The sequence below is a fragment of the Bacillus sp. M6-12 genome (assembly GCF_002860285.1).
In the GTDB taxonomy this organism is placed as follows: domain Bacteria; phylum Bacillota; class Bacilli; order Bacillales; family DSM-1321; genus Peribacillus.
The window spans coordinates 1-57,671 of the sequence record NZ_PGVF01000023.1 but is presented as its reverse complement, the minus strand read 5'-3'; the positions used below and the strand labels follow the sequence as shown (position 1 = coordinate 57,671).

Here is a 57,671-nt window from a genome sequence, read left to right as displayed (position 1 = left end):
TTCATACAGTATGGAAAATGACAGTGGAACAATTTAATAAACGGATGCAGTTCAACCGGTACGTCGAACGATTGATTATGAGTGGGTACTTAAATCCCCAGTGAAAATTGGTCGACCGGAAATGAAGCTTTTCAAAACTAAGTAGTACCGTGAGATTAAAACTTTTTCCGTGAAATTCAAGTGTATACTGTGGCAACAGAGCTTATTTCCGTGAAAAATCTATTGGTTGCAACTGCCGGTATCTGACAGTTTAAAACCCTGCTTATCCTAGAAAGCTATACTTGAGCATCTATATGCTTAGAAGGTATTTCTAGGGGGAGATCAGTTGATAAAAGGGATGCTTTTACTGCCGGCGTTCGCCATTTTACTTGCTGGATTCACTGGCTGCTCTTCAGGCTTTTATTCTTCCGATCAGGATGGAAGCACTCCTGAAACAGGTGTTACAAGTGTTGAGAATAAATTGTCACAAAACGGCAAAGCCGGACCGGGAATGCATTCTTTTCGAGAGAGTGCCTTGTTTCCCTTGCCTCAGGCAGATGTTTATGCCGATGATCATACAGATAGCAGTAATGTGATAAATTCTCGTATTTCTGATAAATAAGTTCTTTAGTCAGTGGTTTTGGCTAATCGTAATACACACACACCATTCGCACAGGGTGTGTGTTTTTTTATAGAAAACTATTTAAGCCTCCATTTTAACAACTGTATCCCCGAGCTCCGGTGTCCGATCTGTTTCCTGTTATGAACCTCGAAAGTAATTTCTGAGCCTGCGTAAAAAATATGGTTAAATTTCCTAAAGTAGGTGAAGCTATTAAAAACAAGATTCCACTTCCTTGCTGAGGTGATAAACATGAAAAGACGTTTTAGCGTGTATGTAACATTGCTTGCCATAATGATATCTTTAAGTCTTCTTGCTGTTAGACTGGATGAAGGCGCGGCACGTGATAACAATGGTATGGCCCTGTCCGAATCGAAGACAGCAAATGATAAAGTGCCATCCATTTCAGGACCTCTTGAAAGAAAGGTAGTTCTGCAGCGAATGTATTTGGATGGTGAAATAAGTGAGGAAACCATAATAGTGAAGATATGGGCCATGGAGGATTTTTGGGCAGAATACAAAGACTGGCAGCTGGTTGACCAGAGTGAGGAACGGATTATTTTCCAAAGGAAGGAAAATGATATTTCACCATTGTTAAAGGCGAATGGCTATTTCGGGCTGTCAAGTGACGGAACGCTTTCGATTTTTAATGGCAGGCCTGATCAGTCCAAAATCATTCAGTCATTTTTTCAAATAGATGTCGGTAAATTGGAAAGCTTTAAGCGCCAGGAACTGCTAGAGGGAATTCGCATTGAAAATAAAAATAAGTATGAACAGGTTATTGAATCCTTTAAACATTATTCCGCATCAGGCAAAACCCAGTCCCAATAAAATATCTTTCTCAACACCCCGGGAGGTTTTTGTACCGGCTTATGAAACCTGTTCATGTATTTTGCATGGCAGGTTTTTTCATTATAATAAAGTACGTATTGACAGCTGATCAGCGGGGCTGTGTGGGGATCAGCACATAGCAACAGAGAAGGAAGAAAAAATTTTTAACTTTAAATGTCAAGCTGCGCCGGGGTACTTGCACTTTTTGTATTTGTAAACCTTTTTCTCAACTTGCGCGGTTTTATATGGTAAAATGGTGTACAGCATATCTCAGGGAGCGAACCTAATTGTACGATTTTATTAAAGGTATTATAGATTATGCAGGTCCAGAATATATAGTAGTCGAAAATGTCGGGATCGGGTATCAGATAATGACGCCTAATCCTTTTATTTTTTCACAGGGCAGTGAGGTAAAGGTTTTTATTTATCATTATGTGCGTGAAGATACAGCTGCCTTTTACGGGTTTGAATCAAGGGAAGAAAAAGCCTTGTTTACCAAGCTGCTGAATGTAACAGGGATTGGCCCTAAGGGCGCCCTTGCCATTTTAGCTTCGGGCCAGGTTGGCCAGGTTGTACAGGCGATTGAAAATGAAGATGAAAAATTCCTTGTTAAGTTTCCGGGTGTAGGTAAAAAAACGGCCAGGCAGATGATACTGGATTTAAAAGGGAAGCTGGAAAATGTTGTGCCAGATTATTTCCCTAATTTGTTTAATGACGGCGTTCAGCCGGCCAGCTCTGGCTCGCATTCTGCAGAGCTGGATGAGGCAATTCTTGCGCTTGGGGCATTGGGCTATTCGGATAAGGAGCTGCAGAAGGTTGCCAGTAAGCTTGATTCCGATCAGCTGACAACTGAACAGTACATCAAGAAAGCACTGCAAATGATGCTGAGATAGGAGTGGCACAATGGAGGAGAGAATTGTCAACCAGGACGCAGACCTGAGTGAACTGTCCTTTGAACAGAGCCTCAGGCCGCAGAAACTGGAGCAATATATTGGCCAGGAAAAGGTCAAGGATAATCTGAAGGTGTTCATTACCGCGGCTAAGCTCAGGGAAGAAACCCTTGACCATGTGCTTTTATACGGGCCGCCCGGGCTGGGGAAAACTACCCTTGCCGCTATAATTGCAAATGAAATGGGTGTGAATATCCGGACAACATCAGGCCCGGCAATTGAACGTCCCGGTGATCTCGCAGCCATCCTTAGCGGATTAGAGCCGGGAGATGTGCTGTTTATTGATGAAATACACCGTCTTCCGCGCGCTGTTGAAGAGGTTCTTTATCCTGCGATGGAGGATTTCTGCCTGGATATCGTAATAGGAAAGGGTCCCTCGGCAAAGTCGCTTCGAATCGACCTGCCTCCGTTCACTTTGGTAGGTGCAACTACCCGTGCTGGATCCCTCACAGCTCCGCTTAGGGACAGGTTTGGGGTTCTTAGCAGGCTTGAATATTATAACGAGGAACAGCTGAAGCAGATTGTCATCCGTACCGCGGAAATCCTGGATACAGAGATGGTTGGCAGTGCGGCTGCCGAAATTGCGAGAAGGTCCAGGGGGACACCGCGGATAGCGAACCGGCTGCTGCGCAGGGTCAGGGATTTTGCCCAGGTGAAAGGGGACGGCCGGATCACGATGGAACTCGCAGACTATGCGCTTGAATTGATGCAGGTCGACCGTTTAGGATTGGACCATATTGACCATAAATTACTTAAGGGGATTATCGAAAAGTTTCGCGGGGGGCCAGTCGGTCTCGATACGATTGCAGCGACGATTGGCGAAGAATCTCATACGATTGAGGATGTTTATGAGCCATACTTGCTCCAGATTGGATTTCTGCAGAGAACTCCAAGGGGGAGAATTGCCACAGAATTGGTATACAAGCATTTTCAAATGCAAATGCCCTCAAAATAAGGTTTAATAAATCATGGGAAAATAAAGGCACAATGAATAATGCAGGACAGGAAGTGAGCCGTTTGAAGGTGGATATGTTTGATTTCCATTTGCCTGAGGAGCTGATAGCGCAGACTCCTCTAGCAGAGCGGGAACAAAGCAGGCTGATGGTGCTTGATAAACAAGCAGGAACCATTCAGCACGAGATTTTTAAAAACATTACAGAATACATAAAGCCGGGTGATTGCCTGGTTTTAAATGATACCAAGGTCCTTCCGGCCAGGTTATTTGGAAGCAAGGAAGATTCTGGCGCTAAGATTGAGGTTTTGCTTTTAAAGCAAGAAGAAGAGGATACATGGGAGACTCTTGTTAAACCAGCCAAGCGGATTAAAAAGGGATCCAGGATTGTTTTCGGTGATGGCAAGATGGCTGCAACATGTATGGAAGAACAGGAACATGGCGGCCGGATTCTTCATTTTGATTATGATGGCATTTTTTATGAGGTGCTGGATGAGCTTGGGCAAATGCCGCTCCCTCCTTATATTAAAGAGCAGCTTGAGGACCGCGACCGCTATCAGACTGTTTACGCCAGGGAAAGGGGTTCGGCAGCGGCTCCGACAGCGGGGCTCCATTTTACTGAGGAGCTTTTAGACGAGATCCGCGAAAAAGGAGTCCATATCGCTTTTATTACACTTCATGTTGGCCTTGGAACCTTCCGGCCGGTAAGTGTGGATGAGATTGATGAGCACGAAATGCATGCTGAATTTTACCAGATGACTGAAGGTACGGCAAAATTGCTTAATGAGGTAAAAGAACAGGGAGGAAGGATTATCACTGTTGGAACCACCTCAACGAGGACGCTGGAAACCATTGCTGCAGCAAATGATGGGATTTTTAAAGAAGCGAATGGCTGGACGAATATTTTTATTTATCCTGGCTATGAGTTTAAGGGGATTGACGGCATGATAACCAATTTTCATTTGCCGAAATCTACTTTAATTATGCTGATCAGTGCTCTTGCTGGCAGGGAACATGTTCTCGCAGCATATGAAGAAGCTGTAAAAGAAAGATACCGTTTTTTCAGCTTTGGCGATGCAATGCTGATTATTTAATAAAGAACAGGTGAGTTTCATCACCAAAAAGATTTGAAAGCTATGATCCCGTTCATTCGAGGGGTTGTGGAAGAAGGGAGTTATAACGTGACTGCTATCCGTTATGAACTGATTAAAACTTGTAAACAAACAGGAGCACGGCTAGGGAGGGTGCATACACCCCATGGGTCTTTTGAGACACCTGTGTTCATGCCAGTAGGAACGCTCGCCACTGTTAAAACCATGTCTCCGGAAGAATTGGTGTCAATTGGAGCAGGGATTATTCTGAGCAATACGTACCACCTATGGCTGAGACCGGGCCATGAAATCATTAAAGAAGCGGGCGGACTCCATAAATTTATGAATTGGAACGGATCTATTTTAACTGATTCAGGCGGTTTCCAGGTTTTCTCTTTGAGTGAATTCCGGAAAATTGAAGAGGAAGGTGTCCATTTCAGAAATCACCTGAATGGGGATAAATTGTTTTTATCTCCTGAAAAAGCAATGGAAATTCAAAATGCGCTTGGATCTGACATTATGATGGCCTTCGATGAATGCCCTCCATTTCCTGCAACCCATGAGTATATGAAAAAGTCGGTTGAGCGGACGTCAAGATGGGCTGAACGGTGCCTTGAAGGACATAAGCGTCCAAGTGACCAGGGGTTGTTTGGAATCGTTCAGGGAGGAGAATATGAAGATCTTCGCAAGCAAAGTGCGAGCGATTTAGTTTCACTTGATTTTCCTGGCTATGCTGTCGGAGGTTTGTCTGTGGGCGAACCAAAGGATGTCATGAATAGAGTCCTTGAATTTACGACACCATTGCTGCCGGCAAATAAGCCGCGCTATTTAATGGGTGTTGGTTCACCGGATTCGCTGATTGATGGAGCGATGCGCGGAATTGATATGTTTGACTGTGTGCTTCCTACAAGGATTGCTAGGAACGGGACACTGATGACCAGCAATGGAAGATTGGTAGTAAAGAATGCAAAATACGCAAGAGATTTTGGGCCGCTTGATGAAAATTGCAGCTGCCACGTCTGCAAAAATTATAGCCGAGCCTATATCCGCCACTTAATTCGCGCAGAAGAAACACTGGGAATTCGTCTTACCACTTACCATAACCTTCATTTTTTGGTAAACTTAATGGAACAGGTCAGACAGGCTATCAGAGAAGACCGGCTTGGAGACTTTAGAGAAGAGTTTTTTGAACAGTATGGTTTCAATAAACCGGATGCAAAGAACTTTTAATTAATTAGAAAGGAGTGAATGTAAATGGGTAATTTAGCATCAATAGCACCATTAGTAATCATGTTCGTCCTGTTTTACTTTTTATTGATCCGTCCAAACCAAAAGCGTCAGCGCGCGGTTCAGACAATGCAAACCGGATTAAAAAAAGGCGATAAGATCGTTACAATCGGCGGGCTTCACGGGTTTATCGATTCTGTAGATGATAACAAGATTGTTATCAAATGTGGAGATGGAAGCCGCCTTACATATGACAGAGCAGCGGTCCGCGAAGTATTGGAGAGCGCACCTGAGAAGACTGTATAAAAAAAAAGACGGCTCATCAGCATTTTCTGGATGGCCGTCTTTTTTATCTTTTATATGATATCACTTTTTAACAAGGACAGCTGTCTTCCCCAGCACCCAGCCACACGATTCGTGTGACCCTGGAGCCGTCACAACCTTTATTTGAGGTAATAACTTAGCTTGTACGCGATCCCGATTTCAGGTTTACCCCGAGGATGCCGCCCATCATCGACGTTAAGATTAAGCAGATGGACGAAATCCATTGTTTCATTGTGAAAAGAGAATCATGGCCAAGATAGTGGAAAAGTAAAATAATTAAAGTATACAGGAGCCCAGTTCCGCCTCCAACAACCCAGCCCTGTTTTTTTCCTTTTCCCCCCGAGATAAATCCTCCAATAAACAGTGAGATAAATGAGGCAGCCATGATTACATACGTTAACGACGATTCATCCATGGATGAGAATCGAAGGAAAAGTGAAAAAATCAAACTAGCTGCTGCTCCAATAATAAAAATCGATAAGACTCCATAAGCTACAGCGATTCCCAACTTCTTTGTTTCGATTGTCATTCTCCCCCTTCTGACTATAGGTATTAGCATTTGTACAAGCATATTCAAGAGTGCGAGGATTTAGAATACAGACCAAACTTTTTTCAACTTGCAAAAAGCATATTCCAGCAAATATTTTCATGGATCATAGGCTAAGATAACCATATACGTGCTTGAAAAGGGGGGTTTTATATGGAAGACTATATAATGATTGTTCTTAGGACGATTCTAATGTATTTAGTTATTTTGGTTATTTTCAGGCTTATGGGCAAACGGGAAATAGGCGAAATTAGCATTCTGGACCTTGTCGTTTTTATCATGCTCGCAGAAATTGCCGTTGTCGCGATTGAGGATCACAGCGCCAATCTTGGCTTTTCAATAGTCCCGATGTTTGTACTGCTGATCATTCAAGTTGGGATGGCAATAGTTTCAATAAAAAGCCAGAAATTCAGGGAAATGGTTGATGGGAAACCAACGCTTATTATCAATCATGGAAAAATCGATGAAAAAGCGATGATGAAGCAGCGCTATAATTTTAATGACTTGCTTGTGCAGCTGCGTGAAAAAGGAATTATCCATCTTTCAGATGTTGAATTTGCTATCCTGGAGCCATCAGGCAAGCTGTCAGTAATTGAAAAGGATAAAGGCGAAAAAAATATAGCTATGCCGCTGATTTTGGACGGACAGCTGCAAAAACAAAACCTCGCCGACCTTGGCAGGGATACTGATTGGCTCATGGGCGAGTTAAAAATGCGAGGCTTCAGCGAAATCGATTCGATTTCATTTTGCAGTATGGAGAATGGCAAGTTATACATTGACGCCCAAGACTAAAAGCAGGTTCAGTTAACGAAGAGCGAGCATGGATAAAAAGCGGCCGATGTAAGGAATTCTTCGCAGTTCTTCCCGGCGGACAATCCCAATAAATGTAAGCAAGAAGAAAAAACAGAATCCCATAGATAAAATAGCCAGCAAGACACTTATTAGTTCTGACTGCATTTCTGCCATTTTTGTAAATAGGAGTTTTCCTATCCATGCAGCCGAGCCCGCACACAAAAGTGTGTAAAGATAATGACGGATGTGCAGGGTGAATGGAAGTATTTTCATGATTGAAAAAAAGTGCAAAAAGGTAACTAGTACAATCCCGATTGCTGTACCCAGTGCGGCCCCCATAATGCCAAAGCTTGGTTTGGAGCATAGCACGAACATGAAAAAAAGCTTGATGACATTACCTACAAGACTATTAATCATCGCTGCATTGGCTTTATTCAGTGCCTGGAGGACGGATTGCAAAGGGAACTGATAATAATAAAACAAGAAGAATGGCGCCAGCACTTTAATAAAAACCGCTGCATGCGACGAGCCGTATAAAACCTGCATAATAGGCTCTGCAAAAACATACAGGGTCACAACCGCAAAACATCCTGTAATAAATGTTATTTTCAAAGACTGCTGCAGCCTGAACTCCATTAACTTGAAATTCCCGGTAGAATTTGCTTCGCTGATAGCCGGTATCAGGGAGGTGGATAATGAAAATGTTACAAACGATGGAATCAGCAATAATGGTATTGCATATCCTGTCAATTCTCCGTATTGCTTTGTAATCATCGTGGCAGAAACCCCCGCAATTAAAAGGCCTTGAGAAATAACAATAGGTTCAAAAAACCAGGCTACATTTCCGATCATTCTGTTTCCGGTGGTCGGGAGCGCTACGCTCATTAACTCCTTCAAAGTACCCCTTCCAGCCTTTACTCCACTGACGAATCCCTTTCTCATTCTAAAATGCTTTTTTAGCTTGAAGGTTGTTAACAAATAAATAAGCGACGCCAGTTCTCCAATTACGGAAGCAGCCATTGCAGCGGCTGCTGCATACTCAATTCCATATGGCAGAAATGTACCTGTCATAACCGCAATAAGCGTTATCCGGACTCCCTGCTCTATAATTTGGGAAATGGCAGATGGCTTCATGTTCTGCCTTCCCTGGAAATAGCCCCTCAATACGGAAGAAACTGCAACAATCGGAATAATCGGTGCAATCGCCATCAGCGGCCAGACTGTCCTCGAATCAGTAAATAGTGTTTCTGAAAGTATCGGGGCTAGAACGATCAATGCAGGAGTAAAAATCAAAGATAAAATAATCGTACAGCTTAAAGATACAACCAGTATTTTTTTTATTTTCTTAACATCGCCTTTTGCATCCGCTTCCGCTACAAATTTCGAAATGGCAACAGGGAGCCCCATTTGCGTAATTGCTACTACCAGGAACAGTGTCGGCAAAACCATCATATATAATCCAACGCCCTCTTCCCCGATAAAGCGGGCGATTACGATACGGTTGATAAAACCGAGCACGCGCGTTATCAGGCTTGCGGCCAAAAGGATAATCGTTCCTTTAACGAACTTTGACATTAGGAATTCCCGCCTTCTCAAAAAAGCTATAATGCTATACAATTATCTATATGCGCCAAAGTGGACAAAGCATGACAAGGTATCTTGAAAATAATACGGAATGCGGGGAATTAACCCATGATCAAATACCATCCTTATGACGAATACCTGGCTTTGGTCAAGCCTGCCTTAAAAAGCAAGCGTGAGGAATTCGCCTTATTGGGTCTTCACACAGTGACAGAGGAAGACATCTGGAAATTTTTAGTTAAAAAGAAGTGGAAAACACCGCAAGAAGATATTCATTTGCACACCATTGTCAGCAGCATCATGTCCATACAGGCGGGAGAATATATGAATTTTGCGACCGTGGAGGCCTTTAAGTCTCCCAGTTTATTTGCTGAGCTTTCAGAAGAAGAGCTGAAAGATTTATTGTCTAATTAAATTGAAACCCTACTTTTCCTTTTGTATAATAATTAGGTTAAGGAGTGAAGGCATGTTACATTCGAGAACGCGCTGGGTTGCGAAGTCAGCTGATAATCAAGCAGTCAATAGGCTGACTCAGGAATTAAACATAACTCCGCTCGTGGCTAAATTATTAGTACACCGCGGAATACATACCCGTGAAGAGGCACGGTCTTTTTTGTTTGTAAGAGAGCAGGAATTCCATGATCCTTTTTTGCTTCATGGAATGGATACTGCTGTTGACAGAATAAAAGAAGCAATTGAAAAACGTGAAAACATTCTTATTTTTGGAGACTATGATGCTGATGGTGTCAGCAGTACGGCTGTAATGATGCTGACTCTCAAAAAGCTTGGAGCCATAGTCGATTACTATATACCAAACAGGTTTACAGAAGGATACGGGCCAAATGAAAAGGCATTCAGGATGGCTTCTGAGTCAGGGGTAAACCTTTTAATTACAGTTGATACCGGCATTTCCGCTGTTCATGAGGCCCAAGTTGCAAAAGAATTAGGCATGGATTACATCATTACGGATCACCATGAGCCGGGCCCTGTTTTACCAGATGCATTGGCTATCATCCATCCTAAGCTAGAAACAGGGATTTACCCATGCAAAGAATTGGCTGGTGTGGGTGTTGCTTTTAAATTAGCCCATGGGTTACTGGGGGAATTCCCAGCTGATTTACTTGAAATAGCGGCGATTGGTACAATTGCTGACCTTGTTCCATTAAAAGGGGAAAACAGGCTGATTGCTGCGCTAGGGATTGAAGGCCTCCAGCGTACAAACCGGCCGGGTTTAACGGCTTTGATGAAGGTAGCCGGCATTCAGCAGGAAACCTTAAGTGAAGAATCGGTCGGCTTTGGAATGGCACCGAGAATCAATGCGGCTGGCCGGCTCGGTTCAGCAGATCCTGCCATTGAGCTATTGCTTGCCGAAAGCAGGGAAGATGCTGAAAATATTGCAGCAGAAATTGATGCGATGAACAAGGAACGTCAGGCATTAGTCGCCGAGATTGCACGCGAAGCCATTAAGGAAGTGGAAGAAAATTATCCTCCTGATGATAACAGTGTCCTGATCGTTGGAAAGGAAGGCTGGAATTCTGGCATTGTAGGCATTGTCGCGTCCAAATTAGTGGAGCGGTTTTACCGTCCGGCCATAGTCCTAAGCTATGATAGTGAAAAAGGGCTGGCAAAGGGATCCGCAAGAAGCATTGAGGGGTTTGATCTGTTTAAAAACCTTTCAGCATGCAGGGATATACTGCCCCATTTCGGCGGACATACGATGGCGGCAGGAATGACTTTGAAAATCGAGGATGTAGAAGTGCTTCGGTCTCGGTTGAATAAGCTGGCAGAAGAGGTGCTCACCGAGGAGGATTTTATTCCTGTAACTAAGGTTGACGGACAAGCGGCTCTGAGTGATATATCACTTCAGACTATAGAGGAAATGGGGATGCTTGCCCCATTTGGTATGGGGAATCCAAAACCGAGAATACTAATAGAATCATCTGGGATTTCTAGTATCCGGAAGATTGGTTCTGACCAGAGCCATATGAAGCTCCTATTGGAGGCAGACGGTAATACTCTTGATGGTATTGGTTTTGGACTTGGAAGGTATGCTGATGAAATATCTCCGCTTTCAGAGATTTCGGTTATAGGAGAATTAGCGGTGAATGAATGGAATAATATGCGGAAACCGCAAATATTCCTTTATGATCTGGCTGTATCCCATTGGCAATTATTTGATTACAGGGGTATAAAGCAGGCAAAAAAATCGCTATCATCCATTCCAGAAGCAAAAAGGAGGATGATTGCTTTCAATCCTGCGACAATTGTAACACTAGGATTGGACGACATGGATGTTACCCTAGTTATGGATGAAAGAAGTGCAGCCGAAGCAAGCCTTTCAGGCGTTTATCTCGTTTTGCTGGATATGCCGCCGACAACGGCCATTCTTGAAAGTCTGCTGGCAGGCAAGAAGCCTGAACGGATTTATGCCTGCTTCCATCACCAGCAGGAGCACTTTTTCAGCACGATGCCGACACGAGATCATTTCAAATGGTATTATGGGTTTCTTTCAAAAAAGGGTCCGTTTAACCTGGAGAGATACCGTGAAGATATTGCAAAATACCGCGGATGGTCAAAGGATACAGTCGACTTTATGTCTCAGGTGTTTTTCGAGCTGGAGTTTGTTACAATAGAAAATGGACTGATTTCACTCTCTAAACAAGCAAGCAAACGTGATTTGAACGAATCCATTTCATATAAGAGAAAGAAAGAACAGTTTGAGCTGGAGCAGGAGCTTTTATATTCTTCTTATAAGCAATTATTTCAGAGGTTTGATATTTTAATAAGAGAAGCAGCAGATACTGAGGAGGAAATAATTCAATGGACTTAAAGCAATATGTGACAATCGTCGAGGACTGGCCGAAGCCCGGCATACGATTCAAAGACATTACAACTCTAATGGATAACGGAGCCGCGTACAAATATGCGACAGACCAGATTGTCAGCTATGCCCGGGATAAGCAGATTGATATTGTGGTGGGGCCTGAGGCTCGAGGCTTTATTATCGGCTGCCCGGTTGCCTATGCGCTTGAGGTAGGTTTTGCACCAGTACGCAAGGAAGGCAAGCTTCCGCGTGAAACTGTGAAAGTGGAATACGGTCTAGAATACGGCAAGGATGTCCTGACTATCCATAAAGATGCGATTAAACCTGGACAAAGGGTATTAATCACGGACGATCTTCTTGCTACAGGCGGAACGATTGAGGCAACGATCAAGCTGGTGGAAGAGCTTGGCGGAATCGTAGCAGGGATTGCGTTCTTAATTGAGCTATCTTACCTTGATGGAAAAAGCAAGCTTGATGGCTACGACATTCTTTCGCTGATGACTTTTTAATGTACAAGAGCACTCTATGTAAAGTAGGGTGCTCTTTCACTTAACTTTGAAAGGCATTTGATAGTATCAGTTCTTCAGTGGCAATGGGTGTATATTTTGGCAAGTCGGAAAGTTGCGGTGATAATCCTTTACATTGTCCGCTTTTTTTTCGATAATAGTAACAATAATGACTTTTTCATAGCCATTCGTGGATATGAACGATAAAGGTGATAGCATGGCGAATGATCAAATATTAACAGCAGAGCAGGTCGTCGGGCGGGCGAAGGAATATCTTCCGAAGTCTGATGCCGATTTTATATATAAGGCATTTCAATTTGTCGAGCATGCCCATAAGGAACAATTTCGGAAATCCGGAGAACCTTATATCATTCATCCAATTCAGGTCGCCGGCATACTGGCCGATTTGGAAATGGACCCTTCTACCATTGCTGCAGGCTTTCTACACGATGTAGTGGAAGACACTGAAATAACACTGAAGCAGATTGAAGAAGCATTTAGTGAAGAAGTAGCAATGCTTGTAGACGGTGTGACGAAGCTAGGTAAAATAAAATATAAATCCCAGGAAGAACAGCAGGCAGAAAATCACCGGAAAATGTTTGTCGCAATGGCCCAGGATATCCGTGTAATCTTAATTAAACTGGCAGACAGGCTTCACAATATGAGGACACTTAAACATCTTCCTCAAGAAAAGCAGAGAAGAATATCCAATGAAACATTGGAAATCTTTGCTCCCCTCGCTCATCGTCTGGGTATCAGCAAAATCAAATGGGAACTTGAAGATACAGCTTTACGCTACTTGAACCCGCAGCAATATTACCGAATCGTGAATTTAATGAAGAAGAAGCGCGCCGAACGTGAACAATATCTCGATGAAGTTATTGGAGAGGTACGTTCGCAGGTAAACGAAGTAAATATTAAGGCAGAAATATCAGGCAGGCCGAAGCATATTTACAGCATTTACCGAAAAATGGCATTGCAAAACAAGCAGTTCAGCGAAATATATGATTTGCTTGCTGTCCGGATTGTTGTAAACAACATCAAGGACTGCTATGCGGTTCTCGGGATAATCCATACATGCTGGAAGCCAATGCCTGGCCGCTTTAAAGACTATATTGCCATGCCAAAGCCAAATATGTACCAATCACTGCATACGACAGTAATTGGTCCAAAGGGAGATCCGCTTGAAGTGCAAATCAGGACATTCGAAATGCACCGGATCGCCGAGTTTGGTATCGCAGCTCACTGGGCGTACAAGGAAGGCAAGGACTCGGCCCAGCCGTCCTCACTTGAAGATAAGCTGACATGGTTCAGGGAAATAATAGAATTCCAGGATGATGCAACCAATGCCGAAGAATTCATGGAGTCCTTAAAAATTGACCTGTTTTCTGATATGGTTTTCATTTTTACCCCTAAAGGAGAAGTTATTGAACTTCCCGCCGGCTCTGTACCGATAGATTTTGCCTACCGGATCCATTCGGAAATCGGCAATAAAACCATCGGAGCAAAAGTGAACGGCAAGATGGTTACGCTTGATTACAAGCTCAAAACCGGAGATATCATTGAAATTCTTACATCAAAGCACTCATACGGTCCAAGTCAGGATTGGCTAAAGCTGACCCAAACATCTCAGGCAAAGAATAAAATCCGCCAGTTCTTTAAAAAACAGCGGCGCGAAGAGAATGTGGAAAAAGGGAAAGAGCAGGTTGAAAAAGAGATCAAAAACCTTGATTTTGACCTAAAAGAAGTACTTACCCCTGAAAATCTTAAACGCGTAGCGGAAAAATTCAATTTTGCCAATGAAGAGGATATGTATGCTGCTGTTGGCTATAACGGTATAACAGGACTTCAGGTAGCCAACCGGCTGACCGAAAAGCTTAGAAAGAAAAAGGAGCAGGAACAGGAAACAAACATCAGCGAATCTGTTTCTGAATTAAAATCTTTCCCGAACACCAAGCGGCGGGAATCTGGCGTACGGGTACATGGGATTGATAATCTGCTGATCCGTCTCTCCAGATGCTGCAATCCAGTTCCAGGTGATGAAATTGTCGGATTCATCACCAAAGGCCGAGGTGTTTCTGTCCACCGTTCTGACTGTCCCAATGTCGGCGGAGAGGAATCGGAAAGCCGTTTAATTCCTGTTGAATGGGAAGGCGGTCTGAATGACCGCAAGGAATATAATGTCGAGATTGAGATAAACGGCTATGACCGAAGAGGCCTACTGAATGAAGTATTGCAGGCTGTTAATGAAACAAAAACCAACATTTCAGCTGTTTCAGGCAAATCGGACCGCAATAAGATGGCAACGATCAATATGTCTATCTCAATCCATAATATTAGCCATCTTCACAAGGTAGTGGAAAGAATTAAACAAATAACAGATATCTATTCTGTCAGAAGAATTATGAACTAAGAGGGATTTTAATGCGTTTAGTTGTTCAGCGGTCAAAAAAAGCACAGGTAACGGTTGAAGGGACGGTCACAGGCTCTATTCAGCACGGCCTTGTATTATTGGTAGGAGTCACCCATGGCGATTCAAAGGAAGATGCAGCCTATCTTGCAGACAAAATTGTAAACTTGCGGATATTTGAAGACAGTGAGGGAAAAATGAATCTTTCGCTGCACGATACAGGGGGGTCCATTCTCTCGATATCCCAGTTTACACTTTACGGTGACTGCCGAAAAGGAAGGCGCCCGAATTTCATGGATGCGGCCAGGCCGGAGGAAGCAAACGTCATCTATGAAGCTTTCAATGAAGAACTTCAAAATAGAGGCGTTCAAGTAGAAACCGGTATTTTTGGAGCGATGATGCAGGTGGATCTGGTGAATGACGGACCTGTTACGCTAATTGTGGAAAGTAAAGAGAAAAAATAACAGTAAATGATGAAACCGCATGGGCTTTTCCATGCGGTTTTTTGCAAATCTCTCACCCTGTAGCTGATGCTGAATTTAAGAGCTTTGTTAAGGGGGGATTAATGGAAAGGCTATGTAAAAGTTGATTGTGGATTTTGACTGTGTTGATGTCTGGCTGCAGGCCCAGCCCCTACACCGAGGAGGCTCCCGGCCCCCGCTAGAGCGGAAATCAACAGGCAAGTTTAATAGAGCTAATGGGAAAGGGCAGCTTCAAAGGAGGTCTTTGAGGCTGCCCTTTTTGTTATTTGATTATGAAAAATGCGGTACCTCCCAGGTAACCGGTTTTCACTAATTCTCTTTAAAATGCTTGGCGAGACCTGTAAAAATTGCTCCGGCAACTGTTTCCTGATAATCGCCGCTTGTTATCGTCATTTCCTCTGCCGGGTTGCTTAGATACCCTAATTCCAGCAAAATTGCTTTTCGTTTATTTTCCCGGATTACATGATAATCCCCAAAACGGAACCCTCTGTCCTTAAGATTAATTTGGGCCGCAAGGGATTGATGGATATCAGAAGCGAGATCCTTTTGAAAAGCATGATAATAATAGGTTGTTATGCCTCGGGCGCTATGGTCCTTTGCTCCGTCATAATGGAGGCTGACAAAAGCGTCGGCAGCATGGAAATGTGATGTGGCCACTCTGGATGGAAGCGGGACATACGAATCGCCGTCACGGGTTAATATAACTGCCGCACCAGCCGCGTTCAATTTATCCTGAAGCAAGCGGGCCGTTCTGTAAGTCAGGCTTTTTTCAAGCGTTCCCAGCGTACCTTTTGTGCCATTATCCCTGCCGCCATGGCCCGGATCAATGACAATCACTTTATTTGAAAGGTACTTTTGCATACCTTCCTTCTCAAGCTGAGGGGCATCGCCGCTAACACTAACAATCCAGCCCGCAACGTATGCATGGCTTCCGTTCTTTAGCTTGACTTTATACCACTCTCCTTCAAGGGAAAGAATCGGGAAGGCTTCTCCTGCATTTCCCGAATAGACGATTGGAGAACTTCCATCACCTTTGCTTCGGAAGTTAGTGCCATTATGTATTACATGAACCTTGCTATCTTTTAACTCTAAATTGGAGTGGGAGGGTTTTTTATCTGTTTTCATAAGATACCAATCCGCTGCCCAGCCGGTTTTTCCATCTGCAAACTCTATTTTTACCCAATTGCCCTGCTCTTTAAGAATTGGATATTTTTCTCCTTCGTGGACTTTTCCGACAACTTTGCCTTCGAGTGAAGGTTTATTCCGAACTGATAGGGAGGAGGCAGTCACTGCTGCCTGGGCTTTTGAATCGGGTTTTTGGCCGGCGTCATCTTTTTTCTTTATTTTGATGTATTCCTCGCTTACCCAGCCAGATTCACCTTTAAAATCTATTTCAATCCAGCCTCCTTGTTTGGATTTTATCTGAACATCGGTGTTTATTGCCAGTTTTCCGGCTAAGTTTGAATTCTGATCAGGATTTGTTCTGACATTTAACAGGTCAGCCATGACAATTCCTTTTTTCGATAGTTTTTTATGTGGTTTCTTTTTCTTTTCATCCTTAACCTTTTTAAAGCTTACAAACTCAGTCGATACCCAGCCTTCTTTATCCCCATATTTAATGTTAACCCAGCTTTCATTTTCCTTTATTGCCTGAAAGGCCGCCCCTTTATTAAGGGAATCTGTTATTTGAAAATGTGTTCCAGGGCCTGATCGAATCCGGAGATTATCGGTTTCCACGGTACCTTCTTTACCGCTTATTTCTGAAGGAGTTTTATCTTTTTGAACAAGCCAATCGGCCACCCAGCCGGATTGTCCGGTTCCAAAACGGATTTCAACCCAGTTACCCTCCTGATTGATAACTGAGCAGGAGTCGCCTTTTTCAAGCTGCTGAACGACAGGATAGCTTAAACCTGGCCCCTTTCTGACGTTCAAACTGTCTGTTTTCACAATTATTTCCTCATCCGATTCGGCATGGATTGGTACCGCAGCAGATGATAGTGAAGAAAACAGAAGGAAGGAAACAGCCAGTTTGCATATAGTAATTTTCAAAACTGATGGCTCCTTTATTTAAAATTTTCTGCACATTAATATCTTAACGTGAAGTTATTAGGTAATAGGTGCGGAATGCAACACTCATCACCGCAAATATTACATTCTCTATGAAAAAAAAATTCCCTTTTAAAATCTGAAAAAAAACACAGAATAAGGACAGAATAGGAAGTAAGTAATAGTGATTGAGGGGGAGGGAAAAGAATGCGTTTCAGTGAAAAGGGAAATACAAGCCATAGCGGAAGACATGATCTCTTTGGCGTGGATTTTCACGATTTTATCCAAAAAGAGCAAAGTTCCAACATGGTGGAGCTTGCTTCAGAATTTGGCTTAAACTTAAGGGATGTCAGGAAGTTAAAGCAACGGCTTGAAAGATCGTAACTAGCTTCAATTGCTGAGATCTTTAAAAAAATTATGTGAAAGCTCATTCTGGAATTTGCCGATATGTTGATTGCAGACGAAATCAAAAGCCAAACAAATAAAACAGAACAGATATTCATTGAAAATAAACCGGAGTATAATGCTTCAAAAAATATGAAGCAGCCTGGAGGAATCTTTCCCAACAGTCTTGACATTTTCCGGTTCCATCCGTATGATAAAAAAATACATAAATACATAAATACCTTGATAACCAATGATGGAGAACAGTAATTGGGAAACACATGAAAAGAGAGAAAATGGCAAAGGCTGAAACCATTTTCACATGATGCCCTTAATGAAAGAACACTCCGTAGGCTTCGCTCTGAAAAAGCTAAGAATGGCTTTAGTAGGAGACGGACGTACACAGGCGTTAACTGTTTCGAGCGGAAGCACGTTTCTTTGTGCTTCAACTAGGGTGGCACCACGGGAACAAAACTCTCGTCCCTTGTAATTTATTTTACAAGGGACCGGGAGTTTTTTTATTTAAAAAAGATTGCTTATCCATCTAAACAAGTACAGAACTCCAGCGTCAGGACACTTGCGCTTTTAAAATAAAGGAGGAACACAGATGTCCATTCAAGCTCCGAGAGGCACTCAGGATATCCTTCCTGGCCAATCAGAAATATGGCAGTACATTGAAAACACCGCTAGGGAAATATGCAGAAGATATCAATATCATGAAATTCGAACACCTATATTCGAAAATACAGAACTGTTTTTAAGAGGCGTGGGCGACACAACTGATATCGTCCAAAAGGAAATGTATTCCTTCCAGGACCGCGGCGGCCGCGATATTACACTAAGGCCGGAAGGAACGGCACCGGTTGTACGATCCTTCGTTGAGCACAAAATGTTTGGTCTTCCTTCCCAGCCAGTTAAGCTCTTCTATTTCGGACCGATGTTCCGTTATGAGCGTCCGCAGGCAGGCCGCTTCCGCCAGTTTGTTCAATTTGGCATAGAAGCGCTGGGCAGCTCAGATCCGGCGATCGATGCAGAGGTGTTGGCATTGGCGATGGATTTGTACCAAGGCCTTGGACTGAAAAAGTTAAAGCTGATAATCAATAGCCTTGGAGATAAGGAAAGCCGCACCAGCCACAGAGAGGCTTTGAGAAATCACTTTGAGCCTAGGATAGGGGAATTTTGCAGCGACTGCCAGAACCGCCTTGAAAAAAATCCGCTGCGGATTCTGGACTGTAAAAAAGACCGAGATCATGAATTAATGGCAACGGCTCCTTCAATCCTTGAATATTTAAACGAAGAATCAAAGGTTTATTTTGAAACTGTTCAAAGATATTTAACCTCGCTTGGCATTGAGTTCGAAGTGGATCCGACATTAGTCCGGGGACTTGATTATTATAATCATACTGCCTTTGAAATTATGAGCGACGCAGAAGGCTTTGGAGCAATCACTACCCTATGCGGAGGCGGGCGGTATAATGGCCTGGCCGAAGAAATTGGCGGCCCGGAGACACCCGGAATCGGTATGGCGCTTAGTATTGAGAGATTAATTGCGGCTCTTGGAGCAGAGGGTATAGTGCTTCCTTTGGAACAGTCAATAGATTGTTATTTTGTATCACTTGGAGATGCAGCCAAGGATTATACAGTCAAGCTTGCTTATCAGCTTAGGGGGGCAGGCTTTACTGCAGAAAGAGATTATCTGGATCGGAAGGTCAAAGCACAATTTAAAGCAGCCGACAGGCTGAACGCAAGATTTGTGGCCGTTTTGGGTGACGACGAGCTAACCAATAATAAGATTAACCTTAAAAACATGGAAACAGGCGAACAGGTAGAAATGGGCCTTGAAACCTTTGTCGACGAATTTAAAAAGGTTCAGGGCTAAGAGGAGGAAATAGGATGTTGGGCAGAACATATTTCTGTGGCGAGGTCACAGAAGCACATATAGGTGAAAAAGTTACTTTAAAAGGCTGGGTACAGAAACGACGCGATCTCGGCGGGCTGATTTTCATTGACCTTAGGGACCGTACAGGGCTGGTACAGGTTGTTTTTAACCCTGATTTTTCGAGTGAAGCACTGGCAATAGCTGAAAAAATCCGCAGCGAGTTTGTCCTTGCTATCCAAGGTACAGTTGTCGCACGACAGGAAGGAACGGTAAACCCGAATCTTAAAACCGGTAAAATTGAAATTCATGCAGAGGGAGTAACCATTATTAATGAAGCGAAAACACCGCCTTTTGCAATTGCAGACAAAACGGAGGTTTCAGAAGATATCCGGCTGAAATACCGTTACCTCGATCTGCGACGCCCGGTGATGTTTGAAACATTCCAAATGCGTCATAAAACGACGAAAGCAATCCGTGAATATTTGGACGGAGAAGGATTTCTTGACATTGAAACTCCAATTTTAACGAAAAGCACTCCGGAAGGCGCACGCGATTATCTTGTGCCAAGCCGTGTGCATGATGGAGAATTTTATGCGCTGCCTCAATCGCCGCAGCTTTTCAAGCAAATGCTAATGGTATCAGGTTTTGAACGGTATTATCAGGTTGCCCGCTGCTTCAGGGATGAAGATCTTCGTGCAGACCGGCAGCCAGAGTTCACCCAAATCGATATTGAAACAAGCTTTATGAGCCAGGAAGAAATTATTGACCTAACAGAAAAAATGATGGAAAAGGTCATGAAAGAGGTAAAAGGAATCGAAGTAAAGCTCCCATTCCCGCGTTTAACGTTTGACGAGGCGATGGGCCGCTACGGATCAGATAAACCTGATACAAGATTTGAAATGGAGCTTACCAATGTATCAGAACTTGTTAAAGAAAGCGGATTTAAAGTATTTTCCGGTGCAGTCGAAAGCGGTGGAGAAGTAAAAGCAATCAACGTTAAAGGCGGCGCTGCCGATTATTCCCGCAAAGATATTGATGCTTTAGGCGAATTTGCAGCTGTTTATGGCGCCAAGGGACTTGCGTGGCTCAAGGTTGAAAGTGACGGTTTTAAAGGGCCGATTGCGAAATTCTTTGATGAGCAGGAGCAAAAAGCTGTTATGCAGACTCTTGAGGCTGCTGAAGGGGATTTGCTGTTGTTTGTAGCCGATAAGAAAAGCGTTGTTGCAGATGCACTTGGTGCTCTCCGCATAAAGCTTGGCAAAGAAAGAAACCTGATTGATACAAGCAAATTCAACTTCCTTTGGGTTACAGACTGGCCGCTGCTGGAATACGATGAGGAGGCGCAGCGTTATTTTGCAGCACACCATCCATTCACAATGCCAGTACGAGAGGACCTGGAAAAGCTTGAAAGCGATCCGGCCAATGTACGGGCTCAAGCTTATGATTTAGTGTTAAACGGATATGAGCTTGGTGGGGGATCATTGCGTATTTATGAACGTGATATTCAGGAGCAAATGTTTGCGGTTTTAGGTTTTACACCTGAAGAAGCATACGAGCAATTTGGATTCCTGCTGGAGGCATTTGAATATGGAACACCGCCGCACGGTGGCATTGCCCTCGGACTTGACCGCCTTGTCATGCTGCTTGCAGGACGGACAAATCTGAGAGACACCATTGCATTTCCAAAAACAGCAAGCGCTAGCGACCTGTTAACAGAAGCTCCTGGAGAAGTAAGCCAGGCGCAGCTCGAAGAACTGCATTTAGCCCTAAAGCTAAACGGTAAGTAATAATTTTCCAAATGTTAGTTCTTGAATCCCTCATACAGAATATGCTATTATACTTTTAACAAGTAAGAGTCCTGATGTGTTCGTTCTTTAACCTATAAGTTTTGACCGAACACTTATAGTTACGGGAGCTCTAAGTTTCCGGGCTGCGTAAATGCCTCCCTTCGGCCGAGGACTTACAAATGTCTCGAACAGGGCACCCACCTGCGGAGAGCGGGTTCAAAACGAAGGCATAAACGGCACAATCGGGACTCTTACACCCAATATGAGTATATATTCCTGCATCCAGTATGCAGGTTTTTTTATGCGAACAAATTAGCTTTGTGAAAACGTTAACCATAAGTAATTTATAGACTTCTTCTATTCCATATTGCTTATAGAATTACTTGGTATAAATATTGGTTTATGATATATTCAGGAATGGGAAATGTATTAGTACAAAGATTTTTACTGGAGTTGAAAAAGATGCTTCATCAATTTTCTCGAAACGAACTGGCCATTGGAAAAGAAGGCCTTGATTTACTAAAAAACACTACTGTCGCTATATTAGGAATCGGCGGCGTAGGCTCCTTTGCCGTTGAAGCACTTGCCCGATCAGGTGTCGGAAGACTGATCCTTGTCGATAAAGACGATGTTGATATTACGAATGTAAACCGCCAGCTTCCTGCGCTTTTGTCAACAGTAGGCCAATTTAAGGCAGATTTAATGAAGGAAAGAATTATGGACATTAACCCTGAGTGTGAAGTGATTTCGCTGAAAATGTTTTACACTGAGGAAACGTACGAGGAATTTTTCCGATACGGAATTGACTATGTAGTCGATGCCTCTGACACGATTGTATATAAAATACATCTTATGAAAGAATGCTTGAAGCGTAAAATCCCGATGATTTCCAGCATGGGTGCAGCCAACAAAATGGATCCGACACGTTTCATGATTAAGGATATATCCAAGACTCATACAGATCCAATTGCAAAAGTTATCCGCACCCGATTGAGGAAAGAAGGCATCACAAAGGGTATCCCTGTTATTTTTTCTGACGAGAGCCCAATCGTCATTCGCGAAGAAGTCCGTAAAGAAGTTGGGAACGACGCTGCAAAAATCCGAAAAGCGAAAATGCCGCCATCATCGAATGCATTTGTGCCGTCTGTAGCAGGTCTAATCGCAGCCAGCTGGGTTGTCCGTGAAATACTGAAGGATATCCGCATCACCCGTGTCAATGAAGAAAATAAATAATATCATCGTAAGCCGCTGGAAAGTTTAGCGGTTTTTTTATTGATCCCTTTTTCCATTGAAAGGACTTTATAGAGGCAAACCCAATAAGCTCTTTACCAATAAAAAAAATAATTGCAGTATCCCGCCGTATACTGTTTACGTGAAATAGCATATTAATCCCGTGAAAAGAGAAATAATTACTTGAAAAACGAGGGTTAATTCTGTAATACAGATGTTTACATAAAAATCGATTGGCTTTAGACCGCTGTAAAAAATTGTTTTCCTGCACAAACAAAAAAGGCTTTTCTCCTTTCAGAGAACAGCCTTTTTCTATGCCGCCCTTTTTATAAGAGAAGGCAAATATATCAAAATTGCAATCAGTACCGATATTGCTGCGCTGGCATAAATACTTACGTAACCTAGAGAATGGCCAATTTGCCCAAAAAACATGGCACCAACTCCGACTCCGAGATCAAAGAAGGAAAAAAAGGTAGCATTGGCCATCCCCTTCCTATTTAGAGGTGCATTTTCAATGGCCCACGTTTGCAGGGCAGGCTGAAGTGATCCAAAGCCTAATCCATATAGAACTGCAGCTATATATAGAATAGTACTGTTTGGCAGCCAGGCAAGCAGCAACATGGCAATAAAAATAAGAACTGCGCCAGGTAAAAAGAGGAAACGGTGCCCTTTCAGGTCATACAGCTTCCCGGCAAAGGTCCGGCTCAGCAAAACTGCCATCGCATAAAGGAAAAAGTACCATTGGATGCCGGAAATCCCTTTTTCGTCAGTGTATAAGGGTAAAAATGTTGCAATTCCTCCAAAAGTAACGGTGATGAAAAATAGTAAAATGGATGGCTTTAAAGCGGTTTTTTCGTAAACATCCCATCTTTTGGCTTTCGCCACAGGATTTATGCCTTTGACATAGTTAATGCGGGCCGATAAAAGAAAAGCGATTAAGCCCAGAATAGCGCAAATGCTAAAAAATAAGGTAAATGAAATAGAATCCACTAAAAAAAGTCCAAGGGAAGGGCCAAAGGCCATAGCCAAGCTGCCTGATAAACCGTAATACCCCATTCCTTCGCCGCGCCGTCTTGGAGGTATTAAATCTGTGGCAATTGTTCCGGAAGCAGTTGTGGAAAATCCCCAGCCAACTCCTTGAACCAGCCGCATCCCAAACAAAAAGACCAAACTGGCCACAAATCCGTATGAACCTATTGATATGACAAAGATGCCAAGCCCCAGCAAAAAAACAAAGCCTCTTCCCTTTGTTTCCAGTATACGTCCTGCATAGGGACGTATGAAAAGAGCAGAAAAAGTAAAAACGCCGACAATCATACCAATTAATTGATCATTGCCTCCAAGATGCTCCACAAAAAGAGGCAGCGTTGGCAAAGTCATCTGGAAGCCGAGAAAAATAAAAAAGTTGGCCACACATATCAGGATAAAATCTCTCGTCCAAATTTTATCTGAGGTATTTGGACCTGTTTTTGATATTGAATGATTCATATAGGTCCTCCTCTGGGTTTTATTCATATATTTTACAGGAAATTATTTCGACTTGCTAATTAAATAGTAATAATTTAAAACTTCTTAGCACTTGGGAGGACAATAAATAGTTTCTATCACGTTAAAGTAATCTATACATTTTCTTACCCAGCCTTCCTGGGTCTGAATATAAAATTATTGGATTAAAAAAGAAAATATGGAAAATTATGTTGACGGATTTTATTGTAACATTGTACTATCTAACTAGAACACTAATATAGTCACACGAAAGGGTGGAAAGTATGACAGCATTTATTGGTTTATTAAAAAAAGACTGGCAGCTTGGCAAAAGGAACTTATTTTTTGTGATTCTTTTACAATTGTTTATCGCCGGAGGAGGGTATGCTCTTTCGAGGTACTTTGAAATTGACGAGTTGATGCTGGTTGCAGGCGTGGTGCTCATCTTTTCCCATCTTTTCGGGCTGCCGGCAATATTGCTAACTCTTTTAAATATAGAAGGAAAAACCCAGCTTTGGCTTTATAATCCAAACCCGGCGTCCTTCCTATTAGGTGCAAAAATATTAATCAGTACGGTGATGTACATAATATCTGTTGCTATGGCATGCACATTAGGATACTTGTTAATCACTAACACTTCATTTTTTGAACATGGAAACCTTCCGGCGGATACACCTTATATCATAGATTTATCTTTGATTGCCATTGGACTTACGTATCAGAGTTTATTAATGGCGCTATTCTTATTATTCTTCTGGACTTTTTATCACTCAATGAAATTTATTAAAGCCTTCCGATGGCTGTTGATTATCATTATTTTTTCAGGCTATTCATGGCTTGAGATTTGGATTGGAGAATTAGAAATTATCCAGGAACTGAAGAAAACAGGGCTGGTCAGGCTTAGCATAACGAATTACCTTGAGATGGAATCCAATGGATTAAAAGTTTACACCAAACCAATAGATTTTTCGATATGGACAGTTGGCACCAGTTTATTAATGGTTGCTATAATCTTCCTTATTTCCTGTAAACTGCTGGATCGAAAGGTTGAGGTGTAAGATGGCTGAAGAGTTTAATTCCTCAAAACCCATATACCTGCAAGTAGCAGACAAGATTTACAGCGCAATCGTGCGAGGAGAAATCAAAAGTGGAGAAAAGCTTCCTTCTGTTCGGGACACAGCTGTACAGATGGGGGTTAACCCAAATACAATTCAGCGTACTTATGCGGAAATGGAGAGGGAAGGCGTAGTGGAGACGAAGCGGGGCCAGGGAACATTCGTGAGGGAGAACAGCGATGTTGTGATTGCTTTAAGAAATAGAATAAAGTCAGATATCATTCAAAATTTTGTGCAAAGCATGCAAGAGATCGGACTTTCAAAAGAAGAAATGGTCCAAGGGGTACGCCAGTTTTTAGGAGAAGGGGAGGAACATTATGATGATTAGCTTTGTTACGGTAAATAAGCGTTATGGTAATCAGTCTGCACTTAATGATGTCAGCTTACAGTTCGATTCGGGCCGTATATACGGTTTGCTCGGACCGAATGGCAGCGGAAAGTCTACTATTCTTAAAATGATTGCTGGGCTTGTTAAGCCAGATTCCGGGGTGATAACCCTAAACGGGGAACAAGTGAATCGGCGGATCGCAACAAAAGTTTCCTATCTTACCGAACTGGATTTCTTCTACCATCCTTTCACTGCCCGGCAAATGATTGAATTTCATGCTTCTCAGTTTAAAGATTTTAACAAAGAAAAAGCATCAGAAATGCTTCGCTTCTTGAATTTGAATGATGACAAAACGGTAAAGTCTATGTCAAAAGGAAACAGAGGCCGTCTGAAGCTGGTGCTGGCATTGTCAAGAGAAGCGCCGATCGTATTGCTGGATGAACCATTTTCAGGACTTGATCCTATGGTAAGGGAGTCAATTGTAAAAGGGCTGCTATCCTTCATTGATTTTGAGAAGCAGACTGTAATTCTTTCAACCCATGAAATTGAAGAAATTGAAACTCTTCTTGACGAGGTAATCGTGATTCATTCAGGAACCATTGCAGGGAGAAAGAACGTGGAAATGTTAAGGGAAGAGGACGGCAAATCTGTTCTCGAGTGGCTTAAAGGATTTTTTCAAGAGGAAAAAGGAGCGTAAATAATATGGAAACCGTATTGTCGATTCAAAATGTAACAAAGAAAATTAAAAATAAAACAATTATTGATAATATCAGTTTTGAAGTGTATGCCGGTGAAATATTTGGCTTTTTAGGACCAAATGGAGCAGGTAAAACGACGACGATCCGTATGCTTGTCGGACTTATGAATATATCATCCGGTGACATTCATATCTGCGGAAGCAGCATCAAAACAAATTTTGAAAAAGCTGTTAGGAATGTTGGAGCCATTGTGGAAAATCCGGAGATGTACAAATTTTTATCAGGATATGATAACCTGAAGCAATACGCAAGAATGGTCAGCGGTGTAAACAAGGAAAGAATCGATGAAGTAGTAGAACTTGTCGGACTTACTGACAGGATTAAGGATAAGGTCAAGACCTATTCACTTGGAATGAGACAGCGACTTGGCCTGGCACAGGCTCTACTGCACCGGCCAAGGGTACTGATACTTGATGAACCTACAAATGGTCTTGACCCGGCTGGCATCCGTGAAATCCGCGATTATTTAAAAAAACTGACTAGGGAAGAAAACATGGCTGTTATCGTTTCAAGCCATCTGCTTTCAGAAATGGAAATGATGTGCGACCGGATTGGCATTATTCAGAATGGTAAAATGATCGGCGTCCAAAATGTCAGGGAATTGATGCACGAGCAGAAAATGCAATCTTTCATCATTTCCACTGATCAGATTCAAAGGGCTTTTGAAATCGTTAAAAGTGCAATTCCAAATGGAAAGGTGAGGATAATGAAGCAGGAGATCCATTTTGAAGCCTCCAAAAAATCCATCCCTTCCATTGTAAAGCAGCTTGTAGAAAATGATTGTGAAATCTATGAAGTATCCAAGATAAATAAAACACTGGAAGATAAATTCCTTGAAATTACAGGAGAAAGAGGAGGGGTAGTATAATGGGACTCATTACGAATGAATTGATAAAAATTTTCAAAAGAAAAACAACGGCTTTCATGTATTTAATTCTCACGGTCATTTTGCTTGTTGCTGCTGCTGTAATATTATTCGCAATGGATGATAAAGGATCAGATAAGAATTGGAAGCCTGTTCTGCAGGCAGAAAACAACTCTCTTGAAGAGCAATTAAAAACTGTTCCTGGAGAGCAAAACAAGTATTTTATAGAAAAACAAATTGCAGAGAATGAATATCGGATTGAAAAGAACATTGCTCCGGAGGATGACTATAATGTATTTGGTTTTATGACCGATATGATGGATATGATCGTGTTTGTAGCTATTTTTACCATTACCATTGCTGCAGGCATGATTGCGAACGAATTTAGCTGGGGAACGGTAAAGCTGCTATTAATCAGGCCAATCAGCAGGGTTAAAATATTATTAAGCAAATATATAGCGGTTTTGCTGTTTTCGTTATCCATGATTGCGGTTCTGTTAGTATTTAGCTTTCTTATTGGAGCCATTTTCTTTGGCATGGGAGATGGATCCCCGTATCTGGCTTATATAGAAGGAGAAATAATAGAGAAGAACCATATCCTTCACCTTGTTGTCAATTATTTGCTGACTTCAATAGGCTTGTTTATGCTAACAACCCTTGCATTCATGATTTCAGCAGCTTTTAGAAACAGTTCCCTTGCAATAGGGCTTTCCCTTTTCCTGCTGCTTATGGGAACAACTCTTACCAACCTGCTTTCAGTAAAATTTGAATGGCCTAAATATATTCTGTTCGCTAACACTGATTTAATCCAATATTTCGATGGCGTACCTTTAATTGAAGGGATGACGTTATCATTCTCCATTACGATGCTTGCCATTTACTTTATCGTTTTCCATACGATAGCTTTCCTCGCGTTTGTAAAACGGGATGTTGCTGCGTAAATAACATATACAAAGCTCACACGAAATGGTGTGAGCTTTTATATATATGCTTAAACTAAACGTACGACCGAAACAGCGATATCTCTGCTCCAAGCAAATTTTATCGGGCTATTTCTTCTTTTTAAACTCCTCCAGCTTCTGATAAATAGCTGCCAGGCGTTTTTCCTCTCCGGCCTCAAGGGGACGATAATATTTTGTGCCCTTTAATTTGTCCGGCAAGTAATCCTGCTTAACCCAGCCGCCAAACGTGCCAATCGGATAATCATGCGGATATTTGTAGCCGACATGTCCCAGCGCCTTTGAACCTGCATAATGTCCATCCCGCAGGTGTTTTGGAATATCGCCGACATGTCCTGTCCGTATATCGTTAATGGCCATATCCAATGCTTTATATGCTGAATTAGATTTTGAAGAAAGGCACATTTCAACTACTGCTACAGAGAGCGGGATTCTGGCTTCCGGCAAGCCGAGGCGCTCACTGGAAGTTACAGCGGCAAGCACATTATTGCCTACAGCGGTATTGGCCAGCCCGATGTCTTCATAGGAAATGACCAGCAATCTGCGGTTAACTGCTGTTAAATCACCGGTTTCAAGTAAGTGGGCGAGGTAGTATAGCGCAGCATCGACATCGCTTCCCCGTATACTTTTCTGAAGGCTTGAAAGCAGATTGTAAAAATTTGAGCCTTTTTTATCCCCATAAACACCGACATTGCCAATCATGTCGTTAACTGTATCATCTTCCACTATGAACATATTGCCTTCCTTTGAAGAAGCGTAGACGATTGATTCCAGAAGGGTTAAAGATTTTCGGGCATCTCCATTTGAACCGAAAGCTATTTTGGTTATCTGCTCGTCCGAGATTTGTACAGATTCTTTGCCGAGGCCCTTTTTTTCATCATGAAGTGCTCGTGTAAGCAGTTCTTTTATATCCTCCACCGACAGGCGGGTTAATTGTTTTATCTGACCGCAGCGGCTCCGAATTGCCGGATTGACATCATGAAAGGGATTTTCTGTTGTCGCCCCGATCAGAATAATATCCCCCCGCTCGACATGGGGCAATAAATAGTCCTGCTGGGCCTTGTTGAAACGATGGATTTCATCCAAAAACAAAATCACTTTTCCCGTTAACCGGGTTTCGTCCACTACAGCTTCGACATCCTTTTTTCCGGCAGTGGTTGCATTCAGAGCAAAAAAGGGAATCTTGGTGCTTCCTGCAACAGCATAGGCAATAGACGTTTTGCCAATCCCGGGTTCTCCATATAAAAGCATGGAAGGCACATAGCCATTTTTAATCATTTTATATAAACTTGTATGTTTACCGATTATTTCTTTCTGTCCGACGATTTCATCCAAATTCGCCGGACGCATTCGAAAGGCAAGCGGTTCCCCATTCAATCTGATAACCTCCATTACGTTCCTTCTATTAATTATATAACGTTCGTAAAAAGAATCCAATGAAAGCCCCTTAAGGATAAAGGCTTGTTAAATAGGTAGGGAGGAATGTTCTTTAAGTTAAAAGTAATTGCTTTTAAATCAATCGGTTTTCTATACTTTATGAAAGGCTATGTTAAAGCTCATAGTTTATTTTGCCACTATATTGATGGGAGAGGAAGGCGCGAGACTCCTCGAAAATGCTTCGCATTTCCTTCGTGCAGTGTACTTTCAAGGAAGCCCATTCAATTTCCTGCGAAAATAACGGGTCAAGGGAGACCCTTGCAGGCGCATAGCGCCGAGGAGGATCCCGGACCGCCAATAGAGCGGAAATCAACAGCAAAGTTTAACAGAACCAATGAAAAAAGTTATAATATATGAAGTGATTACCGTTCTGTGCTATAATTTCAAGATCATTTTACTGAACATCAATGGATGGAATCAGACAGAAGCGTCGATTATATAAAATAAGCAGGAAATATAGAGGTGTATTATATGAAAATCTCGACTAAAGGGAGATACGGCTTAACAATTATGATTGAGCTGGCACGCAAGCATGGAGAGGGACCGACTTCCCTTAAATTGATTGCCCAGACAAACGATTTATCGGAACATTACCTTGAGCAGCTAATTGCTCCATTAAGGAATGCCGGTCTCGTAAAGAGTATCAGAGGCGCATATGGCGGATATGTATTGTCACGGGATCCGGATAAAATTACTTCTGGAGATGTAATCCGTGTCCTGGAGGGTCCGATCTCTCCGGTTGAAGGAATTGAAGATGAGGAGCCCGCGAAAAGAGAGCTCTGGATCCGTATCAGGGACGCCGTTAAGGATGTGCTGGATAACACAACCCTTGAAGACCTGGCAAACTATAAGGATACCGGGGGGCATGACTCCTATATGTATTACATTTAAAACCTGCATAAGTGAAAAATGCAGATGAAAAGAAGGCGATAAAATGGAGAAAATCTATCTAGATCATGCAGCTACTACTCCAATGCATCCAAGGGTAATTGAAACGATGACTGCTGCTATGCAAACAGAGTATGGCAACCCTTCAAGCATTCATTCATTTGGCCGCAGTGCGAGGCATTTGATTGATATGGCCAGAACCGAGATAGCTGGAAGCATCGGGGCAGCTGCTAATGAGATTATTTTTACAAGCGGCGGGACGGAAGCTGATAATACGGCACTTATTGGCATGGCAGATGCCCTTAAAGATAAAGGCAGGCATATTATTACTACTGAAATCGAACACCATGCTATTCTCAATACATGCCATTTCTTAGAGAAATCCGGATATGAAGTTACTTATTTGCCAGTTAACGAAAATGGGATGGTATCGTTGGAACAATTGCAATCTGAGCTGCGCGACGATACGATTCTGGTATCAATCATTTTCGGAAATAATGAGGTTGGTACTGTGCAGCCAATCGAGGAAATCGGTGCGCTTTTAAAAGGTCATTCAGCATACTTCCATACAGATGCTGTGCAGGCTTATGGACTGCTTCCGATTGATGTAAAACAAATGGGAATTGATCTTCTGTCTGTATCCGCCCATAAAATTAATGGTCCAAAGGGTGTTGGGTTTTTGTATGCTGGAAAAAATGTCCCGATTGTACCACGGACATATGGAGGCGAACAAGAAAGGAAAAGAAGAGCTGGAACTGAGAACGTTCCTGCGATTGCCGGTTTTGCAGAGGCTGTAAAAATTTCTAAAGACACAATGGCGGAAAAAGTTAAACAATATGCAGGATTTAAAAAAATCCTTGTTGATATACTTCAAAGAGAAGAAATTGAATATCTGGTGAACGGAAACCCTGAGTCAGGACTGCCTCATGTACTGAATGTGAGTTTTCCTGGAACCAATGTAGAGTCTATGCTGGTCAACCTGGATTTAAGCGGGATTGCGGTATCGAGCGGCTCCGCGTGTACGGCTGGTTCAATCGAGCCCTCGCATGTACTGGTATCCATGTTTGGCAAAGGAGCAGAACGGACAAGGAATTCAATCCGATTCAGCTTTGGCTTGGGGAATACTGAAGAACAGGTTGAAAAGGCAGCTTTGGAAATATCCAAGATTGTCAAAAGACTAGTAAATAAATAAGTAAAGAAGGAATAAATTATGAATAAAGCACCGAAAGACACCCGTGTTGTCGTCGGCATGTCAGGAGGCGTTGACTCTTCAGTTGCGGCTTTGCTTTTAAAGAAGCAGGGCTATGATGTTGTGGGCATTTTCATGAAAAACTGGGATGACACTGATGAAAACGGAGTTTGTACCGCAACGGAAGATTACAATGACGTTATTGCCGTCTGCAATCAAATTGGCATTCCCTATTATGCTGTTAATTTTGAAAAGCAATATTGGGATAAAGTGTTTACCTATTTCTTAGATGAATATAAGGCAGGCAGGACACCTAATCCCGACGTAATGTGCAATAAAGAAATCAAGTTTAAGGCATTTCTTGAGCATGCAGTCAGTCTTGGAGCCGACTATCTTGCAACAGGCCACTATGCACAGGTAGAGCACCGGGACGGCGAGTATAAAATGCTGCGCGGCATTGATGAAAATAAGGACCAGACCTATTTCCTTAATCAGCTCACTCAGGAGCAGCTCGAAAAAGTAATGTTTCCTCTGGGAGGGATAGATAAAAGCAAGGTCCGGGAAATCGCTAAGGAAGCAGGACTGGCAACTGCAACTAAAAAGGATTCAACGGGCATTTGTTTTATCGGGGAAAGAAACTTTAAGGAATTCCTCAGCAATTATCTCCCTGCACAGCCTGGCGTGATGCAAACTCTTGATGGTGAAGTTAAAGGCAAGCATGACGGCTTAATGTACTATACAATCGGACAGCGCCAGGGTCTAGGTATCGGCGGAAGCGGAGAGCCATGGTTTGTTGTAGGGAAAGACCTCAAGAAGAATATTCTTTACGTTGGCCAGGGGTTCGATAATGACCTCCTGTATTCAGATTCTATTACGGGTGTGAATGTCAGTTGGGTATCAGATCGAGAAATGCCGGCAGAATTTGATTGTACAGCTAAATTCCGCTATCGTCAGGCAGACAATGAAGTAACGGTGAAAATTCTTCCGGACAATACCGTTTCCGTAATCTTTAAGGAACCGATCCGTGCCGTTACCCCTGGACAGGCTGTTGTCTTGTACAATGGCGATGAATGCCTTGGCGGCGGGACTATCGACGAAATATTTAAAGCTGAAAAAAATTAACATATGTTGGGTAACTGGAGAGGGAAATCTGGCACCCTAAAATAACCTGTATTATTTAGGAAAACCTTGCCGTCGTTGAATCGGGCAGGGTTTTCGTAATATTATCGAGTATTTTTGTATCATTTAGACTAATGTTTTTCCGTAGGAAGAAAAGTCCCGACGCACTCGACGTGTCCAGTGCCGACGTTGCCAAAGGACGAAGGTTGTAACACGGTTTATGTCACAACAATGGCGACTTTAGCCGTTCTTCCTTTGGCAGGGCGCTTCCGCTTTTCTGTGATATACTGCTATTAGAATATGGAGTGTGGTAGTGATGGATAAAAATCAATTAGGAATTCAATATATGCAAGAAGGCAAGATAGAAGAGGCTGTCAAAGCATTCACTGAGGCCATAGAAGAAAATCCGTCCGATCCGGTAGCGTATATTAACTTTGGCAATGTATTGAACCATGTAGGTGAAAGTGAAAGAGCGGTCACTTTTTATCAGAAAGCAATAGAAATAGATCCAAATGCCGGTGCCGCTTATTACTCGCTGGGCAATTTGTATTTTGGGCAGGATATGTTTAATGATGCAAAGGAAATGTTTGAAAAAGCGATCCAGACTGGATTGGACAATAGCGATAGCATGTTCATGCTGGGGATGACATTTTTGCAGCTGGAACAGCCTGTTAGGGCCATGCCTTATTTTCAGAGAAGCGTTGAACTTAATCCTGAAGATTCAGAAGCCCGATTCCAATATGCCCTGTGCCTGGCAAACGCAGAGCTGTATGATGAATTGATTAATCAGTTAAAGCTTGTTGTTGAACATGATCCAGCGCATGCTGATGCCTACTATAATCTTGGAGTAGCCGCGGCAGGCTATCTGAATGATCCTAAACAGGCAATTGAGTATTTTGAAAAAGCGCTTGAAATCCAGCCTGACCATATTCTGGCGGCTAACGGCAAAAAACTTGTTCAGTCAATGGAAAATGGAGAGCAAGCATAAAGGAATATACGATGTTCACCCGATAAATTGGATTCTATTTTACTAAAGAAAAGGGATTGGGGTTTTGCTGGAATCCGATGATTTTCGGCTTAAATAAACCGCTATTCGATTGTAAACTCCTATATTTGGCTTGATTTAAGAGAAAACCCTGTTTCCGCTACAGAAAGGTCAAAATGAATACAACAGGCAACTAAAGCCGGAACAAAAGGAGGGAAGGGCCCATGCAGCAGGATCTATTTTCAGAAGAAAAACCATTTATGAAAGGCCGGCATCTTGTAACGATTTTTCATAATGAGCAAAACCTTTATTCTGTTGTCAGAATCCGTGTAGATGAGACGAATGTTAATTATGATGAAAAAGAAGCTGTCGTAACCGGCTACTTCCCTCGAATACATGAACAGGAATCGTATATCTTTTATGGACAGATGAAGGACCATCCCAAGTTTGGGCTGCAATTTCATGTCGAGCATTTTAAGAAAGATATGCCGCAATCAAAGGAAGGAATTGTCGCTTATTTGTCGAGTGAACTATTTAAAGGTATCGGCAAAAAAACCGCAGAAAGCATAGTCGAGGCGCTGGGTGACAATTCGATTACCAAGATTCTGGAACAGCCTTCGATATTGGATGGTATCCCAAAATTAAATCCTGAAAAGGCGAAAAGCCTCTATGATACCCTCATTGAACATCAGGGACTTGAACAGGTGATGATTGCTTTAAATCAATACGGCTTTGGACCGCAGCTGTCAATGAAAATATACCAGTGCTATAAACAGGATGCACTTGATATTATGCAGAAAAATCCGTACAAATTGGTAGAGGATATTGAAGGGATTGGCTTTGGACGCGCAGATGAGCTCGGTTTTCAGCTGGGGATCAGCGGCAGCCATCCAGACCGAATAAAGGCAGCATGCCTATACACTTTAGAAACACAGTGCCTCCAGGAAGGGAATGTATATCTTGAGGCAGAACAGCTTCTGGAAAGCGTAAAGAAGCTGCTGGAAGAAAACAAACGGGACAGTATAGAGTTTACTGCCATTTCGGATGAAATAGTCAAACTGGGTGAAGAAGGAAAAATCCAAGTTGAGGAACGGAGGGTCTACCCGCCATCTCTTTATTTTTCAGAAAAAGGTATCGTAACTCATATTAAGAGGATATTGTCTCAAACGGAGTTTAAAGAACAATTTCCTGAATCCGAATTTTTGCTTGCTCTCGGGGAGCTTGAAGAGAGAATAGGTGTCGAATATGCACCAGCACAAAAGGAAGCGATCCAAACAGCATTAGAATCCCCGATGCTGATTATGACAGGCGGGCCGGGAACCGGAAAGACCACTGTTATCAAAGGGATAGTTGAACTATACAGTGAGCTTCATGGAGTATCGCTGGATATTAATGATTATAAAAAAGAAGACCCATTTCCTTTTATACTGGCAGCCCCAACAGGAAGGGCGGCGAAACGCATGGCCGAATCCACTGGACTGCCAGCTGTGACGATCCATAGGCTTCTTGGCTGGAATGGATCTGAAGGTTTTTCGCATGATGAGGAAAATCCAATAACCGGGAAGATAGTCATTATCGATGAAATGTCGATGGTTGATACGTGGCTTGCGAATCAGCTGTTTAAGGCACTTCCAGACCAAATTCAGGTTATATTAGTAGGGGATGAGGACCAGCTGCCTTCAGTAGGGCCCGGACAGGTTTTAAAGGATTTACTGGCGTCCCAGTGCGTTCCTATCGTAGGCCTTGAGCAAATTTACCGGCAGGCTGAAGGATCATCGATTATTGAACTGGCGCACGAAATTAAGAATGGCAGGCTGCCGCATGATATCCAAAGGCAGCAGGCAGACCGATCATTTTTTAGCTGCGGAACATCCCAAATAGCCGAAGTGGTGGAAAAAGTAGTTTTAAATGCCCGGAAAAAAGGCTACACTGCCCGTGATATCCAGGTGCTCGCTCCAATGTATAAAGGACCTGCAGGGATTGACCGCCTGAATAAAATTCTTCAGGAAATCTTGAATAGCAACAGTGATGGGAAACGCAGGGAATTATCCTTTGGCGATGTAACTTATCGGGTTGGAGATAAAGTTCTGCAGCTGATCAATCAGCCGGAAAGTGCCGTTTATAACGGAGATATGGGTGAAGTTATTTCTGTACTCTACGCTAAGGAAAACACAGAAAAGCAGGATATGCTGATTGTTTCCTTTGAAGGAATAGAGGTTACTTACACGAGGCAGGATTTATCCCAAATTACTCATGCTTTTTGCTGCTCAATTCACAAATCACAGGGAAGTGAATTTCCGATTGTCATCCTTCCGGTTGTTAAAAGCTATTTTCGGATGCTGCGCCGTAATCTCATTTATACGGCAATCACACGGAGTAAAAGCTTTTTGATTCTTTGCGGAGAAGAAGAGGCCCTGCGTATGGGTGTAGAACTGAATAACGAGCTTCAAAGAAGAACCACGCTTAAGCAAAAGCTTCGGGAAGCTTTTCAGGAGGATAATTCTGAAGAAGCCGACAGCGGGCCAAAGGCTGACTATCTTTCTGAACTGCTGAAAACTGATCCTATGATCGGCATGGAAGATGTTACCCCTTATGATTTCATGAGGGAAGCCAAATAGTATTTCAATTCTGTCTGACCAGATGGGGCAGAAGCAGTAATACACTAAAATAGAGGAATGTTTATCGGGCTTATCCGATAGCCGTTCCTCTTTCTTTTTATTGAAGATGAGTGATTTTTGTAAAAAAACAAAACTTTATCATCAGGCAGTTGCTGATGTACCGGCATTATTTACCTATTTGATTTTACTGTTTATCTAACTTCTATGGAAGAATTGAACACTACCTATTTTATTTCCCATTGACTCCGTTGGAAAACAATTATGATTGGATGGAAATCGTTACTCGTTATGAATTCAGAAGATAAGCCAAATAATAAAAATGTATTTAAAGGCGGGGTGTACTTTGAGAGCATTTTCTTTATTAAAGGCTGTTTCTGTTTATACCGAAAACGGTACGAAATTTGGGCAGGTTCATGACCTGGCCATTAATGAGAGCGGTTCAATTATCGGGCTTCTTATTCGCCGGCCATCATTATTTCGGTCCTCATTTTTTGTGCCGCTGGAGGATGTATTGATTTTTGGGCGGGATGAAGTAATGATTGCCGAAAATGCTCACAGGAACAGCAGATTCAACGGTTATACAATGTACAGCCATGTGCCGCTAGCCGGAAAAATGCTGCTTTCCAGCCAAGGTGAGGAACTTGGCCTTCTGCATGACGTATATTTTGATGAAAAAAAGGGCACAATCGTAGCATATGAAGCGTCAGACGGTTTTTTTGCTGATATATCGGAAGGGACCAAGATAATTAAGTCTACTTGCCCGCCAATTTTCGGAAAGGATGCCGTCGTGATAACTGTCTATGATCAGTGAGGTGCCCTTTCATGTTAATGGTATGTCCCAATTGTCGAAGCAAGGATATCGGAAAAATCGGCGTTAATCAATTTTATTGCTGGAACTGTTTTATTGAACTATCCACTTCAGAAGGTGTGATTCATACACATCAGGTTGAAGAAGATGGAACCTTAAGCTCCCTGGATGATTTATTTGATGAACAAGATCGCAGGCTAAGTATGTGATTCAGCATAAAAAAGTGCAGACACTGGGTTCTGCGCTTTTTTATTATCAGGAAATAAAAATTGTAAGGTTGGATCTATCTTCAGACCTGGAAATGCTGTTCTGACCCACGTCATGTGTGTCTCTAAACAAGCGGGAAACGAGCTGACAGAAAGGCGGACTTTTCTTTCCGAAGTAATTGGCTTATGACCAAGTCGGCATTGAATGTTGTAGCCAAGAACCTATCAACCAGCCACAGCCATTCCTCCTCTGTACAAGGCCGTTGAACTTTTTAGTATGAAACAGCGGTAATCCACGAACACTATGGCTTGAGGTGAAAATCGTGGATGTAAGGCTTAAATGGTATTACAGGCTTGGTTTTTTGCTGTTGTTGTTTATTGTTGCCTACATTTTTATGAAGCTTAAGCCGCTCTGGCTGCCTGTCTTGAATACCCTATTATCCGTTTTGATCCCTTTCATTGCGGCCGCTTTTATATCGTATCTTTTACATCCTGTTGTAGAGGCCCTCCATGAAAAGGGTGTCAGGAGGTGGCTGGCCATTGCTATTATTTATATCCTATTTTTTGGCGGACTGGGCCTGGCCATATACAAAGGAATACCTGCAATAGTTGAACAAATCCGTGAGCTTGCTGAAAGCGCTCCAAAAGTTGCTGAGCAATATAGAGACTGGCTCAGAAAACTTGATCATCAAACATCCCACTGGCCGTTCGGGCTCCATGAAATACTGGAGGAGGGCATTGCCATGGTTGAAAGACGGCTTAATGGGCTGCTTTCGAATGTAATTCTGTACGCAATGCAGGTGTTTGATTTTCTCATTTTCTTTGCGCTCATTCCATTAATCGCCTTTTATATTCTCAAAGATATCGACGCGGTAAAAAAGATGTTTTGGTATTTAACACCCCAAGCGTGGAGAAATCAATGTAAAGCCTTTATTAGGGATGTTGACGCTTCACTTGGAGGATATATTCGGGGACAGCTGACCGTATGTGTGATCATTGGTGGAGTTTCCTCTTTATTGTTTTGGATTTTTAATATGAAATATCCATTGCTGCTGGGCATCATTATCGGAATAACAAATGTAATCCCATATTTTGGCCCTTTCTTCGGGGCCATTCCTGCCGCGGCAATCGCGGCAGCTTACTCTCCTAAAATGGTATTAGTTGTAGTAGCTATCATATTGGTGCTACAATTTTTGGAGGGGAACATTCTGTCACCATTGATTGTCGGGAAGAGCTTGCATATGCATCCATTATTTATTTTGTTTGCCCTTCTTACTGGGGGAAAGGTGGGAGGAGTTTTCGGCATGATTGCTGCAGTCCCGCTTTTGGCGATTATGAAGGCAGCGCTCCTTCACTCCAGAATACACTTACTGAAGCTAAAATCACCAAAAGATTTAGTGGAGGAATAAGGACAGCTTTTGAAAGCTTGCTGCCTTCCTAGGTAAGGAAGTTAACTTTTTTAACAAGTAAAGATGCCCTAGCTTCCCGCAGCGACCCATCGCACGAAACAAAGCGACCGATCATGATTGACAAATGCTAATGTTGTGAATATAATCCTTTACATAGAATGATTCCAATACTCAAATCGCAGAAGGAACGAGTACACTGCAGTCCATCTTGGTGCGAAAGCACATTTAGAGAGGAATTTCCGAGGCTGAAAGAAATTCCAGATGAAGGGCAGAGGAAAGCTAGTCCAGAGTGCAGCTAATCACTGCCGTTTGCCGCGTTAAGGCTATGCTAAGGTGATGGGTATCGTCAGGTTTTTGATGCCCATAATCAGGGTGGTACCGCGAGATATATCCTCGTCCCTGTTTTGGGACGGGGATTTTTTGCGGTCAAAAACGGTAAATCTACGGGAATTGCCTGGAAAATAAGGAGGATTAACATGAAAAAGCTAACAGGTTCACAGATTCGCCAAATGTATTTAGACTTTTTTAAGGAAAAAGGCCACACAGTTGAGCCAAGCGCACCGCTTGTACCGCATGATGATCCATCATTGCTGTGGATCAATTCAGGTGTTGCAACACTTAAGAAGTATTTTGACGGCCGTGTTATTCCGCAAAATCCGCGGATTACAAACGCACAGAAGGCCATCCGCACAAACGATATTGAAAATGTCGGAAAGACTGCGCGTCACCATACTTTTTTTGAAATGCTTGGGAATTTTTCTATTGGGGAATATTTTAAGGAAGAAGCCATTACTTGGGCATGGGAATTCCTGACTGATGAAAAGTGGATTGGTTTTGATCCGGAAAAATTATCGGTAACCATTCATCCTGAGGATGATGAGGCATTTGAATTGTGGAATAAAAAGATCGGTATTCCATCTGAAAGAATCATCCGCCTGAAAGAGAATTTCTGGGATATAGGTGAAGGGCCAAGCGGACCTAATACTGAAATTTTCTATGACCGCGGACCTGAGTTTGGTGACGATCCGAATGATCCGGAGCTATTTCCAGGAGGAGAAAACGAACGGTACCTTGAAGTATGGAACCTTGTTTTTTCACAATTTAACCATAATCCGGATGGCTCTTATACTCCGCTGCCAAAGAAGAACATTGATACAGGTATGGGCCTTGAGCGAATGGCTTCAGTCATTCAGGAAGTTCCTACAAACTTTGATACAGATTTATTTATGCCTATCATTGCAGCTACAGAACAAATTGCAGGCATGGCATATCGTGAAGATAAAGAGAACGATACAGCTTTTAAAGTTATTGCCGACCATATCCGTACAGTCACCTTTGCGGTAGGAGACGGAGCTCTTCCGTCCAATGAAGGCCGTGGCTATGTGCTTCGCCGTCTGCTTCGCCGGGCTGTAAGATACGCTAAGCATATCGGTATCAACCGCCCGTTTATGTTTGAACTTGTGCCAGTTGTCGGTGAAATCATGCATGAATTTTATCCGGAAGTGCGTGAAAAAGCTGAATTCATAGCAAAAGTAGTGAAAAATGAAGAAGAACGTTTCCATGAAACACTAAATGATGGCCTTTCCATTCTTGCTGAAGTTATCCGCAAGGAAAAGGAAAAGGGCAGCAGCACTATCCAAGGAGCAGATGTTTTTAGATTATATGATACGTACGGCTTCCCGGTTGAATTAACTGAGGAATATGCGGAAGAAGAAGCTATGAACGTAGATCATGAAGGCTTTGAACGTGAAATGGAAGCTCAGCGGGAACGCGCCCGTGCTGCCCGCCAGGATGTGGACTCCATGCAGATTCAGGGCGGTGTCCTTGGAGATGTAAAGGCAGAAAGCAAGTTTGTTGGATATGACGTTCTGGAAGCAAAAGGGACAATAGCTGCCATTATAAAAAATGGAGAGTTAGCTGATGAAGCAGCCGAGGGTGAAGAAGTACAGGTTATCCTGAGCGAAACTCCATTCTATGCAGAGAGCGGCGGCCAGGTAGCCGACAAAGGAATTATGGTAAGCGAAGATGTAAAGGTATCCGTAAAGGATGTCCAAAAAGCTCCTAACGGACAAAACCTTCACAGGGTAACGGTTGAAGCTGGGACTCTTAAGCAAAACGCTACGGTAGTTGCTATCGTCGATAATGACTCAAGAAGCCAAATCATTAAAAACCATACAGCTACACACTTGCTGCATCAAGCTTTAAAGGATGTACTCGGAGAACACGTAAACCAGGCTGGATCACAGGTCGCACCTGACCGCCTGCGCTTTGACTTCTCTCACTTTGGGCAAGTTAAGCCGGACGAACTTGAAAAAATTGAAGCAATCGTTAATGAAAAGATCTGGCAAAGCATTGGAGTAAACATCGAAAACAAAAAAATCGCTGAAGCAAAAGCGATGGGTGCCATGGCATTGTTTGGCGAAAAATATGGTGAAATCGTAAGAGTCGTTCAGGTGGGCGACTACAGCCTTGAACTTTGCGGCGGCTGCCATGTTCCAAACACAGCAGTGATTGGCTTATTCAAAATTGTGTCTGAAGCTGGTATTGGAGCAGGAACTCGCCGAATTGAAGCTGTAACGGGAGCAGCTGCTTACAAGCAGCTTACTGATCAAATCAGTATTCTCAAAGAGGCTGCTGCCAAACTGAAGGCAAATCCAAAAGATCTGCCGGAAAGAGTGGAAGCTATCCTTACTGACATGAAAGAATTGCAGCGCGAAAACGAATCCCTATCTGCAAAGCTTAACAATATTGAAGCATCAGGACTTGTCAATAACGCCAAGGAAATAGATGGTGTAAAAGTCCTGGCAGCAAAAGTACAAGCTGCAGATATGAACAGCCTTCGCAGCATGGCGGACGATTTAAAACAAAAGCTTGGTTCTGCTGTCATCCTGTTAGGTTCAGTCCAGGGAGAAAAAGTAAATTTAATTGCAGCAGTAACGAAGGATTATATCGATCAGGGCTACCATGCAGGAAAGCTTATTAAAGAAGTGGCAGCTCGCTGCGGCGGAGGCGGCGGCGGACGTCCGGACATGGCTCAGGCAGGCGGAAAAGATCCAGAGAAATTGGATGCTGCGATCGGATTTGTCGAAGAATGGATTAAATCCATTTCATAATCTAAAAGAAATGATGTACAATAAGTGTAATAATTGGAATCCGTTCACTTTTTAAGTGAATGAGAGAAAAGAGGTGCACATATGAGTTCCTTTGATAAAACAATGCAGTTCAACTTTTCCGAAGAGCCGTTTGAAAGAGATGTGGAAGATGTCCTTTTTCAGGTCTACCAGGCACTTCAGGAAAAAGGATATAATCCAATTAATCAAATAGTCGGCTATTTGCTTTCCGGGGACCCTGCTTATATTCCCAGACACCATGACGCGAGAAATATTATCCGCAAACTGGAGCGGGATGAAATTATTGAGGAATTAGTCAAATCGTATTTAAAGCACCGCCGCGAGGATCGTTAATGCGGACAATGGGACTTGATTTAGGATCAAAAACAATCGGCGTCGCAGTAAGCGACGCGATGGGCTGGACCGCACAGGGCATAGAGACGATTAAAATTGATGAAGCAAAAAATGAATTTGGGTTTGACCGTCTGGGGAAAATCATAAATGAACATGATGTTTCCAAAATCGTTTTGGGCCTGCCGAAGAATATGAATGGCACTCTTGGTCCGCGGGCAGAGATAAGCCAGACATTCGCCAAGAAGCTGGAAACAAAGTACAAGCTCCCCGTTATCCTTTGGGATGAAAGGCTGACAACAATGGCTGCAGAACGTGTTCTGCTTGAAGCTGATATGAGCCGGGGAAAAAGGAAAAAGGTAATTGATAAAATGGCTGCTGTCATGATCCTTCAAGGATACTTGGACAGCCAAACTAAATCTTAAGAGGTGACTGAAATGGAACACGGTGAAAACAATATCACAATCGTAGATGAGAATGGAAACGAACAGTTATGTGAGGTCCTTTTCACATTTGACTCAGATAAGTTCAATAAATCATACGTGCTATACTATCCTATTTCTTCAGATGATGATGACGAAGAAATTGAAATCCACGCATCCTCTTTCGTGCCAAGCGAAGATAACCAGGATGGTGAACTTTCACCGATCGAAACCGAAGAAGAATGGGATATGATCGAGGAAATGCTGAACACTTATCTTGATAATGAAGAAGAAGAAGACGATCAATAAATCATGTAAAGAGCAGTCTCCCACGGGAGGCTGTTTTTGTTTTGCATGAAATGATAAGAACGTTAGAAGGGTCTTTCCTGTTCTTTTTTAGCCGCAGTGCCCAGCAGCTATTTTTTCACGAAAATTAACCTTTCCTCGTACCTTATCAATGTTGCTGGTTTACAGATGCTGAATAATGCAGGATTAATTTGTACATCGGAGACTCCGAGTGGTTTCGCCTTTGTTATGAAGAATTATGTATTTATTGTTCGATATTTGTGTTTTTTTTTGTTATTCTTAGTATAATGACTCGGAATATGGGTCCATCCATAAATGGCAGGTCAATAAAGACTGGTTTAATTATAAGGTTGAATTCATGCCATATGAATTGGGCATGAAGGGGGTAGAATAGGGAATATGAGTGAAAAGCAATCGAAAAAGGAAATTTTGAGGGAAAAACTGCTTGAGCGCCAAAAAGACGCCAAAGTGATCAGGAAAATCCTGTTGATTACAACGCTGGTAATTGTCCTGATTGCGGGAGGGTTGGCATTGGGCGGTTATTTTTATGTAAAGTCAGCACTTCAGCCATACAATCCGGAAGATAAAAAGATCAGGAAAGTCGAGATTCCGATTGGTTCCTCCGTAGGCGGTATAGCATCAATCCTTAAAGATGAAAAAATTATCAAGGATGAGAAAGTATTCAAATATTATATTAAATTCCGTAACGAGGCTGGATTCCAGGCGGGTACATATGAGCTTTCTCCTTCAATGACTATTGGCCAGATAGTAAACAGCATTAAAACGGGAAAGATCATGCAGGAGGTTGCTGTGAAAATTACGCTGCCAGAGGGCAAGCAGCTACAGCAAATTGCAGGAATCATTGCGGAAAAAACGGGCCAAAGTCAAGATCAGGTATTTAAAACGCTAAATGACAAAGCTTTTATAAAAAAGATGCAGGATCTATACCCTGAACTTCTAACGGATGAAATTTACAATGCAAATATCAGATATCCTCTTGAAGGCTATTTATTCCCAGCGACTTTCTCGTTTTATGAGGAAAAGCCGGGAATTGAAAAAATAGTAACTGAAATGCTAGCAAAAACCGACAAGGTGCTTAGTCAATATCAACAGGATATGGCAGCTAAAAAACTTACACCTCATAAGCTCCTGACATTTGCGTCTTTGGTTGAGGAAGAGGCTACAGAGAAAGTGGATAGAGACAAAATCGCTTCTGTCTTTTATAACCGCATAAAAATTGGAATGAAGCTCCAGACAGATCCTACGGTATTATATGCAAAAGGTGAGCATAAAGCAAAGGTGTATACTAAGGATTTAAAGACGGAGTCTCCTTATAACACCTATACGAATGAAGGATTGCCGCCAGGGCCGATTGCCAATGCCGGAGTCATATCTATTGAAGCTGCACTGAAACCTGCTCAAACGGACTTTTTATATTTCCTGGCCACATCAACTGGTGATGTGATTTTTACAAAAACGCTAGATCAGCATAATCGAGAGAAAGCACGGTATATTACAAGCCAAAATTAAATGCATTTCCTTGGGAGAAAAGTTCACTTTCTCCCTGTTTTTATGGTAAAATAGTCAAAGTGCAAAAATAGGACACTAAACGAAATGTTGCATTTATTCTTGGTATGAAGTTATAACTCGGCGCCTGCCGAGTTTTTTCTTGCCAGATAAGGAAGTATAATTTTAATAACAAGCACAGATGTCTAGCTCCAGCGCCCAGTACATGGCGACCTTAGCCATTCTTCCTCTAACAGGGCGCTCGCTTTTCTTGAATGAAAAACTCTCATATCAGGGGCTGCACCTTTCTAGCAAAAAATCTCTTCAGGAGGAAGATTATGATTAACGAAATGGATGGATATCTAGAGAAATTGCTCTATTCACGCAACTCGTTTTTTTCCGAAATGGAAGAGTATGCGAAGGAAAATGGTGTCCCGATTATGGAACCAATTGGAATGGAAGCACTATTGCAGCTTCTCAGGCTTCATCAGCCTAAATCTATTCTTGAGGTTGGTGCAGCAATTGGCTATTCCGCCCTGAGGATGGCTGATGCCCTGCCAGAGGCAAAAATCGTAACAATTGAACGTGATGAAGAACGAATCGAGCTTGCCAAACAGTATTTTGCCAGGTTAGAATCCAAAGAACGCATTACGCTTCTAGAAGGTGATGCCCTTGAAACTGTAGAAGCTGCAGGGGAATATGGACCGTTTGATGCGATTTTCATCGATGCAGCAAAGGGCCAGTATAAGCGATTCTTTGAACTGTATGAGCCTTATTTGCAGCCATCCGGGGTAATTATTGTAGACAATGTTCTTTTTAAAGGGCTAGTTGCCCAGGATATAGAAAAAATTGAACCAAGGCGGATTCGCAGTCTTGTTCGAAAAATAAATGAATTCAATAAGTGGCTAATCAGCCATCCAAAGTATGACACCGCCATATTGCCAATTGGCGATGGTGTTGCCATCAGTAAACGAAGAGGTGAACAATAATGAAAAAACCTGAGTTGCTTGTCACGCCAACAAGTGTAGAAGATATCCTGCCGCTTATTGAATCAGGTGCTGATGCTTTTGTAGTCGGTGAACAGCGCTACGGCCTTCGGCTTGCTGGAGAATTCAGCAGGGAAGCTATCAAAAAAACATTGGAAATTGCCCATCAGCATGGCAAAAAAGTATATGTAGCCATGAATGCTATCTTTCATAATGATAAATTAGACGAGCTTGAAGAGTATGTAGCTTTTCTTAGTGATATAAAAGCAGATGCGATCATTTTTGGCGACCCGGCTGTTTTAATGGCAGTTCGTGCCGCTGCACCTGATATGCCGCTCCACTGGAACACTGAAACAACTGTTACCAATTGGTTTACCTGTAATTACTGGGGCAAACGAGGTGCAGTCCGTGCAGTTGCCGCCCGGGAATTAAGCATGGATGAAGTAATAGAAATGAAGGAAAATGCAGAGGTGCAAATTGAAGTTCAGGTTCAGGGCATGACTTGCATGTTCCAATCAAAACGTCCACTCCTCGGCCATTACTTCGAATACCAAGGGAAAGCAATGGAGATTGAAAACCGCAAGCAGCAAACCAGCATGTTCCTGCACGATAAGGAACGGAGCAATAAATATCCGATTTTTGAAGATGAAAACGGGACTCACATCATGAGCCCAAATGATATCTGCATCATTGATGAGCTTCAGGAAATGATAGAAGCCGGTATCGACTCCTTTAAAATTGACGGGGTATTAAAGACTCCTGAATATATCAATGACGTTACTAAATTATACAGGAAGGCAATTGACCTTTGCGCCTGTGATCCTAACCAATATGACAATATTAAGGACGAGCTGCTAGAAAAAATAGCAGAAATCCAGCCTGAAAACCGCTCTTTAGATACAGGTTTCTTCTTTAAAGAAACTGTATACTAAACGCAAAATAAGGAGGAATAGCCTTGGAAGCTATTGCTAATAAAAATTCTCAAGTTGTTGACGGCAAGCGTGTAATTGTAAAAAAACCCGAGCTTTTAGCACCAGCAGGGAATCTTGAAAAATTGAAAATCGCAGTGCACTATGGAGCTGACGCTGTCTATATCGGCGGTCAGGAGTTTGGTCTGCGTTCAAATGCCGGTAACTTCACTCTGGAAGAAATGAAGGAAGGCGTGGAGTTTGCCAAAAAATATGGAGCAAAAATCTACGTTACTACAAATATATATGCCCACAATGAAAATATGGATGGGCTCGAAGAATATTTAATGGGCCTTCAGGATGCTGGAGTAACAGGCATCATTGTTGCTGACCCGCTAATTATTGAAACATGCCGCCGGGTAGCTCCGAAGGTTGAGGTTCATTTAAGCACCCAGCAGTCTCTTTCTAACTGGAAAGCAGTTCAATACTGGAAGGAAGAGGGCCTGGACCGGGTTGTTCTTGCCCGTGAAACTGGAGCCGAGGAAATCCGGGAAATGAAAGAAAAGGTTGATATCGAAATTGAAACCTTTATTCATGGTGCAATGTGCATTGCCTATTCAGGCCGCTGTACATTATCCAATCATATGACAGCCCGCGACTCTAACCGTGGCGGCTGCTGCCAGTCTTGCCGCTGGGATTATGATTTATATGAGCTTGGAGAAAATGGTGAAAACCCGCTGTTTGCTGAAACTGATGCTCCATTCGCTATGAGCCCTAAGGACCTAAAACTGATTGAATCAATTCCAAGAATGATTGAACTTGGTATAGATAGCCTGAAAATTGAAGGCCGAATGAAATCCATTCACTATATTGCCACAGTAGTCAGTGTGTACAGAAAAGTGATTGATGCCTATTGCGCTGATCCAGACAATTTTGCTATCAGGCAGGAGTGGCTGGATGAGCTTGAAAAGTGTGCGAATAGAGAAGCCGCTTCTGCTTTCTTTGAAGGCACACCCGGGTATAAGCAGCAGATGTTTGGGAACCATAGCACAAAGACAACCTTCGACTTCGCAGGACTTGTTCTTGGTTATGATGAGGAAACCCGCATGGTAACCCTGCAGCAGCGCAATTTCTTTAAGCCAGGTGATGAAATTGAATTCTTTGGTCCGGAAATTGAAAACTTCACCCAAATCGTCGATAAAGTGTGGGACGATAAAGGAAATGAGCTGGATGCAGCACGTCATCCTCTGCAAATTGTCCGCCTTAAGGCAGATAGACCGGTATTTCCTCACAACATGATGCGAAAGGAGAACTGACATGAAGAATAAGCCCGTCGTTATCGGTGTAGCAGGCGGATCCGGTTCTGGAAAGACGAGTGTAACGCGAGCTATTTATGAAAGGTTCAAAGGTCATTCCATCCTCATGTTGGAACAGGACTTTTATTATAAAGACCAGAGCTCTCTGCCATTTGAAGAACGGCTGAAGACAAATTATGACCATCCGCTTGCATTTGACAATCACCTGCTTATTGAACACGTCAATCAATTGCTTAATTGTCAGCCAATTGAGAAGCCGGTCTATGATTATGCCCTTCATACGCGCTCGGACAAAGTGGTCCATGTCGAACCTAAGGATGTCATTATCCTGGAAGGTATCCTGATTTTGGAGGATGAGCAGCTCCGTAACCTGATGGATATCAAACTTTTCGTAGATACTGACGCTGACATACGGATTATCCGCAGGCTGCAGCGTGACATTAAAGAACGTGAGCGTACGCTTGATTCAGTTATTGATCAATATCTAAGTGTGGTTCGGCCAATGCATAATCAATTCATAGAGCCAACAAAGCGATATGCAGACATTATTATTCCTGAAGGTGGCCATAACCATGTAGCTATCGACCTGATGGTTACAAAAATACAAACAATTCTTGAACAAAAGTCATTTTTATAATACTATTGCATAGATAATGAGTATGAAAGCATTTACATTTCGTTAACAATTCCCGTAATATTTTACAGAAAGACTGGACAAATCCGGAAAAAGGACATACTCTATTTGAAAGACTATTTAAAGACCGGTGCAAATCCAGTCCGGTTATTATCCGGGGATAGAATTTATTTTTCGTAATGAGAAGAATGCGCGCCCTTTCCATAAGGACGCGCACTTATCTATTCACCTGTGAAAACGAATGTAATCTACATAATATATCACTTCCAGGGAAACGCGGAAGTGAAGGACTTTGAAGGAGTGAAGGGTTTTGGCAATCGAAAAAGTATTTCCGATGACTCAAGAAGGCAAACAAAAGCTTGAACAGGAACTGGAGCATTTAAAAAGCGTTAAACGTAAAGAAGTGGTAGAGCGTATTAAAATTGCACGAAGCTTCGGAGATTTATCCGAGAACTCTGAATATGATTCTGCAAAGGAAGAGCAGGCATTTGTCGAGGGGCGTATTACAACTCTAGAAAATATGATCCGCAACGCAAAAATCATTTCAGAAGATGATATGAATTCCGATTCAGTATCGCTTGGAAAAAAGGTAACGTTTATTGAGCTGCCGAACGGTGATGAAGAAACTTATTCAATCGTGGGAAGCGCGGAGGCTGATCCTTTCGAAGGCAAAATCTCAAACGATTCACCAATCGCCCGCAGTCTAATGGGGAAAAGTGTTGGAGATGAAGTAACGGTAGTAACACCTGGCGGAGAAATGAAAGTTCGCATTACATCCATCAGCTGATTTATTTGTAAAATGTTTTTTCAATGAAAAGCCTTAACTAAACGGTTTTATTTTTATAGTATTAATACAAAGGGTTTTAAAATCCTGCACCTCGTCGACACTGTTAACGAGGTGTTTTTTTATGATCCAGAAGAGAATGAAATCGCTTGCTGTTCTGCTTATTTTGATTCTGATGTTATTGACGGGCAGGCTGGTGCAAATCCAATTAGTGAGTACGGAGTCCTTTTCAGGGCACAAGGTGAACTTAATTGAATCCAGTGTAAAGCAGCGGACACAGGTAATGAAAATAGATGACGGCAGGGGAGACTTTTACGACAAAAACGGGAATCCCATTCTCCATGAAGTAATTCCTGTTCTGGTATTATTTCCGTTTCTTAATAAAATGGCGTGGCCTGCAGAAAAGGTGGCCAATATTATTCAAATACCCGCATATAAGCTTTTAAACGAACTGCAAACCGCGAAGGAGCCGTTTGCATTCGGCGGGAAAATTCCGCTTGAATTAACTGAAGAGCAAAGCCGGGCTATTAATGATTTAAAAATTCCAGGAGTGTTCGCAGTAAAACAGAAATTGGAGTACGACGGAACAATGGCTGAGCATTTAATCGGCACTCTCACCCGGTCAGATGAACTGAAAGCCAAAAACTATCCGGAAAGGGAACTCTCTCCCGACACATACATTGGAATAACGGGCCTGCAGCATACATTTGATGAATTCCTGCTATCAGAAGGAGATTCAAAACTTGTATTCCACGTGGATGGAACCGGCGGCCCCTTATTCGGTGTGGATGTAAAGTATGTTGAACCAGCCAATCCGATGTATCCTGTTAAGGTAATAACAACGCTGAATCGCGATATTCAGGCAGCGGCTGAAAAATTGACAGACCTTCACGGTATTAAGAAGGGCGGTTTGGTCTTAATTGATATAGAAAAAAGTGAAATAGCAGCGATGGTTTCCCGCCCAAAAATCAACCAGAGCAATCCTAATGAAAATTCAAGTTCAAAAAACAGAATGCTAATGCAGGATACCCCAGGATCTGTCTTTAAAACGGTAACAGCTGCGGCTGCCATCGAACATGGACTTGTCCCGCCGGGTCGGAGATTTAATTGTGATCAAACGATCGATGGCAAGAGTGAACCAAAGAAAAAGCTCGGAACGCTTGATTTTGAGGACAGCTTTGCACAAAGCTGCAACAGGACTTTTGGAGACCTGGCAAAGGAACTGACAGATATCGATCCGGATTTTCTTCAAAGCTATGGCAGCAAACTCGGATTGATCGGCCAAACAGGATGGCAGGGTGAAATGTATCACTCGGACTTTAAACAGCTTGATAAAGAAGAACTGGGAAGAGTCTGGAATGATGAAGCAGTTAAAAAAGATAAAAAAATAGCGGCCCATTCTGCCATTGGCCAGCAGGATGTGCAGGTTACGCCTCTTGCTGTTGCCAACATGATGGCGACAATAGCAAGGGGCGGGGAAAAAAGGATGGTAAGTGCGGTTAGGAAGGTTAGCTTTAACAATGGAACAACTGCTATAGATTTTCCTCCTAAGGGACTAGAAGGAGAAAGGATATCACCATATACGGCAATGAAGCTGCAGTCTCTGCTCCGGCGTGTAGTAACAGAGGGGAAAGGGACTGGTGCCTCCCTAAGCCAGCTGCCATATGAGGTTGCCGGAAAGTCTGGAACAGCACAGACTGGTATTGATAAACGTGAACTGAATAAATGGTTTGCCGGCTATTTTCCTTTTAAAAATCCCAAGTATGCGCTTGTCACAGTTAAGCTGGATTCAAATGACCAAGAAGCAGGTGTTATATCGCTATTTAAAGAAATGGTGGAGGAAATCCATAGAATTGAAACTAGTTCTCCGGTCCCTGATTAGCCTGAACAGTGGAATTGAAGGCTGTTATTGCTTCAATCTAAAAAAAGAACGTGTTAAAATAAGGGGGATTATTAAGGCTGCCCTCACTGCAGCCGTTTGGAGGGGAATATAGAGAATGGCGAGTTCTAGATCGCGAATTGATCATAAAGGAAAACAGAGAAAAGTAAATAGGCTCTATAATATTTTAATTGCAACTGTTATTTTATTAATTATAATTGTCGGGGCAACCATCTTCCTGGGTAAGGATGATTCAGTGGCTGTAAACACTGCAAATAAAACAGCTTCGGAAAAAGAGACTAAAAATCAAACTGCTAATAAAACCGATGAAAGCACTTCTTCTGAACAAGAGAATACAGATGATAGTTCAAGTGAGGAAGAAAGTGTGACAGAAGAAGATCCAGCGGCCTCCTCAGATGATACGGAAGGCGAAGAAACAGATGGAGAAGACACCGAAGGAACTGAAAACGGTGAACCGTCTGGAGAAATTATTGAACACGAAGAAAACAATGATCCAAATGTTGACAAAAGTTATTCAAATGAAGCGTGGGAGCCTGTTGGCACGACTCAGGAGGGTGAACACCCAGCTGCCACCTTTGAGAAAGGATCAGCTGACTGGCAGGAAATGGAGCGCGCTGTGGCATACGGTGCAGGCCTTGACCCTGGGAACATGACATTATGGTTTCTGGGCAACGGCGGCTCCCCAAATACCGCCACAGGAACTGTGTCCCCCAAGGATAATAGCGTCACCTATCGGGTTCACATTCAATGGGTGGACGGACAAGGCTGGAAGCCGGTCAAGGTTCAGGAACTAAAGAAAAATGATAAGCAATGATGGAAAGATCGCTTGGGAATTTATCTTCCCAAGCGATCTTTATGTTTAACGACTTACTTTTTTAGCCGTTCTTCCTATTCCAAGGGCGCAAGCAATCTTATTTCTTTGCTTTAAAATGAACCACTGCCGAGTAAAACCTTCTTCCATCCTCGGAAACATACATTTGATGGGAAACTGACTGCACCTCGAGCAGGATTGCTTTATTTACATCTATTTGGCCCTGGATCTTCTGTTCAAGCTTCTCCAGGCTTTCCGCTTCAAAAAACTCGATTTTGTCCTGGATAATATCAAATTGAAAATTCATTTTACTTCCCCCATAATGTACAGGTATTTTTCCTATTATGTTATCAAAAAAAGGCTTTTTTCAGCAATGGAATGTATGCTTTTTATCAAATGACAGACAATGAAAAAAAGAGAGCTGCAATTCTATATGGAAAGCTTATGAAAAAGGATGGTAAAATAGTTTTTACTGATATAATATACGAATGTCAAATTGTGTATTAACAGGCAAGTGAATTACTGTTGGAGAAGCAGGCATTCCAAACGCAATAAAGATTGGCAATAATCTGCATCTAAATGCAGTAAATGAATTGCTGGGTGATGGAAGCCAAAACTATAGTGAGATGAAAGAGGTTAAACGGATGAAACTAGCGATAATAGGGGCAATGGAAGAAGAAGTTACCATTTTGCGAAATAAGATGGAGAACGTTGAGAAGGTTATGATTGCGGGCTGTGAGTTCAACTCCGGAACTTTAAATGGGGTTGAGGTGGTATTGTTAAAATCTGGAATTGGCAAGGTTAATGCGGCTATGTCAACAGCAGTGCTGCTGGAAAGATTTCAGCCAGACATGGTAATCAATACTGGTTCGGCGGGCGGATTTTCTCCGTCGCTTAATGTGGGTGATGTTGTTATTTCTACAGAAGTACGCCATCATGATGTGGATGTTACGGCGTTTGGCTATGAATATGGCCAGGTTCCCCAGCTTCCGCCTGCATTCATTGCGGATCTAAAGCTTGTGGATGCTGCAGAACAGGCTATAGAAGAAATGCAGGGCATTCAGGTAGTAAAAGGTTTGATTGCCACTGGAGATTCCTTTATGAATGACCCAAAGAGAGTGGAGGCTATTCAGGATAAATTTACGGATCTTTATGCAGTTGAAATGGAGGCAGCGGCCGTTGCCCAGGTAGCGCATCAATTTAATGTGCCGTTCGTTATTATCCGGGCTCTTTCTGATATAGCTGGAAAAGAATCAGATATTTCATTTGAGAAGTTTTTGGAAACTGCAGCAATTAATTCGACAGAACTTGTTTTAAAAATGATAGACCGCTTGAAGTAATATCGAGTGAACTGCAGAAAAAATCCCAGGTCCAACTAATATTGTGCAACTACATGGAATAACCTCAGGCATCCCGCTAAGACAGATTCGTTCCCAGCGGTTTCCTGAGACTCTGCTCTTGCTTCTATGTTACATTACTATAGTAATAGTTTCATTGAAAGCAGGTGGAGAGCTTGAAAAACAGCAGAACGGTTGTATCTCATATGCTGGCAAAGGAAACAGATTATAAAAGGTTTGGTTTTTGCCTCCTTTTCGTAGGAGTGTTTTTCTATCTGGGATCAGTAATTCCCCAGGAAGGAAAAACTTTACTTGATACGTATGTAATGATGGGGGCGACCTGCCTGATGCTTCTTGTCTCAGCCAAATTCTTTTCCCTGTCACTCAAGTATAAAAAACTCCGGTCTCAAACTGAGGAAGAGGATACAATATAATTCAGAATTATCCGCTTAATTAACGAGAGCGATTTTTAGAACCCTGGCGCACGCTGTGTCAGGGTTTTTTGCTGTTTTGCAAAATTTGTCGAATAGAATAGGCAAAACAATGGTTTACAAAGTGCAGGTGTTTGGATATACTTACCATGTAAGAAAAATTCTGCAAGGGAGGTCGAAGGAAATGATCAATACTAATGCAACCGCATGTAAGATGCCTTTACAATTTAATATTGAGAAAGTACACAAATTCGACCTGTTTGGTGCAGATTCTTTTTAATCCAATTATTAAATGAATTGCAGACAAATATATTACGGCCGCAGGAAGAATCGTGTTTCTCCTGCGGCCTTTCTATGTCTTGGCCGCGGGGGATAACTCCTGCGGCCTTTTTGTGCCTAAAAGGGTCTGCAAAATGAAGAGGAGGTGATAGTATGACATTGAATATGCTCTTTTTTTCTATTACATTCAATCGTAAGGAAATGACACTTGAAGATTTCAACCATCAAGAACAAATCGAAAAGCTCCGCGAAGAATATAGATTGCGCCCATCAGCACAAGAAACTTTTATAGTGTAAAGGATAAATGTCTATACGAAAAAGGTGGCTTTGTCAGTATGACAAAAGAACAAAACACTGGATTTAAGTACAACGCATAGACAGTAGCACAATGGAGGTGAAATTTATGACACTAAATATGTTATTTTTTACAATTACAATTAAATTCACGCAAATGACAGCTGAGGAGTACATGCATCAGCAGCAAATCAAAAAAATACGTGAAGAATACATGGATCGTGCAATACAGCACAGAAGTTTTTTAAACTAATTAAAATGGCCGGTTAAGAAAGGTGGAGGTTAAAATGTTGAAATTGCTTAATAATGGTAAGTGCGGAATATGGGATTTGAAGGATACCGGCTAACGGCCCTGTGAAATGCAGCATCAGCGAAGAAAAGTCCCTCCCAGGGAGCAGAATATGTAAGTAAAGCGAGTTCACATTTTTGTCATTCTTTATCTAAAAAATGTTCATAACCTCATGCTATTTACTGAATGTAGACATGGTATTCTAATATTACCAGATGCGTAAAGGAGTGTCGTCCATGTTTACAATCGTTATCGCGTTAGTACTGACTGCAACCATCGGGATTGTCATTGGATCTGAAGTAAGCGTCGAAGAATAATTCTTTTCTAGTAATATTGCCGGGTATACCAGCTTGATTCAGCCTTTTAAACTGAAGGTAATGCGGCCTGTGCATGCAATTTACAGCGGTTACTATAAATAGAGAACAAACCTTGTCCCTAAATGGTTGACAAGGTTTTTTTTCATATTGCCAATATATCCAATTCTTATATCTAGTCATGAAATATTGCTGATGGGATTTTCCAAAACTAAAATAAATTCATTTAATTTCAGGAAACTAAGCAGATCATTAAAAACCATAAAATTAAGGTGTACAGACACTAACCTCCCTCCGCCTGCATAGGTATTAAGTATAGGCTAACGTCCAGAAAAAGCGGGGGTGGAAAAATGCCGGACATCTTAACCGCAATAGGATATTTGGTTAAAGAGCTTTATGTATTAGTCTCATACGTAAAGAACAATGCCTTTCCTCAACCATTATCCGCAAAGGAAGAACGAAAATACCTTCAGCTGATGGCCGAAGGAGATGCACATGCTCGTAACATGCTAATTGAGCATAACCTTCGTCTCGTAGCTCACATCGTCAAAAAATTTGAGAACACTGGGGAAGACACGGAAGATCTGATTTCAATTGGAACAATCGGGCTCATAAAAGCGATTGAAAGCTATTCAGAGGGAAAAGGAACAAAGCTTGCAACGTACGCTGCTCGCTGTATAGAGAATGAAGTGCTCATGCATCTCCGGGCTACCAAAAAAACAAAAAAGGATGTTTCCCTTCATGATCCAATTGGCCAGGATAAAGAGGGGAATGAAATCAGCTTAATTGATGTTCTTAAATCCGAATCGGAAGATGTTATTGATACGATACAGCTGAATATGGAGATAGAAAAGGTAAAGCAATATATCGATGTACTCGACGAAAGGGAAAAGGAAGTTATTGTAGGCAGGTTTGGGCTGGATTTAAAGAAGGAAAAGACCCAGCGGGAAATAGCAAAGGAGTTAGGGATATCACGGAGCTATGTATCCCGGATTGAAAAGCGGGCACTAATGAAGATGTTTCATGAGTTTTATCGGGCGGAAAAGGAAAAAAAACGCGGATAGAGCTTTTTCGGACACATAACTGGGGGCGGTTCATGCAGAAGAATCGCCTTTTTTGTGTTTTTTTGGAATTTCTGCTCAGCATAAAACTTCATATGTTTCGTGAAAATAGAAAATTATTGGAAAAAGAAATATAATAAAAGGAGATTGGGTAAGGGGGAAACGAGAATGGCATATTCATTAACTTGGGATTTAGATATATTCTTTGAGGGCGGAAGCTCATCCGCAGCGTTCCTTGAATATATTAAAGATCTAGAACAGGATATCTTTAACTTTGATAAGTATGTGTCTGATTGGAAGGTTAAATCGGATGAGAAGGATAAACACCTCTTAGGAAATATTGCTGAACTTTTTTCACAAACAGGGCGGAAAATGCGGCAGGCCGGAGCTTATGTAAGCTGCTTGGAAGCTCAAAATACAAAGGATGCAAAGGCGCATGAATTGCGTGCCCAGATTACGAAATTAAGTGCCGCCTTCCAGACAGCGCTTACAAAGCTAGACCAAAAGCTTGTTATGTTGGATGAAGAGTTTTTCCAGGAGACCATAAAAGAAGAGTCTCTGCGTGAATTGAAATTTATCTTAAATGAAAGACGCGACAGGGCAATGGAGAAGCTTTCTGTCGAGGAAGAATCTTTGATAAACCAGCTGGCTATTGACGGCTACCATGGCTGGAGCCAATTGTATGATACGATCGTTAGCAGTATACATATACCGTTTGAAGGCAGCCATTTATCAGTTGGCCAAGCCGCCAATAAGTTCTCGGATCCTGATCGCAGCACAAGAAAAACTGTATTTAAGGAATGGGAAAATGCGTGGGGAGAAAAAGGCGAATTACTGGCTAACACGTTAAATCATTTAGCCGGTTTCCGGTTAAGTGTTTATAGCAAAAGAGGCTGGAGTGATGTCCTAAAAGAACCTCTTGAAATTAACCGAATGAAAAAAGAAACTCTCGATAGTATGTGGGGAGCGATTGCAGAAAGCAAGGAGCCTCTGATAAAGTTTCTTAATCGAAAGGCAGAGCTGCTGGGAGTTGAAAAATTAAGCTGGTATGACCTCGATGCCCCTATTCTGGAGTCAGGTTCTTCCAACATAATGCCCTACCAGCAGGGTGCGGAATTTATCGTAAAACAATTTTCCAGGTTCGGCAGTCAATTATCCCAGTTCGCCCAAAAGGCATTTGAGGATAAATGGATTGAAGCGGAGGATCGTCCCAATAAGCGGCCGGGCGGTTTTTGTACATCCTTTCCTGAAAGTGGCCAGTCCCGGATTTTTATGACCTATTCCGGCACGCCTTCCAATGTTTCCACTCTTGCACATGAACTCGGACACGCCTTCCATTCCTTTGCACTGAAGGATACTCATCAGCTTAACCGGGCATATGCAATGAATGTGGCAGAAACTGCTTCAACTTTTGCTGAGATGATTGTCGCTGATGCTGCAGTGAAAGAAGCAGGAACCGAGGCGGAAAAACTTGCTTTGCTTGAGGATAAAATTCAGAGAACGGTTGCATTGTTAATGAATATTCATGCACGTTTCTTATTTGAAACCCGTTTTTATGAAGAGCGAAAAAAAGGAGTGGTCAGTGCTTCCCGCCTAAATGATCTTATGGAGAAGGCACAGCAGGAGGCCTATGGGGATGCGCTTGCTGAATATCATCCGCATTTTTGGGCTTCTAAGCTTCATTTCTATATTACCGGTGTGCCGTTTTATAATTTTCCTTACACATTTGGCTTCCTTTTCTCTCTTGGTATTTACGCCCAGGCACTGGAAGAAGGAGAAGGGTTTGAAAAAAAATATATGGCCCTGCTCCAGGATACGGGTTCAATGACTGTTGAGAATCTTGCAAAGAAGCATTTGAACGTTGATTTGACAACAAAAGGATTCTGGGAAAAAGCTATTGGGGCATGTATAACCGATATTGAAGAATTTTTAAAGCTGACTGAATCACATTCAAGAAAAGCATAAAAAAAGCCTTGGCAATTAGGAGAAACTCCCGTATTAATAAAAAAACAAACAGTCAGA

The 57,671-nt window shown here is 42.4% G+C and carries 56 protein-coding genes, 1 other RNA gene and 1 other annotated feature (1 of these 58 running past the window's edge); of the genes, 51 read left to right on the top strand and 6 right to left on the bottom strand.

From position 1 onward, the window contains the following. From CVD28_RS21715 to yajC, 8 genes are all read left to right on the top strand, one after another. Nucleotides 1-104 carry the end of a phosphotransferase gene (locus CVD28_RS21715; protein WP_180954270.1) on the top strand. It extends 892 nt beyond the left edge of the window, so the window shows 104 of its 996 coding nt (coding positions 893-996); the start codon falls outside the window, past its left edge; the stop codon is at nt 102-104. Nucleotides 105-325: 221 nt separating this feature from the next. Beyond that, nucleotides 326-601, top strand: a complete 276-nt coding sequence (locus tag CVD28_RS21710) for a hypothetical protein (protein ID WP_101596511.1) — start codon at nt 326-328, stop codon at nt 599-601. A gap of 249 nt (nt 602-850) precedes the next feature. Then, nucleotides 851-1,429 (top strand): intercompartmental signaling factor BofC, encoded by a 579-nt coding sequence (locus CVD28_RS21705; RefSeq protein WP_101596508.1) that lies wholly within the window; start codon nt 851-853, stop codon nt 1,427-1,429. Nucleotides 1,430-1,716: 287 nt separating this feature from the next. Continuing rightward, the gene (gene ruvA / locus CVD28_RS21700) at nt 1,717-2,322 is read left to right on the top strand and encodes a Holliday junction branch migration protein RuvA (protein WP_101596506.1); all 606 of its coding nucleotides are present in this window, start codon (nt 1,717-1,719) and stop codon (nt 2,320-2,322) included. A gap of 10 nt (nt 2,323-2,332) precedes the next feature. After that, complete coding sequence (gene ruvB, locus CVD28_RS21695) at nt 2,333-3,334, top strand: Holliday junction branch migration DNA helicase RuvB (protein WP_101596503.1); 1,002 nt, start codon at nt 2,333-2,335, stop codon at nt 3,332-3,334. A 62-nt stretch (nt 3,335-3,396) separates the two neighbouring features. Further along, nucleotides 3,397-4,425, top strand: a complete 1,029-nt coding sequence (gene queA / locus CVD28_RS21690) for a tRNA preQ1(34) S-adenosylmethionine ribosyltransferase-isomerase QueA (protein WP_101596584.1) — start codon at nt 3,397-3,399, stop codon at nt 4,423-4,425. A gap of 87 nt (nt 4,426-4,512) precedes the next feature. Next, the gene (gene tgt / locus CVD28_RS21685; protein WP_101596501.1) at nt 4,513-5,652 is read left to right on the top strand and encodes a tRNA guanosine(34) transglycosylase Tgt; all 1,140 of its coding nucleotides are present in this window, start codon (nt 4,513-4,515) and stop codon (nt 5,650-5,652) included. Nucleotides 5,653-5,676: 24 nt separating this feature from the next. Beyond that, nucleotides 5,677-5,955: a preprotein translocase subunit YajC gene (yajC, locus tag CVD28_RS21680; protein ID WP_101596499.1), complete on the top strand. Its 279-nt coding sequence runs from the start codon at nt 5,677-5,679 to the stop codon at nt 5,953-5,955. Between the two features lie 154 nt (nt 5,956-6,109). Here the strand turns inward: yajC and CVD28_RS21675 are convergent, their stop codons facing one another. After that, complete coding sequence (locus CVD28_RS21675; RefSeq protein ID WP_101596497.1) at nt 6,110-6,502, bottom strand: TIGR04086 family membrane protein; 393 nt, start codon at nt 6,500-6,502, stop codon at nt 6,110-6,112. A 171-nt stretch (nt 6,503-6,673) separates the two neighbouring features. On the opposite strand from CVD28_RS21675, the gene CVD28_RS21670 reads away from it, so the two are divergent. Then, the gene (locus CVD28_RS21670) at nt 6,674-7,312 is read left to right on the top strand and encodes a YetF domain-containing protein (protein WP_101596492.1); all 639 of its coding nucleotides are present in this window, start codon (nt 6,674-6,676) and stop codon (nt 7,310-7,312) included. A gap of 12 nt (nt 7,313-7,324) precedes the next feature. Here the strand turns inward: CVD28_RS21670 and spoVB are convergent, their stop codons facing one another. Then, a complete protein-coding gene (gene spoVB, locus CVD28_RS21665) occupies nt 7,325-8,887 on the bottom strand; it encodes a stage V sporulation protein B (RefSeq protein WP_101596490.1) in 1,563 nt (520 codons plus the stop codon). A 117-nt stretch (nt 8,888-9,004) separates the two neighbouring features. Between spoVB and CVD28_RS21660 the strand changes: the two genes are divergently transcribed. The 5 genes from CVD28_RS21660 (at nt 9,005) to dtd (ending at nt 15,097) form a co-directional block, all read left to right on the top strand. Continuing rightward, a complete protein-coding gene (locus tag CVD28_RS21660) occupies nt 9,005-9,307 on the top strand; it encodes a post-transcriptional regulator (RefSeq protein ID WP_101596488.1) in 303 nt (100 codons plus the stop codon). A 52-nt stretch (nt 9,308-9,359) separates the two neighbouring features. Continuing rightward, nucleotides 9,360-11,723, top strand: coding sequence for a single-stranded-DNA-specific exonuclease RecJ (recJ, locus tag CVD28_RS21655; RefSeq protein ID WP_101596486.1), 2,364 nt, complete (start codon nt 9,360-9,362; stop codon nt 11,721-11,723). Beyond that, complete coding sequence (locus CVD28_RS21650) at nt 11,714-12,226, top strand: adenine phosphoribosyltransferase (protein WP_101596484.1); 513 nt, start codon at nt 11,714-11,716, stop codon at nt 12,224-12,226. The genes recJ and CVD28_RS21650 overlap by 10 nt, the downstream gene beginning before the upstream one ends. A 214-nt stretch (nt 12,227-12,440) precedes the next feature. Continuing rightward, entirely contained in the window at nt 12,441-14,636 is a 2,196-nt protein-coding gene (locus tag CVD28_RS21645; RefSeq protein WP_101596482.1) for a RelA/SpoT family protein, read from the top strand. An 11-nt stretch (nt 14,637-14,647) separates the two neighbouring features. Then, nucleotides 14,648-15,097, top strand: coding sequence for a D-aminoacyl-tRNA deacylase (gene dtd, locus CVD28_RS21640; RefSeq protein WP_101596480.1), 450 nt, complete (start codon nt 14,648-14,650; stop codon nt 15,095-15,097). 327 nt (nt 15,098-15,424) lie between these two features. Here the strand turns inward: dtd and CVD28_RS21630 are convergent, their stop codons facing one another. Continuing rightward, a complete protein-coding gene (locus CVD28_RS21630; RefSeq protein WP_101596477.1) occupies nt 15,425-17,164 on the bottom strand; it encodes an SH3 domain-containing protein in 1,740 nt (579 codons plus the stop codon). 204 nt (nt 17,165-17,368) lie between these two features. Here CVD28_RS21630 and CVD28_RS28290 point away from each other — a divergent pair, with 204 nt between their 5' ends. From CVD28_RS28290 to CVD28_RS21605, 6 genes are all read left to right on the top strand, one after another. Continuing rightward, nucleotides 17,369-17,545 (top strand): hypothetical protein, encoded by a 177-nt coding sequence (locus CVD28_RS28290; RefSeq protein WP_180954268.1) that lies wholly within the window; start codon nt 17,369-17,371, stop codon nt 17,543-17,545. 63 nt (nt 17,546-17,608) lie between these two features. Then, complete coding sequence (locus CVD28_RS21625; protein ID WP_101596475.1) at nt 17,609-17,815, top strand: hypothetical protein; 207 nt, start codon at nt 17,609-17,611, stop codon at nt 17,813-17,815. Next, nucleotides 17,790-18,033: a binding site (T-box leader), on the top strand. (Overlaps the previous gene by 26 nt.) A gap of 119 nt (nt 18,034-18,152) precedes the next feature. After that, the gene (hisS, locus tag CVD28_RS21620; protein WP_101596473.1) at nt 18,153-19,424 is read left to right on the top strand and encodes a histidine--tRNA ligase; all 1,272 of its coding nucleotides are present in this window, start codon (nt 18,153-18,155) and stop codon (nt 19,422-19,424) included. 14 nt (nt 19,425-19,438) lie between these two features. Further along, the gene (gene aspS, locus CVD28_RS21615) at nt 19,439-21,211 is read left to right on the top strand and encodes an aspartate--tRNA ligase (protein WP_101596471.1); all 1,773 of its coding nucleotides are present in this window, start codon (nt 19,439-19,441) and stop codon (nt 21,209-21,211) included. A gap of 65 nt (nt 21,212-21,276) precedes the next feature. Continuing rightward, nucleotides 21,277-21,464: non-coding RNA, 6S RNA (gene ssrS, locus CVD28_RS21610), on the top strand. Between the two features lie 209 nt (nt 21,465-21,673). Then, on the top strand, nt 21,674-22,444 hold the full coding sequence (locus CVD28_RS21605) for a tRNA threonylcarbamoyladenosine dehydratase (protein WP_101596469.1): 771 nt from the start codon (nt 21,674-21,676) through the stop codon (nt 22,442-22,444). Nucleotides 22,445-22,753: 309 nt separating this feature from the next. On the opposite strand, the gene CVD28_RS21595 is transcribed toward CVD28_RS21605, so the two are convergent. Continuing rightward, on the bottom strand, nt 22,754-23,929 hold the full coding sequence (locus CVD28_RS21595; RefSeq protein WP_101596465.1) for an MFS transporter: 1,176 nt from the start codon (nt 23,927-23,929) through the stop codon (nt 22,754-22,756). Between the two features lie 281 nt (nt 23,930-24,210). Between CVD28_RS21595 and CVD28_RS21590 the strand changes: the two genes are divergently transcribed. From CVD28_RS21590 to CVD28_RS21570, 5 genes are read left to right on the top strand one after another with little or no spacing between them, the layout of a single operon-like run. Further along, the gene (locus CVD28_RS21590; protein ID WP_101596463.1) at nt 24,211-24,984 is read left to right on the top strand and encodes a hypothetical protein; all 774 of its coding nucleotides are present in this window, start codon (nt 24,211-24,213) and stop codon (nt 24,982-24,984) included. Between the two features lies 1 nt (nt 24,985). Further along, nucleotides 24,986-25,369, top strand: coding sequence for a GntR family transcriptional regulator (locus CVD28_RS21585; RefSeq protein ID WP_101596461.1), 384 nt, complete (start codon nt 24,986-24,988; stop codon nt 25,367-25,369). After that, nucleotides 25,359-26,066: an ABC transporter ATP-binding protein gene (locus tag CVD28_RS21580; RefSeq protein WP_374702560.1), complete on the top strand. Its 708-nt coding sequence runs from the start codon at nt 25,359-25,361 to the stop codon at nt 26,064-26,066. Before CVD28_RS21585 ends, CVD28_RS21580 begins: the two co-directional genes overlap by 11 nt. Before the next feature lie 5 nt (nt 26,067-26,071). Then, on the top strand, nt 26,072-26,995 hold the full coding sequence (locus tag CVD28_RS21575; protein ID WP_101596458.1) for an ABC transporter ATP-binding protein: 924 nt from the start codon (nt 26,072-26,074) through the stop codon (nt 26,993-26,995). Further along, on the top strand, nt 26,995-27,933 hold the full coding sequence (locus CVD28_RS21570; protein ID WP_308315118.1) for an ABC transporter permease: 939 nt from the start codon (nt 26,995-26,997) through the stop codon (nt 27,931-27,933). Before CVD28_RS21575 ends, CVD28_RS21570 begins: the two co-directional genes overlap by 1 nt. A 108-nt stretch (nt 27,934-28,041) precedes the next feature. Here CVD28_RS21570 and CVD28_RS21565 read toward each other — a convergent pair whose 3' ends face one another. Further along, the gene (locus CVD28_RS21565) at nt 28,042-29,328 is read right to left on the bottom strand and encodes a replication-associated recombination protein A (protein WP_101596454.1); all 1,287 of its coding nucleotides are present in this window, start codon (nt 29,326-29,328) and stop codon (nt 28,042-28,044) included. Between the two features lie 531 nt (nt 29,329-29,859). Here CVD28_RS21565 and cymR point away from each other — a divergent pair. From cymR to CVD28_RS21460, 20 genes are all read left to right on the top strand, one after another. Then, the gene (cymR, locus tag CVD28_RS21555; RefSeq protein ID WP_101596450.1) at nt 29,860-30,279 is read left to right on the top strand and encodes a cysteine metabolism transcriptional regulator CymR; all 420 of its coding nucleotides are present in this window, start codon (nt 29,860-29,862) and stop codon (nt 30,277-30,279) included. Between the two features lie 43 nt (nt 30,280-30,322). Beyond that, nucleotides 30,323-31,468, top strand: a complete 1,146-nt coding sequence (locus CVD28_RS21550; RefSeq protein WP_101596447.1) for a cysteine desulfurase family protein — start codon at nt 30,323-30,325, stop codon at nt 31,466-31,468. Nucleotides 31,469-31,486: 18 nt separating this feature from the next. Beyond that, nucleotides 31,487-32,587, top strand: a complete 1,101-nt coding sequence (gene mnmA, locus CVD28_RS21545) for a tRNA 2-thiouridine(34) synthase MnmA (RefSeq protein ID WP_101596444.1) — start codon at nt 31,487-31,489, stop codon at nt 32,585-32,587. Between the two features lie 313 nt (nt 32,588-32,900). Then, a complete protein-coding gene (locus CVD28_RS21540; protein ID WP_101596442.1) occupies nt 32,901-33,572 on the top strand; it encodes a tetratricopeptide repeat protein in 672 nt (223 codons plus the stop codon). A gap of 221 nt (nt 33,573-33,793) precedes the next feature. Next, complete coding sequence (gene recD2 / locus CVD28_RS21535; RefSeq protein ID WP_101596439.1) at nt 33,794-36,187, top strand: SF1B family DNA helicase RecD2; 2,394 nt, start codon at nt 33,794-33,796, stop codon at nt 36,185-36,187. Between the two features lie 343 nt (nt 36,188-36,530). Continuing rightward, nucleotides 36,531-36,998: a PRC-barrel domain-containing protein gene (locus tag CVD28_RS21530; protein ID WP_180954267.1), complete on the top strand. Its 468-nt coding sequence runs from the start codon at nt 36,531-36,533 to the stop codon at nt 36,996-36,998. 11 nt (nt 36,999-37,009) lie between these two features. Then, nucleotides 37,010-37,204 (top strand): hypothetical protein, encoded by a 195-nt coding sequence (locus tag CVD28_RS21525; RefSeq protein WP_101596434.1) that lies wholly within the window; start codon nt 37,010-37,012, stop codon nt 37,202-37,204. A 320-nt stretch (nt 37,205-37,524) separates the two neighbouring features. Beyond that, entirely contained in the window at nt 37,525-38,610 is a 1,086-nt protein-coding gene (locus CVD28_RS21520; protein WP_101596432.1) for an AI-2E family transporter, read from the top strand. Nucleotides 38,611-39,086: 476 nt separating this feature from the next. Further along, nucleotides 39,087-41,723: an alanine--tRNA ligase gene (alaS, locus tag CVD28_RS21515; protein ID WP_101596428.1), complete on the top strand. Its 2,637-nt coding sequence runs from the start codon at nt 39,087-39,089 to the stop codon at nt 41,721-41,723. Nucleotides 41,724-41,804: 81 nt separating this feature from the next. Beyond that, on the top strand, nt 41,805-42,074 hold the full coding sequence (locus CVD28_RS21510) for an IreB family regulatory phosphoprotein (protein WP_101596426.1): 270 nt from the start codon (nt 41,805-41,807) through the stop codon (nt 42,072-42,074). After that, nucleotides 42,074-42,496 (top strand): Holliday junction resolvase RuvX, encoded by a 423-nt coding sequence (gene ruvX, locus CVD28_RS21505; protein ID WP_101596423.1) that lies wholly within the window; start codon nt 42,074-42,076, stop codon nt 42,494-42,496. Before CVD28_RS21510 ends, ruvX begins: the two co-directional genes overlap by 1 nt. Before the next feature lie 12 nt (nt 42,497-42,508). Further along, nucleotides 42,509-42,802, top strand: a complete 294-nt coding sequence (locus CVD28_RS21500; protein WP_101596420.1) for a DUF1292 domain-containing protein — start codon at nt 42,509-42,511, stop codon at nt 42,800-42,802. A gap of 396 nt (nt 42,803-43,198) precedes the next feature. Next, nucleotides 43,199-44,329, top strand: a complete 1,131-nt coding sequence (mltG, locus tag CVD28_RS21495) for an endolytic transglycosylase MltG (protein ID WP_101596418.1) — start codon at nt 43,199-43,201, stop codon at nt 44,327-44,329. A gap of 314 nt (nt 44,330-44,643) precedes the next feature. Further along, nucleotides 44,644-45,294: an O-methyltransferase gene (locus CVD28_RS21490; RefSeq protein WP_180954266.1), complete on the top strand. Its 651-nt coding sequence runs from the start codon at nt 44,644-44,646 to the stop codon at nt 45,292-45,294. Next, entirely contained in the window at nt 45,294-46,223 is a 930-nt protein-coding gene (locus CVD28_RS21485; protein WP_101596415.1) for a peptidase U32 family protein, read from the top strand. Before CVD28_RS21490 ends, CVD28_RS21485 begins: the two co-directional genes overlap by 1 nt. A 23-nt stretch (nt 46,224-46,246) precedes the next feature. Further along, entirely contained in the window at nt 46,247-47,515 is a 1,269-nt protein-coding gene (locus tag CVD28_RS21480; protein ID WP_101596413.1) for a peptidase U32 family protein, read from the top strand. A gap of 1 nt (nt 47,516) precedes the next feature. After that, nucleotides 47,517-48,152, top strand: a complete 636-nt coding sequence (udk, locus tag CVD28_RS21475) for a uridine kinase (RefSeq protein ID WP_101596411.1) — start codon at nt 47,517-47,519, stop codon at nt 48,150-48,152. Between the two features lie 307 nt (nt 48,153-48,459). Then, nucleotides 48,460-48,936: a transcription elongation factor GreA gene (greA, locus tag CVD28_RS21470; protein WP_101596409.1), complete on the top strand. Its 477-nt coding sequence runs from the start codon at nt 48,460-48,462 to the stop codon at nt 48,934-48,936. A gap of 121 nt (nt 48,937-49,057) precedes the next feature. Then, on the top strand, nt 49,058-50,815 hold the full coding sequence (locus CVD28_RS21465) for a peptidoglycan D,D-transpeptidase FtsI family protein (RefSeq protein ID WP_101596407.1): 1,758 nt from the start codon (nt 49,058-49,060) through the stop codon (nt 50,813-50,815). Nucleotides 50,816-50,930: 115 nt separating this feature from the next. Then, nucleotides 50,931-51,647, top strand: a complete 717-nt coding sequence (locus tag CVD28_RS21460) for a DUF1510 family protein (protein WP_101596404.1) — start codon at nt 50,931-50,933, stop codon at nt 51,645-51,647. Between the two features lie 97 nt (nt 51,648-51,744). Here the strand turns inward: CVD28_RS21460 and CVD28_RS21455 are convergent, their stop codons facing one another. Continuing rightward, entirely contained in the window at nt 51,745-51,951 is a 207-nt protein-coding gene (locus tag CVD28_RS21455) for a YrzA family protein (RefSeq protein ID WP_101596402.1), read from the bottom strand. A 337-nt stretch (nt 51,952-52,288) separates the two neighbouring features. Here CVD28_RS21455 and mtnN point away from each other — a divergent pair, with 337 nt between their 5' ends. The 6 genes from mtnN (at nt 52,289) to CVD28_RS21425 (ending at nt 57,614) form a co-directional block, all read left to right on the top strand. After that, a complete protein-coding gene (gene mtnN, locus CVD28_RS21450; protein WP_101596400.1) occupies nt 52,289-52,984 on the top strand; it encodes a 5'-methylthioadenosine/S-adenosylhomocysteine nucleosidase in 696 nt (231 codons plus the stop codon). Between the two features lie 173 nt (nt 52,985-53,157). Then, nucleotides 53,158-53,415, top strand: coding sequence for a YrhC family protein (locus tag CVD28_RS21445; protein ID WP_257985950.1), 258 nt, complete (start codon nt 53,158-53,160; stop codon nt 53,413-53,415). Nucleotides 53,416-53,844: 429 nt separating this feature from the next. Next, on the top strand, nt 53,845-53,988 hold the full coding sequence (locus tag CVD28_RS21440; RefSeq protein ID WP_101596397.1) for a YrzI family small protein: 144 nt from the start codon (nt 53,845-53,847) through the stop codon (nt 53,986-53,988). A gap of 106 nt (nt 53,989-54,094) precedes the next feature. Beyond that, nucleotides 54,095-54,238: a YrzI family small protein gene (locus CVD28_RS21435; RefSeq protein ID WP_101596394.1), complete on the top strand. Its 144-nt coding sequence runs from the start codon at nt 54,095-54,097 to the stop codon at nt 54,236-54,238. 700 nt (nt 54,239-54,938) lie between these two features. After that, on the top strand, nt 54,939-55,652 hold the full coding sequence (sigK, locus tag CVD28_RS21430) for an RNA polymerase sporulation sigma factor SigK (RefSeq protein ID WP_101596392.1): 714 nt from the start codon (nt 54,939-54,941) through the stop codon (nt 55,650-55,652). 165 nt (nt 55,653-55,817) lie between these two features. Beyond that, a complete protein-coding gene (locus tag CVD28_RS21425) occupies nt 55,818-57,614 on the top strand; it encodes a M3 family oligoendopeptidase (RefSeq protein WP_101596388.1) in 1,797 nt (598 codons plus the stop codon). Nucleotides 57,615-57,671 lie beyond the last annotated feature (57 nt).

Excerpts from the sequence above, each read along its gene's own strand:
- CVD28_RS21705 (WP_101596508.1), top strand. The coding sequence starts at position 851 with ATGAAAAGACGTTTTAGCGTGTATGTAACATTGCTTGCCATAATGATA.
- ruvB (WP_101596503.1), top strand. The coding sequence starts at position 2,333 with ATGGAGGAGAGAATTGTCAACCAGGACGCAGACCTGAGTGAACTGTCC.
- yajC (WP_101596499.1), top strand. The coding sequence starts at position 5,677 with ATGGGTAATTTAGCATCAATAGCACCATTAGTAATCATGTTCGTCCTG.
- CVD28_RS21675 (WP_101596497.1), bottom strand. The coding sequence starts at position 6,502 with ATGACAATCGAAACAAAGAAGTTGGGAATCGCTGTAGCTTATGGAGTC.
- CVD28_RS21670 (WP_101596492.1), top strand. The coding sequence starts at position 6,674 with ATGGAAGACTATATAATGATTGTTCTTAGGACGATTCTAATGTATTTA.
- spoVB (WP_101596490.1), bottom strand. The coding sequence starts at position 8,887 with ATGTCAAAGTTCGTTAAAGGAACGATTATCCTTTTGGCCGCAAGCCTG.
- CVD28_RS21660 (WP_101596488.1), top strand. The coding sequence starts at position 9,005 with ATGATCAAATACCATCCTTATGACGAATACCTGGCTTTGGTCAAGCCT.
- recJ (WP_101596486.1), top strand. The coding sequence starts at position 9,360 with ATGTTACATTCGAGAACGCGCTGGGTTGCGAAGTCAGCTGATAATCAA.
- CVD28_RS21650 (WP_101596484.1), top strand. The coding sequence starts at position 11,714 with ATGGACTTAAAGCAATATGTGACAATCGTCGAGGACTGGCCGAAGCCC.
- CVD28_RS21645 (WP_101596482.1), top strand. The coding sequence starts at position 12,441 with ATGGCGAATGATCAAATATTAACAGCAGAGCAGGTCGTCGGGCGGGCG.
- dtd (WP_101596480.1), top strand. The coding sequence starts at position 14,648 with ATGCGTTTAGTTGTTCAGCGGTCAAAAAAAGCACAGGTAACGGTTGAA.
- CVD28_RS28290 (WP_180954268.1), top strand. The coding sequence starts at position 17,369 with ATGCGTTTCAGTGAAAAGGGAAATACAAGCCATAGCGGAAGACATGAT.
- CVD28_RS21625 (WP_101596475.1), top strand. The coding sequence starts at position 17,609 with ATGTTGATTGCAGACGAAATCAAAAGCCAAACAAATAAAACAGAACAG.
- hisS (WP_101596473.1), top strand. The coding sequence starts at position 18,153 with ATGTCCATTCAAGCTCCGAGAGGCACTCAGGATATCCTTCCTGGCCAA.
- aspS (WP_101596471.1), top strand. The coding sequence starts at position 19,439 with ATGTTGGGCAGAACATATTTCTGTGGCGAGGTCACAGAAGCACATATA.
- CVD28_RS21605 (WP_101596469.1), top strand. The coding sequence starts at position 21,674 with ATGCTTCATCAATTTTCTCGAAACGAACTGGCCATTGGAAAAGAAGGC.
- CVD28_RS21595 (WP_101596465.1), bottom strand. The coding sequence starts at position 23,929 with ATGAATCATTCAATATCAAAAACAGGTCCAAATACCTCAGATAAAATT.
- CVD28_RS21590 (WP_101596463.1), top strand. The coding sequence starts at position 24,211 with ATGACAGCATTTATTGGTTTATTAAAAAAAGACTGGCAGCTTGGCAAA.
- CVD28_RS21585 (WP_101596461.1), top strand. The coding sequence starts at position 24,986 with ATGGCTGAAGAGTTTAATTCCTCAAAACCCATATACCTGCAAGTAGCA.
- CVD28_RS21580 (WP_374702560.1), top strand. The coding sequence starts at position 25,359 with ATGATGATTAGCTTTGTTACGGTAAATAAGCGTTATGGTAATCAGTCT.
- CVD28_RS21575 (WP_101596458.1), top strand. The coding sequence starts at position 26,072 with ATGGAAACCGTATTGTCGATTCAAAATGTAACAAAGAAAATTAAAAAT.
- CVD28_RS21570 (WP_308315118.1), top strand. The coding sequence starts at position 26,995 with ATGGGACTCATTACGAATGAATTGATAAAAATTTTCAAAAGAAAAACA.
- cymR (WP_101596450.1), top strand. The coding sequence starts at position 29,860 with ATGAAAATCTCGACTAAAGGGAGATACGGCTTAACAATTATGATTGAG.
- CVD28_RS21550 (WP_101596447.1), top strand. The coding sequence starts at position 30,323 with ATGGAGAAAATCTATCTAGATCATGCAGCTACTACTCCAATGCATCCA.
- mnmA (WP_101596444.1), top strand. The coding sequence starts at position 31,487 with ATGAATAAAGCACCGAAAGACACCCGTGTTGTCGTCGGCATGTCAGGA.
- CVD28_RS21540 (WP_101596442.1), top strand. The coding sequence starts at position 32,901 with ATGGATAAAAATCAATTAGGAATTCAATATATGCAAGAAGGCAAGATA.
- recD2 (WP_101596439.1), top strand. The coding sequence starts at position 33,794 with ATGCAGCAGGATCTATTTTCAGAAGAAAAACCATTTATGAAAGGCCGG.
- CVD28_RS21525 (WP_101596434.1), top strand. The coding sequence starts at position 37,010 with ATGTTAATGGTATGTCCCAATTGTCGAAGCAAGGATATCGGAAAAATC.
- alaS (WP_101596428.1), top strand. The coding sequence starts at position 39,087 with ATGAAAAAGCTAACAGGTTCACAGATTCGCCAAATGTATTTAGACTTT.
- CVD28_RS21510 (WP_101596426.1), top strand. The coding sequence starts at position 41,805 with ATGAGTTCCTTTGATAAAACAATGCAGTTCAACTTTTCCGAAGAGCCG.
- ruvX (WP_101596423.1), top strand. The coding sequence starts at position 42,074 with ATGCGGACAATGGGACTTGATTTAGGATCAAAAACAATCGGCGTCGCA.
- CVD28_RS21500 (WP_101596420.1), top strand. The coding sequence starts at position 42,509 with ATGGAACACGGTGAAAACAATATCACAATCGTAGATGAGAATGGAAAC.
- mltG (WP_101596418.1), top strand. The coding sequence starts at position 43,199 with ATGAGTGAAAAGCAATCGAAAAAGGAAATTTTGAGGGAAAAACTGCTT.
- CVD28_RS21490 (WP_180954266.1), top strand. The coding sequence starts at position 44,644 with ATGATTAACGAAATGGATGGATATCTAGAGAAATTGCTCTATTCACGC.
- CVD28_RS21485 (WP_101596415.1), top strand. The coding sequence starts at position 45,294 with ATGAAAAAACCTGAGTTGCTTGTCACGCCAACAAGTGTAGAAGATATC.
- udk (WP_101596411.1), top strand. The coding sequence starts at position 47,517 with ATGAAGAATAAGCCCGTCGTTATCGGTGTAGCAGGCGGATCCGGTTCT.
- CVD28_RS21465 (WP_101596407.1), top strand. The coding sequence starts at position 49,058 with ATGATCCAGAAGAGAATGAAATCGCTTGCTGTTCTGCTTATTTTGATT.
- CVD28_RS21460 (WP_101596404.1), top strand. The coding sequence starts at position 50,931 with ATGGCGAGTTCTAGATCGCGAATTGATCATAAAGGAAAACAGAGAAAA.
- CVD28_RS21455 (WP_101596402.1), bottom strand. The coding sequence starts at position 51,951 with ATGAATTTTCAATTTGATATTATCCAGGACAAAATCGAGTTTTTTGAA.
- mtnN (WP_101596400.1), top strand. The coding sequence starts at position 52,289 with ATGAAACTAGCGATAATAGGGGCAATGGAAGAAGAAGTTACCATTTTG.
- CVD28_RS21440 (WP_101596397.1), top strand. The coding sequence starts at position 53,845 with ATGACATTGAATATGCTCTTTTTTTCTATTACATTCAATCGTAAGGAA.
- CVD28_RS21435 (WP_101596394.1), top strand. The coding sequence starts at position 54,095 with ATGACACTAAATATGTTATTTTTTACAATTACAATTAAATTCACGCAA.
- sigK (WP_101596392.1), top strand. The coding sequence starts at position 54,939 with ATGCCGGACATCTTAACCGCAATAGGATATTTGGTTAAAGAGCTTTAT.
- CVD28_RS21425 (WP_101596388.1), top strand. The coding sequence starts at position 55,818 with ATGGCATATTCATTAACTTGGGATTTAGATATATTCTTTGAGGGCGGA.